Raw genomic sequence first — 56,687 nt, 5'->3', positions numbered from 1 at the left:
CACGCCTAGCGACGGCATTTCGTGCAACACCGGTCATTGAGAGAGAATGTCTCGTCCGTTTCTAGCTTGCAGGCTAATGCTGCAGCGGATAGCTTTGTCGATCGACGTGGACGAAGCGTAAGCGCGGCGACAACAACGTCTTGACGGAAGATCGGAATCTTCAGACTGAGTGCAGAGTTGGGCAGTTACGGCCGACGGCGCGAGTTTGTCGAGGCGGTTGATCGATAGTGCGATCGAGGACCGTCTTAACGGACTAGGGCCTCGTTGAAACCTCAGGTCGGCCGGCGTATGGCCCTCGGCTTCTCTCCGCCTGCTGCGATGGTTGAATCAACTGCCGAAGCTCAAGAAAGCTGTTAAGAACGTCCTGCATGACTCGCAGTAGTTGTTCTGCGGATGCTGCATCTATCCCTTTTTCACGGAGCTTCTCGACCCGCTTTGCCTGAGCGGCAATACGGAGCCGTCCATCGGCAATGTGTCTATCCGCCAGAGCAAGGCGAGACGCCCGTTCGTTTTCGTTGTCCATATCCTCCTCCTTTCGGACACTACGTCAGTGATCGCAGGCCGTCTGCGATTCCGTTAAGCTTAAGTCATGTGCATGGCGGCCGAAAGTCCCCCGGCCGCAGCAGACAGGCATGCGGCTGATTCACGGGCTGATGACCTTCCCCGACAAATGGACGTGTGAAGAAAGGTTGAAGATGAATACCACACAGTTGAGTTTCCAGGACACAGGCTATCTCATAGTAGCCGATCGCCTGCGATCCTCGATCGTCGGAGGTGAGCTATTGGACCGTTTCAAGATTCGTGATGAAATCCTGTTCCTGATTGATGTGGTCGATGCGCAGAAGTCATCCTCGCTTATCGTGCAATCGGCCCTGAACGTTGCCCGGTCGCATGCAGTGTTGGGGCGACCTTTGCGAGCGTTGTCCCGTCTGGAAACGGTGCTGACTGAGCACCGCTAACCCTGTCGGACTCGCGACACCGCCAACCGCCTCCATTGACATCGGGACCGTCAGGCTGCGCTCTGAATCCGACCGGCAACGAACCACGGTGTGAGTTCTTCGATGCGGTTAATCGCGTGGTCGGCGATGCGCGCGAGCACGTAGCGCAGATATGCCTCAGGATCAACGCCGTTTAGTTTTGCGGCGCCAACGAGGCTGTAGATTGAGGCGGCACGTTCGCCGCCAGAGTCCGCTCCAGCGAACAGATAGTTGCGTCGACCAATGGCCACTCCGCGTAACGCACGCTCGACTGGCAGGTTATCGATTTCGAGCTGGCCATCATCGCAGTAGCGTGTGCCGCCAGTCGATGCCTTCGAGCAGCATCGATAGTTGTGCCGGGCTCAGGCAAATGATGCCACCATCGGCTTGAGGCCATACGAAGCGCCCCTTCTCGAGCCGCTTCATCAGCAGGCACATGCCATCGCCGCTCCACCACAGCACCTTGAGCAGCTCGCCGCGTTTGCCACGAAACACGAAGACGTGCCCGCAGAAGGGATCGAGCTCCAGTACGGTCTGAACCTTCGCGGCGAGGCTGTTGAAGCCGGAGCGCAGTCGGTCACGCCGGCAGCCAGCCAGACGCGTGTGTGGCTGGGAAGACCGATCATGCGGCTGCTCCCGGCATACCGCGCAGCATGCGAAGTACCCGCATCAAGGTACTTTCGTCAGGTGCGCCTTCGATACGCACCCGGGGATTGCCGACACTGATTTCGATAGCCCGTGACGGCGCAGTGGCCGGCGCTGGAATCGATGCCGTCGGCGCCACCTCGGTCGGCGCTGCATCCATCTTTATGGGAAACAGAGCAACAGGATCGTATTCACCCGCGTGCAGCGCGCGGCGCCATTTGAACACCAAATTAGTGTTCGGTCCGTGTTCCATTGCTAGGCGCGCGACCGAAATCCCGGGCTCGCTCGCCAGCCTGGCGATCTCGCGCCGGAATTCGAGCGGATGGTTCCCGCCTCATCCGCGCGCCAGACTGGGCGTACATGTCGAATACCCTTGGGAGATCGGCCGCAGGAATGCCATAGCCCGTGTCGCGAACGGTTACTCTAACGATGCCGGCGTCTCTCCCGGACCTCTGGCAGACTTCGCGCTCAAGCGAGACATCCAGATGAATGTACGCGCCGTCCGGTGAATATTTTGCCGCGTTGCTCAGGAGGTTTTCAAGCACCTGGATAAGGCGTACTGCGTCTGCAATGACAGGGATCGGGGCTTTCGGGACACAGACAGACAGGCAATGATGTCGGGCGTTGATCGCGGGCGTCGCGGCCGCGATTGCATCCGTGACTATGTCCCCCAACAGACACCTGGCCGCCGTCACGGATATCTTGCCGCTACGCAGCCGCGATGCATCAAAGAGATCCCCGATGAGCCGCTGCAGCCGTGCCAGCTGACGTGCAGCGGTATCCAGTGGCTGGGCGACGTCCGCACCCGGCGCGATACGTCTGATCGTTTGCAGCGCAGCGTTCACGGGCGCAAGGGGGCTGCGAAGCTCGTGGCTGAGTGTAGCGATAAACGTATCTTTACGCTCCTCCGCATCCCGCAGGGCCGTTTGCACAGATTCCAGCTCGGCTGCACGCTTTTCCGCTATTTCCTTCAGTCGTGCCACCTCCATCGCCGCGCCTGTGAAATCAGCCAGACTGACCAACAGACGCAGATCTTCTGCATCGAAGTGCACCGAGTTGTCGTGTGACATTACCCAGATGGCTCCCCAGGGACCATTCCTGACCGGGATCGGGACGAGCAACGCTTCAACGATGGGCGGTTCTACCTGCTCGATCGAACGAAAATATTTCTGCGGTGTGCGGAACAATTCTGGTCGGCCCTTTTCAAGAGTGATGCCACAGAGGCTGTCATCAAAGGGGCGATGCGTATTGACCAGAGGCACGCAGTGCCCGGTGAGCGCAGCCCATCTGAAGCTCGCCGGGCTGCCAGCCGGCGACTCCAGCACGCTGATACCCGCGCTACCGGCATTGCAAAGTCGAGCAGCTTCGCGCGCCAGCAGATCGAGCATGGTTTCATTCGAACTGGCGAGAGCACCCGCCAGTCTGCGCAGCGCATTCGCCTCTGCCTGATAGTCGGGGCTTCGGCGCGCCCTTATCGACAGTTGGTCTGTGATGAGCGATTCATGCCGGGCTTCCCCGGGCACTGCGATCGTTAGAAGTTGGCATACGATGAAGCCGTCGTGAAGACAGCGGCAAAGGGGCCCATCAACGCGCGGCATTGAGCATGATGCCGTCCTGGCCACATTCCCGACCGGCAAGCGACCGGAAGAAACCGTACGAAACTAAATTCCGCATGGCCAAACAACTGGTTACATGATAAACGTAGTTGTTCGCCATGCAAATGGAGCCAGGCTGAGCCTGCCGGCGCTCCCATAGCAGAACATTGCGCATCGGGACCGGTGCTTGCGGGATTTAGAATTTATCAACCTGGCCTCCGACGTGGAAACAATCCTGCTGGTAGACGATGATGCAAGAATTCTTGCTCCCCTGCAGATGCTATTGGAGGCAGAGGGGTACCGTGTCCTCCTTGCATCGGACGGGGATGCGGCCGTCGGTGTGACGGATCGGGAGCATCCGGATCTCATTGTTACCGACTGGATGATGCCGGTGCTCGATGGCGTCGGCTTCTGTCAGCGTCTCAAGGCGAACAAGGTCATGGCTCGCATTCCCATCGTAATGCTGACGGCGGTGGTTCCCCCTGTGCCAGCACAGCCTCTCTGGAACGCACTGCTGAGGAAACCAACGCCGGTAGCCGCTCTTATTGGGATAATCCGCGATCTTCTCGCGCGCTCAAGCGGAAGAGCGTCTCCTTGAGCATCGCTGTGATCCGGGGGGAGCAGCGTTATTCGCCCCATATAGTGGAGCGACAGGCGATTCAGATTTTCCCCCGATCACCTTGCGGGAAGGCGGCGGACATGGCCAAATGGCCCGCCATGGCAGTTGAGCGCTCATTCAATCGGCGCGGGCGTTCCGTAGCCTGGCGGCGATTCCTGGCCGCAGCGCGTCAGACGCAACCGGTGCTTCTCGACCCGTTGCCATCATCCGGGCCACAGGGCCGCCAGTGACCCGCCAGCGACTGTTTCTGAAGCACAGCCGCTCGCTTAGCCGCATCACAACTTCGGCTTAGTACAGCTTCCTCGGTGGCAACGACCGTTTGATCTGTTTCTGGAGCCGGGCCACAGCGGCAGCCTTTTTTCGTTTGCGTTTCGCAGTCGGTGTTTCATAAGCCGCTCGGGCTCGCAGTTCCTTTATCAAACCGGTGCTCTCGATCGAACGGCGGAAGCGGCGCAACGCGACTTCCACCGGTTCGTTCAGCTTGGGGGTTACGGTAGTCAATTTTGTTCCTGGTTGTGAGTTTGCGCCGTGCACCGTCCGGACGTCCACGACGGGGTTTGCTGTTCAATTTCGTTGCGGTGCATGTCGTCTGACGAAGGGGTAGAGACACGATCGGCACTCTTTGTGGCCCGATACCTTTGCTCCCGTGGTGCCTACAACAACTCCCTGTCGATGTGAGAGTCCCTCAGCCAAAGCACACGTCCAGCCAGTCCTGGGCCCATTTTTTCGCATGGGTAATGGCGTCTGCGCGCATGTCGAAGCCTGCAAGATCACCACTTAGATGAATGTCATACTCGCTCCCGTCTGCCCGGCTGGTGCTGATGCGGGCATGGGCCATGTATTCGCCGTCAGCCCTGCGCGGTGTCGGGTCGATGATGAATCGCGTCGAATTGAAGCGCACTGTCAGTCCTTGTTCGGGTGCCGCACAGCCATGATCATTGCGTCAGCGCCGCGCGGATGGGTGGGCTGCATCACGCATGCAGCAGTGCCATGATCCGGCCGGCCTCGCGGTCCGAATCGCAGCTCGCCATGCCGTCCTTACGCAGCAGTGCGCTAATTGACGCAAACATCAGATAAGCATCCGCATTGACCTCGTGACGACGGTCGAGAATGACGTCTTCGAGCCCGGCACGGGCCCCTGACGGCAGAAACCGGTCGACAAGCCCAGCGCCGTCGAGTCGAATCCACTTCAAGAGATCAGATCTGTTCATGTCAAACCTCCAATGTTGTCTGTGTGTACCGCCGCGGACGTGTGGCGATGGCTCCTGCTTGCAACGAGGTACGAATCACAACTCCAGATCGAGAATGTGCGTGCCTTGGGAATATGTGTCGATGATGTTTTGTGCACGGGCAGTCGACGCACGCTGCGCGTCACCGTCGCCGTGGAAGGGCTTCGTCCCCTTAGGCCGGAATACGCGGGTGCGGGGCGTGTTCCCCGAGCTTCCCGACTCCGGGATACGTACGGCAGCATCGAACCCTTCGTCGTAGTTGCGCCCACTTCGGGGTTCGGTAGCGCGATGTCGATAGACCAACAAATAAACTGCCAGTCCACGGTAGAGGCGGAAGCCGGCGGTCATGAAGCCTTTGAGGTCGCGTCAACACGCGACGAATCGGGAAAGGAGTGTGAGCGACTGAGTTCAGTCTTCACATGATCGGCCACGTTGTGCAGCCTGTGATCGTAAGCAGCCCGATTCCGTTGGGAAAGGTGACTGGGAAGACGCAGAGAAGGGCTATGTGTCAATCAACGCTTTCATGCTACACCCATTGCCCTCTTTGTACAGCGAATGTTTGTTCGTCGTCGCTTCTTTTCCGAAACCGGCAGCCTGGATCGGCATGCGCATAGCGCCGTAGCCGTAGCCGCAGCCGACGTTCGCATGACACTGTGTCAGCGACGGCCAAATGCGGCCCGTTGCAGCGTGCCGCCGCTGCGCTCATGTCATGTCATTTCATTACCTGCCGCCTGACGAAGCTGCAATCTGCAACATCACCGCGCAGCGGTGGACGCTCAGCTTCGGTTACTCGATAGGGTCACCGTCGGCGACGGTCACTCCAAGGAGCACATCGATTGCCGCCCGCCCGGCGGCTTCGGCAATGAGGTACGCCCAACGGCGGGTATAGGGACCGTTGTATAACGAAATCTTGCTTCCGCGCGGACCAACGACACGAAGATTGTCGCCGCCCTTGATCTGAAACTTGACGTCGTAGAGATCCGCTGACGATTGACTGAGTTCGACATGGATCTCAAATCCGCGGTACGCGATCATCCGATACATAAAACGCTCCATCAGGAGTCAGAGACCGGCCAGCAACTGGAGCTGGTGTTCGCTTTCGGCGCCGCCAACCAGTGCGTAAGCCCGCATCTCTGTACGCTCGGCAGGCGGAATGGATTCTGTGCCAGAAAAGGCGTTCCACGCGTCGTTCGCGATTGACGTGGGCGCGCCGCGGGTTTTCGCGAACCTGTGCAGAAGACGGCTTGCTTCGCGACGCAAAACACGGCGGTCGGCGTTCAGCACATACGGTTCGCAGCCCGCGCGCAGCACGAGGTAATGCGGAATTACATCGAGGTTGGTCGGCACTACCGATACCGGTCTGTAGAAATCCGTGCGTTCGGATCATCGCTTCGCCGTGCGGTCTGCCGCTTTCCGCCACGGGTCGCTTCTTTTCAAAAAACGGCAGCCAGAAGGCGACCGACGGTAGAGCCGGTCAACTGCTTTGGCACGCCTGCGGTGATTTCACATGTCGACGACAGAAAATCCGTTCACCTTACCATCGATGATGTCCTCTCCCTGTTGCCGGGCAGCACGCCTCGCCACCCCAAAGTCGGAGAATGCATGGGACTGGTTTAGCCGGAAAACACGACTTGCAGCCGAATTCGCTATCGCGGACGGACGACATATCCGCACCGCAATGTCATACCCCTCGGCGTAGCGGGAGTGGCCGTCAAAGCGGGCGAAGGTGCGGGGGAAGACAAGAGGATGAAGTTCGTACCCCTTGTAGAGAAGAAGCGGGTATGTCGGCATGTCGGTTACTCCACAGGGGAGGCCCACTATACCCCGGAACAGGCAACGCAGGGCTGCGCAGATATTTTCCAAATTGAGTTGACCCACGGTGCCGGCGCGCGTATGGTGGGTCACGAAGTCCGCAAAGCGGATCTTGTCCGCCCTGTCATCTCTCTTCGTTCAGATGCCCTGACGACGGCTGTCAGCCTCGTTCCACCTCAGCCGTACTTAGCGATTCCCCCTGAGAACGTTCAGCGGCAACCAGGTTGCCCGCCGCGCGATAAAGCGGGGGAAGGATTGATCCATCGCACGAGCGACGGATGCTTTCTCGACACTGCACCGACCACAACTCGAAAGGGACTGCTGCGGCTTCTCAAGTGCCAGCTTTCCCGCCGGCAAAGCCCGGCTGGCTCGTCAGGCGGTTCGGATATCGCTGCCGGTCAAATCCACGCAACGATCAAAAAAAGGCTGCTTGCTGCGGCCCAAAGGAGTGATCTGATGAACACCATTCGCCAATATCGAGGCCTCGATATTTCCCTGCTCGTGTACCCCCATCGCGCGACCCAGGCCGGGTTCGGCCACAACTACGAGGAAGGATTCGACGCATCGATCCGTATCAGCGAACCCGAGTCCGGGATGGACAAGGTGAGGAGCCGCCTGTTCCGCGTGCCCGGCAGGCGGCCTTTTTTAAATACCGGCGACGCAAGGCGCGCGTGCGTGGCCTACGCTGAAATGTTGATCGACGAAGACAGATCCGGCCGCGCGATCTGGGAGCCCGTGTGAACGGTCCGGCCAGGTGACGCCAGCCGCGCGAGCACGACCGCGTGCTTCAGGGGACGAGGGGTTCGGCCAATTCGATCGCGCCTGTCGCCGTAATTGGCGGTGCCGTCGGGTATCGATATCACGATCACTTCAGGAATACGAATGGATTCTCCGATGACCGGTACGGAACGCGGCGCCGAAACGGCTGGCGATGTACTCGAATTCCATCGCAGTTCCAGTGGCGATGGATGGTTTCTCTGCCGCTGCGAGGGCGAAGCCCCTATCGTGCGTCATGTGCCGAACGCGGCGTCGGGCGGGATCGTATCGGAACTTGAGGTCGGTGCGTTTCTGTCGTCGAGGGGACGCGGACCCGAGCACGATGCGTTGATGAACCTGCTTTCGGGGCTGATACCATCCGCCCGCGAATCCGCTCAGTCGGGCGGCGGACCTGCCGCGGTCCTTCCATGCCGTGCGAATCCCCCGGAGTCGCATATCCAGGTGGGTGCGGATGCATTGCTTCTTGCGGTGACGCGCGTCTGTACGTTCGCGCAGGAGCGGCGGCTAACCAGCGCAAGCGGCTTCTTTTTCCAGCAGGAAACCCGGCTCTTTCTCGTGACCAGCCGACACGTCATGATCGACGTGTCCGGCGGGCATTTTCCCGACCGGCTTGAGATCGAGTTTCACGTCGATGCTGAGAATCTCGCGGTTGCCTCGTGGCTATCGGTTCCGTTGTACACCGCGGGACATCCCCTCTGGCGTCAGGGAACGGACGATGGTGGCGACATCGACATAGCCGTAATCGAACTCAACCGGACCGCGTTGCCGCCGGGCGCGACGTTTCAGGCGTTCCGTCCCGGTCATTTGCCGCGTCCGGGTGATGTGGTGCCAATCGGGGCATCGCTTCTGATCGTCGGGTTTCCGCTGGGATTCCACGATTCGCTGCACCACCTGCCGGTCGTGCGACAAGGCGTTCTGGCATCGGCATTCGGTTTGCGTTTTCAGGGGAAAGGCTGCTTCGTCACGGATGCAAGAACACACCGCGGCACCAGCGGCGCACCGGTCGTTCTGCGAGCGGTGTCGGATGGCGGCCAATCCGATGAACTGGCATGGCTGCTTTTAGGCGTTCATTCTTCGAGCATCGATATGGGCGGACGGGACGAACAGCTGGACGAGTCGCTCGGACTGAACAGCGCCTGGTATGCGGATATTCTGATGGTATTGACGGCGCACTAGCGCGACGACCAGAGGCCCCTTGTCTCCAATGCTTGAGTTTCTCGCAACACTTCCGCAGTTTCATGCGGACCGCCTCGCGTGCAAGGTCGTTCACATCGGGACGGGATGTGTCCTTTCCATCGCGGAGGGCGGCCTGTCGCCACCCGCCTTGATGTTGAGCGCAAGCTGGCCGGGGCAAATGGAGAACGAAGCTCTTACGCTCGAAGGCCTCGATGCAATAAATTTCTACATGCGGGAAGCGAGAACGTACGGGGCCGAGGTCGCGTCGATAAACCGTGCCATTGCCGCGCTCGATCATGCAATGGGAGGAGAGAGCACCTTTTCGGAAGCAGTTCATTCGCGGGACCGTTTTATGGGTGTCTCGCGAAACAGGTAGACGGAAACGCTTGCTTGCGGACGACCATTCGCTCAGTTGCGGCGATACAAGCAAGATGATCTGCATATGTGGCCCGAGGAAATGCTGTCATCTCCGGGCACTTGCGATGGCCTCTTGCGAGGTACAACGGCTATCCGGTTTTCTGATTCTTCCGGTGCAGACCATCTCCATGTTCAGCCGCTCAACAGACGTCTCGGATATGTCAGTTTCCTGTCAAAGGAAAGGCGTACCGGTGTTTTGCAGGACATAACTAGGGAGCGCGCGTCTTTGTCAGGACAAGCTGTGAACGTCAGGAGGTTGTTTCTCAACGCGGGAAGTTCGGCCATCACCCACGGCGGCTCCGCTCTGCAATTCCGCCGTTTGCAGGCGAGCGGCCTGTTGGCAGCAACGGCCGACGGTATAGCTCACGTCGTTGGCGTTTCAACGGCTGTTCAGGGGGGTGAAGCGGCCCCACAAATGTTCATCTGTCAGCCTGAACGAATGACGGCTCCTGGCCGCGTGCCGAAGTTCGCCAAATGCGCATGGCCACCGCCGACCCGTCGAGCGGCGAGCTTCCGTAGCCGAGCCTGAAGAGACAGTCAGACCTCCCGCAAGCGGACACTCGGCGCATGTTCATTGGCTCAGCCGCCCGTTATCCACACGAAGGTTTTTGCGCCCACGATCAAGCGATGCCGGTAGCTTTAGTCAGCATCTCGCCGATCTGTATGGAAAACGGGTCTTCCGCTGAACGCCCTTCCAGAAAGCGATCGTGCTCTCGGCGCGCGCCCTCAGCGTTGCCTGTCCTCGCGAGCACAAACGCGAGCGCGATCGGATGCTGTACGTAGTTGTAAAAACTCAAGCCTCCGCACGACAGATAGCTTCGCAGCCATTCGAAGGCCCCGACGACGTCATCGACCGATTTGACCCGTCGCCAAAATTCGTCTGCTCTTGCGATCGCCGCTTCTACAATCGGCGCCGATTTCTGAGCGACGACTTGCTCTGCGCAAATAACGCTCACATCTAAACGCAAATATCCGGCGAATGGGTGACCCGTTGAATCGTACCCACTTCAGAGGCGCTACTGCCTCGAATCCCCGCGCGTTCAAAGACGCTTCGACCACGGGAGACATCACGCGATGCGCTGCCTCCAAGGCCACCATGTTGAATGCTTCGCCGTTTTTAGCATCCTTCAGAACGTGCGCTATCCACTTGCTGATGCTCATCGTCGCAACACCATGTCAGGCTTGAAAAGCCGCCGCCATCGGTCTGATTTTCGACGAGGCGTGGCCATGGTTGGGCTTGCTTTGTCGACGATTCAGATCGCGCTGTCGAACGGCCGATTGTGGCCGAAGCCGTGTGCAAGGAAAAGCTTGTGGGCGCAACACTGCTCACCGCCGAGGGTAAAGCTGCTCTTTCTCTCCTACGCGGGCGCAAGGGGGAAGATGTGTGCGGGTCGGCATTCGGCGGTGCGGCGAGCACACCGCTGGTGTGGGTTGGCGCATGCGTGTCCACGGCAACCGAGGACAACGGTGGACAACACCGATCGCCGGACAGCCGGTACGCGGCGCGCTTCACCGCGCCGCAAACGCGCTACCTACCGCTGGGGGACGCCGCCGCGCCACTCGCCCCAATGCGTGACGATGTCCTGCACGAGCGGGTTGCCCGTGAGAAACAGATTGTCGATCGCGATCGTGAACCCGCCCTGCGAAGCGTAGTTGAGCAGATTGTCGGCGCTCGATTGGCCCGCGTATGGGCGATCGAAATCCGAGCCAGCACGCAGCACCGCGACACGCTTCAGGTCGACGCGATGCACGGTCGCCGCGCGGGTCAGCGCCTCGAAGGTGGCATTGTCTTCCTGCTGCGTCGTGCAATAGGTGCCCTTGCCGTTGGTCAGGATCTTCGTCCATTGCCGCGCGCGCTCTCCAAGCTCGGTGCCCGACCACCAGGTATCGCCCGCCAGGGTGTCGCATTGGATCACGGTCGGCGAACGGTTCGCGGGCGCATAGGTGTATTTGGCGCGGGCAGCCTGAGCCTGTGCGTCGTCGGTCAGCGTCACGTTGCGCGATAGCGCGAACGCCGCGTTCGAGAGAGCCGGATTGAGCTGGAACACTTCGGTGCGATAGTCGAGCGGCGGCTTCTGTGCCGGGTCCGTCGTGTTGATGCCGAGATAGCCGGTTTTCCAACCCGGCGGAATTTCGCGTCCGTCGATTTCCCACTGAATGCCGAAGTCGACGAGCCAGTTTGCCCAGGCCACGGAACCGACGGTCCCCTGAAGCGGATCGATTCCGGCGATGCCCGCCACCATGAAGTAGGTATGACGCAAGTCGAAACGTGGCGAGAACGTTAGCGCCATGACCGACGCGGCGGCATTCGCGTGCCCCATCCCCGTCGTCATCACGCAGACATCCTGGCGATTGCAGTGCACGGCAGGGTAGTCAGGAGACAGACCCGCGACGGCGATGTCCTGCCACGGTCCGAGATGATCGAGCCATACCTGGCCCTCCGGACCGAACATCGAAATGATCATCACCTTGACCGGACGGCCATGCGACCCGCCGTCGTCCTGTGCGAAGCCGTCGTCTGTATGCGCGATGGCCGGCGCAACGGCCGCGCCGGCCACCAGCAACGATGAAATCACAGCGCGAAAAGACCGATTTAGCATAAGAGACCCCACCTGTAGTGTAAGAACTGCGGTTGCGAAACGTGAATCGCGTGCCGTGTTGTTGACTGGTGTCGAGGCTTTTGTCGGCGTGCAGCGTGGGGCCCGAGCGTTAGCCGCTCAGGCGGCAGTGAGTATAAGCGGAGAAAAAAATGGGAGCTGGCGAGCGATAGCCAGGCGCCGGTAAGCCGTCTGCTGATATGCGATGTATCGTTGTGAGGTGATGTCCGCAGGATTGGTCATGGCAGCGAGTTGCATGCGAGACCAAGTGTCCCAATCGTTTCTGGCCGTACGGAGACGGACGGCGGACATCGCAGGACACCCCATCTCGATCTTTGGGTCGGCGGTGCGATCATTGTCGAAACAAGTTGGCTCGATGGCTCGATGCAAGACATCGCACTTGGACGTTTGATCGGACGGCTTTTAGGTCGACGCATGCATGGATGTATGCGCGGACTGTCGCTGCCTCAGGGACGGCCAGCAAGGGACCGGATCTTGCTCGCGATGTCCGTGTCCTGCTGATGGAAGGGAGCACGTCATGATCAAGCTACTTGGCATCCTGGCTTTAGCGTTCGGTATTGCGGGTTGCGTCGCTGCCCAGCCGCCCTACTACGGCTACGGCGAACCGCCCGGCTATTATGCGCCGCGCCCCAGTTTCGGCATCGGGATCGGGGCGGGCAGTTTCGGTGGGAGTAGTTTCGGAGGCGTCGGCGTCGGGCTCGGATTTTAGATGGGGCGATACTGCCGTCAATCATGCGTCGTCTCTGGCCAGCAGCCCGACATGAAACACGTCACTGTCCCACGCAGAGCCTCATGCGCGACGTGGAATGTACAGCCGACATATGACCGGCCTAAGCAATCGAAGTACTCGCACTCATGCGAGAGCCCGAGGTCGCACACAGTAGGAGGAGCAGTCCCGCCAGCAGGGTCAGGGTGGCGCTGGCTGTCACCGCCGATCAACTCATCTTCGTTAACCAGCGCTGCTGCCGCGATACGGGAACCCTTGGTCGGGAAGAGCCGGGTGCCGAAGTTGAGGATGCACAGGTAACCGGCGGCGGCGATACTCGCTCTTGAGGACGTGGGAGCAGAGTTCGCGGGTGACCGGAGCGCCCGTGGAGGAGCGCGTGCCAGCGTGGAAGCGATGAGAATTTGCCGCCCACCACGCGGCAATCTTGTGCGAGCCGGTCCACGGCAGGTCGTCGTTTGGGTCCATCGCTACATCGTTGTCCTCGTGGTTCCCGCTGGGGCGGAAATCCACGCTTTCCGGCTGGCGGCGCTCCAGATCCAGATAGGTGAGGTTGAGACGCGTGGTGATCGCCTGAAAATAGACCCGGTCCCCTTTGCATCGATGCAAGGCAAATTCGCCCGCCACATCCAAGCGTCCGGAGCTGCGCCGCTATGACTTTGAAAGCGCGGGTGCTCTCATCAGCAGGCTCACACGCTGTCGGGCCAAACGAGCTCGATCCAGTCTTGCCCATCGAATCGTAGGACTCGTCCGGTTCCGGTGGTCCCCCACAGGAACGATGCGTTGCTGGCAACGCGATAGAAGGTGCCCGCACTGTTGACCGGCACATGGACCTCGGTCAAATCGCGGTCGACGATCCGGAACAGCTGATGATACGTGCACAGATAAACCTCACCGTTGAAGGCTGCCATGCCCCAGAAGTCCTCCGTGCGTTCCGGAGACGACAGATCCTCCCAGACGTCGAGGCGCCCCTTGATGACGGTACCGCCGCGCCCGCACACATAGACCTGGCCGTCGGCATGGCACAGCACCTGGTGCAGGTGCTGATTGGTCGGAGCGTCAAGCGGGTGCCATCGCGTGCCGTCGAAGTGCACGACCGAACCGTTGTAACCAACGGCGTAGATATCGCATTCGTCGAAGCCGTCGATCGCGTTCAGGATGGGGTCGTTCGGTCCGCCGTAGGCTACACGCATCGGTCCGGCCACATCGACCCACGCCGCGCCGTCGAACCTGTAGACGGCGTTCTGGCTGCCGCACGCGTAGGGCCAAGCGTCGATCATTCGAACGCCAGACAAAAATCCGACGTTCGGCGGTATCGGGATCGCGATACGTCCGGCACCGCGGGCGTCAGGGTAGAAGAACGACTCTCCGCGCCTGTACACGGCGATCAGTTGTTTCCTTCCTGAACGCTCGTAGTAGACCCCTCCACTGACTACGTCGTTGACGTCGCGTCTGTCGATGACAGCCCACCCACCTGCGGGTCTCGCCACGACCGCGCGCGTCAGGTCCACGTCGTCGGCAGGCGGGTGATAGAAGTGCCCGAACAGTGTGCATTCCTCGTCGCGTTCTGGAACCAGCTCATTGAAGTAGAGTGCTGCGGGGTGCGCAGGTATTGACTTGTTTGCCACGATTCTGTCCTCTCAAGTAACCGAACTCGCTCCTCGCTCTCCCGCCCCGCATCGAATGCTAACTCAACGGTAGGGGGGAGTGCTCGTGGCGCCCTGAAGGTTCTTGCCGAGCGCGCCCGAGGCCTTGACGTTGTTGTCGTCCTTCATGCCGCAACGCTTCTCGTAGTAATTCTTCATCTGTAGTCGGATGCACCCCTTCACCTTCTCGTCCTCCGGCGGCTGAAGTTTGTTCACCTTGGCTACCGACTCAACGGCGTTGTCGCGCGCCTGCATATACTTGTACTCGCTCCCGCTCACGAACGCCTCGAACTCCGCCAGATCGACGATCTTGTGATATTCACCGTGGACGCCAGTATGCTGATTGAGACCCTGAGCGCAAATGCAGGGTGCGGTGCTTCGCGTGTAGTTGTCAGCGACGCCGCTCATCTGCCGATTGGGAATCAGGTGGTGTGCGGCGACGTCATCGCCAGGGCATCCTTCGTGGTGCGGCGTCAGGCGGTACTTCTTATCGTCGACTCCCGCGCACGGCCCGTCCCCCTGCAGTGCCGCCATCTCATCGATATACGGCCACGGCGTGGTGTTCCCGGGCACGCTGCCGTGGTTGTGGGTTGTCAGGTCCATCATCCTGACAACGTTTTCGTTTTCCAACTTCACGTCCATCGACCAGGCCGTGAAGTAAACCTTCCCCATGTTCTTGCTGGTGACGACACCCTTTTTCGGAGCGCATCCCGCTTCGTCGCCTGTGCTCCGCTTGAAATATGACTTGTTCTTGAGCATCACCTCCTGCCCGGAAATCTGGACCGTGCTCGATCCATCGCTCGTGTCCGATGCCATCCCGGTATTCGGATAGGGAATCGGCACGCCAGGCGGAGTCGCGGGTGTCTGGGGCGGTGTCATGCACACGTCGGGAAACGCACAGATCGACTTGCCCGCTGCCGCCTTGCAGGATATCTCCATGTTGTTGGCGTAAACCTGGTTCGCCATCACACTCCCCTGAAGTGCAGCACGGCAGCAACGCGCTGACCGGCATCATTGGCGGCATGCGCGAGAATGTTGACGCCGGCGCTGTAGCCCTTGCGGCAGGCGGCGTCGGCGACGGCAAGAATCGCGATCCCGCCTGCCGCGCCGGCTTCACCTATGGATTCGGCTGGATGCCAGATATCGAACTCTTCTTTCCGTTTACGCAGGATGCGCGACAGCGCAAGCGCGGCCTCCTTGAAGTAATACTGCTCGCCTGAGAGATCCGTGATGCGGTAATCGAGGTCGTGCAACTGGCAACCTGCATCGCGCAGTGCGCGCTTGATCGCACTCGTTAAACCCTCCGCGCGCAGCGGCTCGCCGGAACCGATGTGGGCTTTCTCCATGCCGAAACCGACACCTGCGCAGAGCAACTCGCCTTCGCCCCTCGGCTCTCGGACGAGCAGCGCGCCGGCGGCCTCGCCAGGCATGAAGCCGTTGGAATTGCGCGGGGTGAGCAGGCGGTCTTCGCGTTCGTACACGCTCAGCGTGGGCCAGGTAAGCAGGCTGTCGGTGGCGGCGATGAGCACCTGGGGCATATGGTTTTCGTCGATCAGCTTGCGCGCTTGCGCCAGGGCGATCGCCGCGCTCACGCGGCCATGCGCGATGACAGCGGATTCAGGTGCGAAGCGCGCGTCCAGTTCCTGCTGGATGTCGAGAAACAACTTGTCTTCTAGACCTTCGAGCCGGCCCGGACGCTCGCGCTCTGCCACGCACAGGAGCACCGCGATGCTCGCCCATTCCTCGCGCGGAATGCCATCGAGGCACTCGGCGATCGCCATCGTCGCCATTTTCGCGAGCTTGGTTCGCCCGCGCCAAGGCTTTTCCAGCGGCACCTGGTGGGCCATGACCCACTCGCCACCGGAGTCGATGAAGCGCGTTTCCGTGGGATTGCTGATCTTGGCGCGGATGGCCGCGCAGGCGGCTGGCGCGGACAGGCCCACGCTGGTGACGAGGCCAGCGCGCTTGATGGCAATAGGTTGCGCAGGCATCGTTGACGGCCTATAGCGCCGGCGCGGCGACGACCGGAATAGGAAACGCAACTTCTTCCCGCTGCTGCCACCAGTCCCTGCCCTTCCTACCCACCAGCACCTGGGCGATCTCGAACATGTTCTTCTTCAGCGGCCGGGCGACGCGCCAGGTCATGGTGACCCGTTGCTCGTCCGGCTCGATGACGAGGGTGTCGAGATTGGCCTTCAAGTCCTCGCGCCCCCCCTTCTTCGGGAATACATACACCGGCGCCTCGAAGTACGGCAGGGAGAACGAGCGGCGCCCATCGACAGTGAGATTGACCAACGTCACCGTCTGCTCGGCGAGGGGGATCGGCAATTGCTGATCGGCAGGCGCGGCCTGGTAATAGCGTTCGTCGAAATCTGCCGGCAGAAAGGGAAACACCTCATCGAGCCAGCGTTGGTCGTAAGTGCCGGCGAACTTGTAGCGCGGTTCCCAGTTGCGTCCGATCGCGCCGTAGGCCATCGGCAGGTACTTGCCAAGCGGGTCGGTGACGGGGCGGTTCAATTCCTCGGTATTGGGAAGCGGTGCGCCGTCAAGCCATTCGCCCTTCAGGTGCTTGTGAAAGCCGAGTCCTACGGGGTTGTGCATGAAAGCCGCGTGCTTCGCCGGATTTTCGTGCCTGTTGTCGACGCCGCCGAAGGCGCGGTCGTAGCTGATCAGCATCCGCGCAAATGGCTGTGGCCGGGTGGCGCTCACCCCCCCGACCCCGGACTTCCACACCCGCTTACCGACCACCGCGAAGCTCTTCGACCACGCACCGATGCGCACGCCGACCGCGACGCGCTCCACCGGCCGCCCCCCGGGGACGTGGGCCGATGCATTGAGGATCACGTCGCAACGCTGTTTGCACGGGGCGAAGTCCACCTCGTACTTCGGGGCCGAGAAACCCGGCTCGCCGTGGAACACGTCCGCCATCACCAGCGGCACCTGCTCGTCATGCAGGCTCAGGCGCGACGCCTCTTCGGCGGGTATGCGGAAGGTGCCCTTGATGACGACCACCAGCAATTCCCGGCCGCTCGGCTCGATACCCATGGTGTAGCCTGCGAGCATGCGGGTGGCGTTGATGAGTTCCACGTCTGCTCTCCCTACCCTCTCCCCCCGGGGATGGGCGAACCGTCAGTTGAGTTGCACCGAACCGCCTTTGATGTGATTCACACCCGACGAGCAGTTCAGGACGTAAGCACCCTAGATCAGCACTTTGCCGGCCTTGATGAGCGCAATGCTCGCCTTTCCGCAGCGCAGCACGATTTCCTCTATGGCACTCACGACCAGGCGCTGCCCGTCGGCATTCACCTCCACCTGGGCAGGTTTGTCGTCGAGCGGCCAGGCGCTTGGGCCTTGCAGGAGGCCCGTGACGATCGGGCGTAGCGGATTCCCGTCGTCGAACATCAGCACCACCTGGCGGCCGATGTGCGCCTTGTAGCCGAGCGGATCGAGCTTGCCAATCAACGCGACGCTACTGATCTTCGCCATTGTGGAGTTCCATCATCGAGGGGGCCAGCGATGCACTGCTGCCACCTGATAAGACGGCCGTGCGAGCTGCTTTTTGCAAAACGACAACGCGCAGCCGCGTCAGGGCGGCACGCTGGCGTCGGCATCGAGCGGCCGGCGGTCGGCGTCCGTACGGCGCTCGCGTTGGACAACCACGCCGCCCGACGGCAGGGTGCAGGCGGCGGAAGGGAAAACCCAAAGCTATCTGTCTTCAGCCGACTGAGCTATCTACACAAAGACACCGGGAAATGACCGTGACGGGCGAATTGAGTCGCCACATTGCGTGTCGAGGCAGGCCTGCGCATGTGGTTTGTCGCTGGCCACGATCTTGTGCCGGCCACGCTTGCCTGAGGATCCGCCATAGTCCGAGACCGCCCGTCATCTTGGCCGCAGACCGTCGGCTCGCGACGGTCTGCTTGCGAGCGCACTTGGCCGGTCGGTGCGGCAAGATGATTGTCCCTTCCTGGCCGAGCCTGCCCCCCGCGATCGCCCGTAGTCGCCGGTCTAAGCCATCCGTGCCGGCCGCGCTTAATAGCAGCCGTCGATTGCACAACAGTCGTTGAATTGATTGATAAACGCGCCCGCCTCGTCCATGACGAGAGATGGGCTTTCAGCCCGTGCGCCCCCAAAATGCCCGAAGCTTTAGCGCCTATCGGCACGCCGAAAATCGATGCAGCGGTCCCTTTCGCCGACCTCGCGAGCGTCAAACCCGGACTGCGTTCGGAACCGGGAATCGTCCTCTCACAACGATCACGTCGACTAACCTAGTATTGCGCGGCGATTACCTGGAGGATGGCAACGAATTCGTTCATCGCCTGCGAAGCAGCTTCGTCTTTCCGTGTAATGACACTGTAGTTCGACAATGTCCGCCGTATCGGCACGTCCAGATAGCCTAGAAGGCCATGCGTGACGTACTTGTCCATCGCTGCTCTCGGTTGTAGGGAAATCATGTCGGTTGCCTGCAGCAACTCTAACGTCGTAAAAATCGACGGCGTTTCCACGATGCCCATCGGCGCAACCATGCCGGCCGCCGCGAACGTTTCTTCGAACAGCTGTCGCATGGCGGTGCCTTGCGGATACAGGATCCACGGCCACTCGCCCAGGTCGGCGATCTCTATGCGTCGTTGCTTCAGCAACGGATGATGTTTGCCGACGACCGCACGCGCCGGCTCCGCCAATAAATCGACCACATCGAAAAGCGCCTCGTGTCGTGGCTCGGTCGGGCGCCCAATCATCACATCGAGCTGTCTTGCCTCAAGCCACGTCGCGAGCTGATCACTGCTTTGCTCGACCAGTTTGATGATGAGTCTCGGGCGCCGGCGCTGGATCTCCTTGATAGCCGCGGTGACGAGTTGCGCGGCGGAAGCCGGAATGAAGCCGACCGTGAGATGACCATAGCCGCCGTCTTTCAATGTCGCGAACTCGCTTGAAAACTTGCCCAGATTGGACAGTGTCGTGCTGGCGTAGCGCAGCGACAGCGTACCGAGATCCGTCGGCCGCATTTCGCGCGGCAGCCGTTCGAACAGCGGCGCGCCTAACATCGCCTCCAGGTCGCTCAGGATCTTCGTGGCGGCCGGCTGAGTGATGTGCATCTGCTCGGCCGCGATACGAAGGTTGCGGGTACGACCGAGTAGTTCAAGCAACTGCAGATGCCTGAAACGCAGCTTGGTCAGTACTTGCGTGATTGAAAGGCTGGAATCTTGCGACATAGGGTAAACACGATCCGATTTATAACCAAATGGAATTGATTTTACTCAATTCGCAATTGGACGGTTATCGCAAGCTCAAACGACAATTCAAAGCGCGTCGGGCATTGCCGGCCCGGCTGTCTTCGAACCATCTTCCTCACTAACGTCCACCCATGAATACACAAATCCGCTACTCCGCCGATGAACTGCAAGCCTTCGCACAGCGTCTCCTGGTCAGGGTTGGAATGGAGGACGTCAAAGCGCTCGCCATCGCTCGCACGCTCGTCGACGGCGACCTGATGGGACACGACACGCACGGCCTCGCGTTGCTGCCCGCCTATATCGGCGAGATCGAAAACGGCGCGATGACCTGCTCCGGCGAGCCGGAGGTCGTCTCCGACCGGGGCGGCAGCGTGTTGTGGGATGGCCGGCGTCTGCCTGGCCCCTGGCTGGTTCTCAGCGGAATCGAAACACTGGCACCGCGCGCGAAGAAATACGGCACGGCGACATTGGTGATTCGGCGCAGCCACCACATCGCCTGCCTTGCCAGTTATCTGGAAAGAGCCACTGCCGACGGATTCATGATCGTGCTCAGCAGTTCCGACCCGGCGGGGCAAAGCGTGGCCCCTCACGGCGGCACGCGGTCCGTATTTACACCGAATCCGATCGCGGCGGGCATTCCGGCTTCGGGCACACCGTTTTTGATCGATATCTCTTCATCGATGGTGACGCAGGGGATGACCGCGCGCCAACACAAAGCGGGACAACACTTCGACGAAGCATGCTTCCTCGATGCGGATGGGCAGCCCAGCGGCGATCCCGGCGTGCTTAGCGCGGATCCCCCGGGGTCCATCCTGCCGGTTGGTGGCATGACGGGGGGACATAAAGGCTTCGGGCTGGCGTTGCTGATCGAGGCGTTGACGGGGGGGCTGGCAGGCCACGGCCGGGCCGATCCTGCCGATGGATGGGGCGCCACCGTGTTTCTTTCGCTCTACGATCCAGCAGCTTTTGGCGGCCTCGCGGCGTTCGTGCGGCAGATGGACTGGCTCGGCGATGCATGCCGCGATAATCCGCCGCGTCCAGGAACCGCGGGCGTGCGCATGCCGGGCGATCGCGGACTGAGCCTCAAGCGCGAGCAACTGCGCGATGGAGTCGCTCTGCACCCGACAATCGCGCCGGCACTTGAAGCCTGCGCACGGCGCTATGACATCGCGCTGCCTTCCGCACTACCCGGCTGACAGCGGGGGCGAGAGCCCGGACTCTCGCCGCGGCCGCATTGTTTTGCCGTTACACGTCGCGGTTGAGCGCGGCCGGCGGAATCGGGCCGCGCACGAGCAACCAGTAGCCGGTCACCGCGACAGCGGCAACGGCCGCTCCGACGAACAGCGCGGGCTGGAACGAGTGGGTCCGCTGCACGATGAAGCCCGTGACCACCGGTGCCAGCGCGCCGCCGAAGTAGCCGCCGAAATTCTGCATGGCGCCGATGGAAGCGGTGCAATTGGCGGGCGCGGCAACGGACGCGGTCGCCCAGGCCGCGCTGCTCGAAACATACAGCAGCAACATCGAGATCGAAATGAAGACGACCGCCAGCGTCACATTGTGCGTGAGGCCGGTCAGTACCGTGAACACAGCGACCCCGAAAAGCGAAGCCGCCATCGGATACTTCCGGCTGTTGATTGCCGACACGCCTCGCCGTGCGAGCACGTCGCAAATCTTTCCGCCGGAGAGACTGCCCACCACGCCAAAGAGATAGGGAACCGCGGCCACCCATCCCGACTTCGCGATAGTCAGGTGAAGTTCCATTTGCAGGTAAGACGGCAACCACGCGTTGTAGAGCCACAAGACGTAGATCGTGCCGAAGAATCCGAGCAGCATGCCCCACGTGGTGCTGAACTCGAACAGACGGCGCCACTCGCGCCATGTCGGACGGCTCTGGGCCTCACCATCGACGTCGGACAGATACGCGCGCTCCCGTTGCGTCAACTCGACCTGATGCGGGTCGCGATGCAGGATAAAAAAGCCGAGCGCCACGAGGAGGCCGACGATCCCCATGACGCCGAACATCCAGCGCCATCCCACAGTCAACATTAAGACCGTCAACAAGGGCGCTGATATTGCGGTACCCAGCGTCGACGAACTGTTCCAGATGCCGGTCGCGGCGCCGCGCTCTTTTTTGCCGAACCAATCGCGAACGACTTTGGCGGCCGTCGGAAACTGCGGCGCCTCCCCTATTCCCAGCACCATGCGAGCAGCGAAGAACTGACTGAAGTTGCTCACCACACCGCCGAACGCCTGGGCCACCGACCACGTCGCCAGGCTGATCGACAGCATGACGCGCGCGCCGAAGCGATCGACCAACGCGCCCGCGGGCAGTTGCGCGAATGCGTAAGCCCATAGAAACGCCGACAGCAACAGGCCCATTTCCGCGACGGAGAGTCCGAGATCGTGCCGGATCAGCGGATTCGCGATAGACAACGTCGCGCGGTCGATGTAATTGATGATCCCGCTCAGGAGAAGCAAAGCAAGCGCGGTCCGTTGAATTCGCCGCACCCGTGGGGAGGCCTGGTCGTTGGAAGCGATGTTCTGAGCGTGACTGCTGCCCGACTTCGGCACACGCGGCGCCGTCGAGGATTGCTCCATGGATACGTCTCCTGAATATTTTGTTTTATCGGCGAGGCCGGTTTCCGATGCAAACGTGTGCACTACAGCATTGGATTGACCGACGATATGCCCGCATCCGTTGGAAATCCAATCAATATTCGTCGCGAAGCAATTCCATTTGTTTATGGCGAAGTAGGGGCAAACCCGAGCGTAACCATCGGCGGACGGATGAGATCGAAACCACAATCCATGCTTTCCAGGAACGCCATACGTAACGCGGGACCACGCGGAGCATCTAAACACGCGGCATCGCGGCATTCAACTCACGCGCATCTCTTCATAAACGGGCCGTTTGCCTTCGAGCGCCATGCCGTCCTCCCGGAACAGATGCACGTGCCGCGTCGAAAAATTCGCCTTCAATGTCTGGCCCTCGACGGCCGCCGATTCGCCAGGACCCTTGACCTGAATCACACGATCATCCGCAAGGCGCACGTGCAACAGCGTTTCGCTGCCGAGATGCTCGATCACCATCAGCTCGCCCGTTAGCGCGGCGTCGGTATCGCCGTTGGCCGACTCGGCGAAATGCTCGGGGCGAATGCCGAGCACGACGTTCTGCCCTGCTTCCAGGCCGTCGCCGTTGCACGGCACGCCGAGCGACGCGCCGCCCGGCAATTCGATCGTCACGCCCCGCGCGTCCTTGTTCAGCAAACGGACATCGAGAAAATTCATTTTCGGCGAACCGATGAAGCCCGCGACAAAGCGGTTGCGCGGCGTGCGGTACAACTCCAGCGGCGAGCCGATCTGTTCGACCTGGCCATGATTGAGCACGACGATCCGATCGGCCATCGTCATCGCTTCCGTCTGGTCGTGCGTGACGTAGATCATCGTGGCGTTGAGCTGCTTGTGCAGCTTGATCAGTTCGAGCCGCATCTGCACGCGTAGCGCCGCGTCGAGATTCGACAGCGGCTCGTCGAACAGAAACACTTTCGGCTCCCGCACTATGGAGCGCCCGATCGCAACGCGCTGCCGCTGGCCGCCCGACAGCGCCCGCGGCCGCCGTTCCAGCAACTGCCCGATCTGCAGTATTTCCGCTGCGCGATGCACGCGTTCCTTGATCTGCGCTTCCGGCAACTTGATCATGCGCAGCCCGAACGCGATGTTCTCGTACACCGACATGTGCGGGTACAACGCATAGGACTGGAACACCATCGCGACGCCGCGCTGCGACGGCTCCAGCTCCGTCACGTCCTCGCCTTCGATCACCACATGCCCGGAGTCGATCCGCTCCAGTCCGGCGATGCTACGCAACAACGTGGATTTGCCGCAGCCCGACGGGCCTACGAACACGAGAAATTCGTGTTCCTTCACATCGATATCGACGCCCTTCAGCACGTCGGTCCCTGCAAACGCTTTGCGGATCTGCTGCAGATGTACGGCGCTCATGCGTGTCTCCTGCCCATGCATTGCTCGATGACGGATGCGCGATATCGCGCAGCAGGCCGCTCGGGCACGCTGTCGCGACGCACCATGCAGAACTCGATAATTTTCTTCTTGACAACAGGTGTGCGCCAAAATATACATTTGTAAAACGCAAATTACAAGTGAAACGAAGAGGGCTCGCTGTACCGCTTGCACGGGTTCATCACGGTCGTTGAGACCGGGATGCGCGTCGCGGCATCTAACCCTGGCTCGAGAACAATCAAGGAGACGAACGATGAACAAACGCTTTCTGCAGCCCACCGCAGTGGCTTTGTCGATTGCCGCGGCGTCGCTGCTGTGCGCTGCCCATGCGAATGCCTGGACGTTGAAAGAGGCCGCGCAACCGTATTCGGGCACCACGATCAAGGCGATCTTTCTGGATCGTCCCGGCTACAAGGCCGCGCAAAAACTGATTCCGCAGTTCGAGAAAGAAACCGGCATCAACGTCAAGTGGGAAGTGATTCCGTACGAGAATACCCGCGAGAAAGAAGTGCTCAACTTCGTCGGCGGCGGCGACCAGGACGTGGTGCTGGTCGACGTGGTGTGGATCGGCGAGTTCGCCAGCAACAAGTGGCTCGTGCCGATCAAGACGTTTACGGACAACCCCAAACTCGCCGATCCGAAGCTCAACCTGCCCGGCTTCTTCCCGATCCTGCTCGACTCGTTCGGCACATGGGACAAGGTCGGCTACGGCCTGCCGTTCGACAACTACTCAGGTCTGATGTTCTACAACAAGTGCATGCTGAAGGACGCAGGCTTCAACGAGCCGCCGAAGACCTGGGACGAGCTGCTGAACACCTATGCGCCCAAGCTCACGCAGCCCGGCAAGAACCAGTTCGCTTACGCATTGCAGTCGCGGCGCGGCGAGACGCAGTCGGCCGATAGCTTCATGCGCGTGTTGTGGCCCAACGGCGGCTCGCTGCTCGATGCCAGATTCAAATCCAACCTGATGTCGCCGCAATCGCAGGCTGGCCTCGAATACCGGCAGAAACTGATGAAGTACATGCCGCCGGGCATCGTCGACTTCGATCACGCGGAAGCCGTGAATGCGCTTGCGCAGGGGCAGGTCGCGATGATCACCGAATGGTCCGCGTTCTACCCGACGCTCACCGACCCGAGCAAGTCGAAGATCGGCAACTGCCTCGCGATCACGACGGAACCGAAGGGACCGGCGGGACTGAAACCCGCGCTCGGCGGCTTCTCGCTCGCCGTCAACGCGAAGTCGAATGCGAAGAAACAGGCGGCCGCGTGGCTATTCATTCAGTGGATCACTTCAGAGGAAATGGCCAAGCCGTATCTCGAAGCGGGAGGCGTGCCCGCGCGCACCGCCGTGTACCAGGACAAGGCTGTGCAGGACAAGTACCCGTTCGTGAAGCCGATGGTCGAATCGTGGCAGGGCGGCGTGCCGGACTATCGGCCGCGCTTCCCCGAATGGCCGGCAGTGTCGGAAGTGATCGGCGAATGGGGCACCAAGATCATGCTCGGCCAGGTGTCGGCGAAGGATGGCGCGCAAACCATCGGCTCGAAGACAGAGGAAATCCTCAGCAAGGCGGGCTACTACAACGGCAAGAAGCCTTTACTCAAGTAACGCCTTCCCGATGACAGGAGAACCGATGTTGAACGGCACTGCGCAACCGGACAACGGCCTGAAACCGGCGCGGCCTCGCTCGCGGGGCCGCTTGCCGGGTTCGCCGGCGTTCTGGTTTCTGATTCCCGCGATCTTCACGCTGGCGGCAATCGGCATTTATCCGCTGCTGCTGGCGCTGTACAACTCGTTTCATCAGTACAAGCTCGCCGATCTGGCGTCGGGCACGCCGTTCATCTGGTTCGACAACTACATCGCGACGCTCACCGATCCTTCGTTCTGGGGCGCGCTGGGGCGCACGGCGCTGTTCCTGTGCGTGACGCTGCCAATCGAAGTTGCGCTCGGCCTGTTCGCCGCGCTGATGCTTCATCGCACGACGTTGCCCAGGATGCGCGCGCTCGCGCGCGTGAGCCTCGTGATTCCGATGGCGACCACGTATGCGGTGGTGGGTCTGATCGGCCGGCTCATTTTCAACCGGCAGTTCGGCGTCGCGAATTATATCGGCGGCTTGTTCGGCATGCCGCCGCAAGATTGGCTCGCCGATCCGACGCTCGCTTTCGTGTCGGTGATGATCATGGACATCTGGCAATGGACGCCGTTCTGCGCGCTCATTCTGCTCGCCGGACTGACAATGGTGCCGAAGGAAGCCGAAGAGGCCGCGCGCCTCGAAACGCCCCGGTGGAGCAAGATCCTGTGGCATCTGCAAAGGCCTTACCTGCTGCCCGGCCTCACCGCGATCCTGATCCTGCGTTCGGCCGACATGCTGAAGATGTTCGACGCCGTGTTCACGATGACGCGCGGCGGTCCCGGCACCGCGACCGAGTTCATCAGCGTGTACATCCAGCGCGTCGGCTTCCGTCTGTTCGATCAGGGCATGGCGTCGGCACAGGCCATCCTGTTGCTGGTGCTGACCATCGTGCTGTCGCGGCTCTACATTCGCTTCGTCTATCGGGAGGCTGCGTGAACGCCCCTTCGCAACCCGCAAACGGCACTCCCGCGCTGGCGGGCAACGGCGGCCTGACGGCGCGCGCGCGCCGCGCACGCGCCGCGCGGCGCAACGCAACCGCGTGGCATTTTCTCGGCCTGCTGGTGGTGTTCGTGTCGTCCGTCTTTCCGTTCTACTGGATGGTGGCGACGAGCCTCAAGAGCCAGGCAGACGCGCTCGCGTATCCACCCGTGTGGCTGTTCAAGCCGACCTTCGCGCATTACGCGGAAGCGCTTTTCACGCACGAAGTGGGCGGCAGTCTGATCAATTCGCTGATCATCGCGAGCAGCACGACGGTACTGTCGATCCTGCTCGGCACGCCCGCCGCGTACGCACTCGCGCGCTACGAGTTTCGCGGCAAGGAAGACCTGTGGTTCTGGTTCATCTCGAACCGCATGGTGAGCCCTGTCGTGCTCGCCGTGCCTTTCTTCCTGATCGCGACGAAGCTCGATATCGTCGATACGCATATCGTGCTGATCCTGCTTTACATCACGTTCTCGCTGCCTATCGTGATCTGGATCTGCACGGACCAGTTCCGCAACATTCCCGTCGAACTGGACGAAGCGGCGCGGCTCGACGGCGCGTCGCCATGGCGTATCTTCTGGCGCATCAATCTACCGCTCGCGATGCCCGGCATCGTGGTCTCGGCGATCTTCGCGTTTATCTTCTCGTGGAACGACCTGCTCTACGCGCTGGTGCTCACGCGCACGGACGCGATCACGTCGCCCGTCGCGGCCACCAGCTACATGAGCGGCTATGAACTGCCGTGGGGCGAAATCATGGCGACGGGCACGCTGATCGTGCTGCCCATGGTGGTGTTCGCCTTGCTCGTTTCGGGCCGGCTCGTGCAGGGGCTGACGATGGGTGCGGTGAAGTGACACTTTGGTATAACGGTGCGTCGCTTTCCACTGAAACACAAGACCGTACATGAACAAGAATGCCCCACCCGTCATGATGTCCGAAGCCGACACCGCGATCGACGCCGAAGAGGAATTGCAGGCGCGCGTCGCGTGGCACTACTACATCGGCAATCTGACGCAGCAGGAAATCGCGCATCGCATCGGCAGCAACCGCGTGCGCGTGAACCGTCTGCTTGCGGCCAGCCGCGAATCGGGCCTCGTGCAGATCACGATCAACAGCAGGATCGCGCCCTGCATCGCGCTCGAGGAAGAACTCGCGGAACGCTTCAAACTGGAGTCCGCCGTCGTCGTGCCCACGGGCGCCAATGCGGAAGCGAACATGGCGGCGCTCGGCATCGGCGCGGCGGGGTGTCTCGCGAAGCGCATCGAAGCGGGCGGCACCGTCGGCCTCGGCTGGGGCCGCACGATCCGCGCGGTGCTGCGCGCCATGCCGCAACGCTCGTACGGCACGCTCAATGCCGTTTCGCTGCAAGGCGGGCTGTCGCACTGTCCGAGCATCAACACGTTCGACATCGTCTCCGACTTCGCGAACCTCTGCCACGCGGACGGCTATCTGTTCGCGGCGCCCATCTATGTCGGCGGCCAGAAAGCGCGCGACATGATCCTGCAGGAAGAGACCGTGCGCGCAACCTACGAACTCGCTCGCAATGCCGACCTCGCGTTGCTGACCTGCGGCGACCTGACGGAATCGCTGGTGGTCACGTACGGAATTTCGAAGCCCGACGACTTGCGAACCTTGCGCAAGGCAGGCGCCGTCGGCGACATGCTCGGTCATTTCATGGACGCGCACGGCGAGCCGATCGATCATCCGCTGAATCGCCGCACGGTCGCGATTTCGCTCGACGATCTTCGCAAGATCAAGGACGTGGTGCTGGTGTCCGGTGGCACGAAAAAGTTCGAGGTGACGCGCGCCGCGTTGCGTGGCCGCTATGCATCCGTCCTCGTCACCGACGAAGACACCGCGCGCCGCCTGTGCGACGAACCCTGAGGAACCGCGATGCCGACGCCCGACCGCAACCGCGAATTCGAAGCCAAGACCGCGCTCGTCACGGGCGCGGGCAAAGGCATCGGACGCGCGACCGTGCAACTGCTGGCACAGCGCGGGGCGCGCGTCGTCGCGATGAGCCGCACCGCCGCCGATCTGCAAACGCTCGCTGAAGAGACCGGCTGCGAGACGGTCTGTGTGGATCTCGCGGACCCTGTCGCCACGAAAAACGCGGCCGAGGCCGCGCAGCCCGTCGACTTGCTTGTCAATTGCGCGGGCATCGTCGAGCTGCAGCCGTTTGTCAATACGAGCATCGAAGCCTTCGACGCGATCATGGCTGTCAACGTGAAGGCCGCGATGATCGTCGCGCAAGCCTGCGCGCGCAGCATGATCGCGCGGCGCGCGGGCGGCGCCATCGTCAACGTGTCGAGCCTGTCGGCGACGGTCGGCTTGCCGCTGCACGCGGCCTATTGCGCGTCGAAGGCCGCGCTCGACGGCCTCACGCGCGTGATGGCCGTCGAACTCGGGCCGCACGGCATACGCGTGAACACCGTCAACCCGGTGGTCACGCTGACGCCGATGGCCAGCAAGGCGTGGAACGATCCCGCGAAATCTGCGCCGATGCTCGCGCGCATTCCGCTGAACCGCTTTGTGCAGCCGCTTGAAGCGGCGCGCACGATCGCGTATCTGCTCAGCGACGACGCCGCGATGGTCAGCGGCGTGAGCCTCGCCGTGGACGGCGGCTTCCAGGCGGGTTGAGCGTGCGCGGCGCGCGGGCATATCGTGCGCTCATTCGCGCAGCCATACAGATTCGGCAGCCCAACATCTTTTGCAAAGGAACGGAGATGGAAGCACTGGTACTCGAAGGCACGCAACGCATCAGCCTGCGGCCGTTTAGTCTGCCGCAGACGGTCGGCCCGCGCGACGTGCGCATCCGTATTCATACGGTCGGCATTTGCGGCAGCGACATTCACTACTATCAGCATGGCCGCATCGGACCCTTCGTCGTCAACGAACCGATGGTGCTCGGTCATGAAGCGGCCGGCACCGTCGTTCAGGTCGGCGACGACGTGCAGCATCTGAAACCCGGCGACCGTGTCTGCATGGAGCCCGGCGTGCCCGACATGGAGTCGCGTGCGTCGCGCGAGGGCTACTACAACCTCGATCCGAAAGTGCGCTTCTGGGCCACGCCGCCCGTGCACGGCTGCCTTGCGCCGTTCGTCGTGCATCCCGCCGCGTTCACCTACAAGCTGCCGGACAACGTGAGCTTTGCCGAAGGCGCGATCGTCGAGCCGCTGTCGATCGGACTTCAGGCGGCCAAAAAGGCAGCCATCAAGCCCGGCGACGTTGCCGTCGTGATGGGCGCGGGCACGATCGGCATGATGTGCGTGCTGGCGGCGCTCGCGGGCGGTTGCAGCCGCGTGATCGTCTGCGACATGGTGCCCGAGAAACTCGAACTGATCGGCGGCACGCCGGGCGTCACGGCCGTGAACATCCGCGACACGTCGGTACGCGATGTCGTGAAAAGCGTGACCGACGCTTGGGGCGCCAACATCGTGTTCGAAGCGAGCGGCAGCGAAAAGGCGTTCGACGGGATCGTCGATCTGCTCTGTCCTGGCGGCTGCCTCGTGCTGGTCGGCATGCCGCAGCGTCCCGTGCCCGTTGACGTCGTCGCGCTGCAGATCAAGGAAGCGCGCGTCGAGTCCGTGTTCCGCTACGCGAATATCTTTCCGCGCGCGATCCAGTTGATCGCGTCGGGACGCATCGACGTCAAGCCGTTCATCTCGCGCTCGTTTGCCTTTGCGGACGGCATCAAGGCATTCGAGGAAGCGGCGAGCGGCAAGCCGACCGACGTCAAGGTGCAGATCGTGATGGAGTAGGCTGGCGGAGCTTTCCGGGGGCCGGCCGCCGGTCGCGGGGACGCATGAGTTCTCGAGTGGATCCCCGCGCGAATGATCGGCATGGCATGCATGCATGCATGCGGCGCCACCATGCCCGTGCAACGCGACCGCATGTCATACTTGCGAGCCCCTCCTGCTCATCTGTGAATGACGTAATGCCCTATCCTTCCGCGTCCATCGGCTTCAACTCCAATCCGCTCGAACGCCATTCCGAAAAGCGTGAAGACAGCGCGTTTATCGAGCGCCTACGCAGCGATCCGGCCGCGCGATTTCTCGTCTTCGACGGCGACATTCCGATCCTCAAGCACGGTAGCGAGCACGATCCCTGGTTCTTCGCGCACGAAACGACTGCGCTCGGCGAGCCGCTCCATCAAGTATTTCTGGGCGAAGAGAGAAACGGCAGCGCACGCTTCGCGCTGGGCTTTCCGTCCGGCCTCGCAGTGGAAAGCTTCTCGACAGAGGCAGTGATCGAGCGCATTGAGCTTCGCTCGATTGCATTGCAAGGCCTCGTTGCAACGCAGCTGCTCGGCGTACTCGGCGAAGCGAAGTCGATGCTCGACTGGCACCATCGCCACTCGTTCTGCGCAAACTGCGGCTCCGCCAGCCGCGTCGCCGCGGCGGGCTGGCAACGCACTTGCGACGCGTGCGGCGCCCGCCACTTTCCGCGCGTGGATCCAGTCGTGATCATGCTGGTGATAGATGGCGAACGCTGCCTGCTGGGACGCCAACGACATTTCGCGCCGGGAATGTACTCCGCGCTAGCCGGCTTCATCGAACCGGGCGAGACCTTTGAAGACGCCGTGCGCCGCGAAGCAATGGAGGAAGCTGGTGTGGCGTGTGGACAGGTTGCCTATTTCGCGTCGCAGCCGTGGCCGTTTCCGTCATCGTTGATGATCGGTTGTTTCGCGCAAGCGAGCGACACGGACATCGTCGTCGACACCGTAGAGCTCGAAGACGCGCGGTGGTTCTGCCGCGCCGAAGTCGCGGCGATGCTCGCGGGAACGCACGAACGCGAACTCTCGGCGCCCAAGCCGTTCGCCATCGCCCATCATTTGCTGCGGGAGTACTGCGAGAAAGGTGCTTCGGTACTGGGCGGCTGAATCCCTGCGGAGAACCGAAGACCCCGGAAGGCTTCACCGCTGTGCAGGCGACCGCTGCTGCGCGCGGCCGCGACGCCGGAACTCGTTACCGTGTGTCGGCAAACCGGACCCGGTCGACATCATCCGGGCCCGGACCAGCGCGGCACACAGCAAGGCAAAGCAGGCTGACTCACAGGTAGTTCTTTGCGTGCTACTTATGCGTAAATCGCCTGACAGTACTGGTAACAAGATCTACGTAGAACAGATCGCCATCCTGCCCGGATTTCAAATCGACCGGCCCTCCCTGCAGACCTCTTGCGAAAGTCTGCGGCGTGTTGTTCGGTGGCTGCATGGTCCAGATGCATTGCCGAAGAACATCGCCAAAGTACAGCGCGCTCCTGAACTCCAGCGGATAGGTTGTGCTGCTGCCATCGGTAAATCCGACCGCTGAGATCACGCTGCCATTCTGGTCCGGCCCACCGCCCGATGGTTTGCCGCCGCAGGTCTTCCCCCTGCTGTCCTCGACCGTGACGTAACTCGTGTGGGAGTAGGCGAAAAAGGGTGGCGTGATACCCCCAACGCTCCCGCAGTAGCCCGTACTCTGATAGTCCGGTTGAGGCGCCGCTGCGAAATTGTTGCGGGGGTCCCATCCCTCGAAGCACGGCCACCCAAAATTCTGCCCTGCAACGGCGAAATGATCGATGGCCTCCCAGAGGTTCCAGCCCACATTGCCGATATACAGATCGTCCGTCCCGCCGGGCAGCCTGGCGAAGCGGAAGGGGTTGCGCAGACCGTTTGTGACGATCGCTACGCTTTGGGTTGCCGAGCCGGGGTTCGTCACCTTGAGAATGACCCCGTCGTCATAGGACGACGAGCCTTGACTGCGGAACGACCCTTGCGGGAAAGCGGAACCGTCGCCGCAAGCGTTGTCGAGCTGGCCGTAGTCGACCTGGTCGAAGCTTGAGCCGTCGCCGGCACTCACATAGAGCGTTCTGTTGTCGGCTCCGAAGACGAGGGCCCCGATGCTGTGAGACGTGTAGTAGAAACACCACGGCTGGCTGGTGGCTGCCGCGGCAGGCAGAATCTTTTTTTCGCCGGACGCAGTCAGCAGCGAAAGTTGGCCTCGGGTAACAACGTTCTGACTGCATGGCCCTGTTGCGGGGGGCGTGGTGTACAGCACGTAAATGTTGCCGTCATTCAGAGGATCGACGGCAAGTCCGAGAAGTCCGCGGTCGGCATCATTGCAAACCTCGCTGCCGAGATCGGCGAACAGCGTGCAGGTAGGATGCGCCAAGTCGCAATTCCAGACCTTGCCCCCTTTTTCGGCGACGAAAACCCTGTCCTTATGTGCGTTGAAGCTTATCGCGGTTGGCTGCGTGAGGCAGCCCGCGAACAACACGTGTTCGGTAAAACCAGGGGGAAGCTTCGGCGGCGGCTTGGACGTCGACGTGGGCTGGCATGTAATGGACTGCCCGACAGCCACGTTGGGCACTGGAGCGTCTCGAACAGGCTTTGCATCGGTGAGAGCCGATAGTAAGAGCAACGCTGTCAGCGCGGCAATCGCGCGGCAGGCGCTAAGCCAACCATTTTTGCAGTGTGTCATCGTATCCTCCCGATCACGAATCGACCCATCGCGAAACGATTCAACGATAGGCCGATAGGCGGTACGCGGCGGACAAAACCCCGACTTCGCACGCCGTGAAGTTTTTGCATGTCAGGAGCGATTGCGCGGGCACACGTTTTCTGCCTTTCCGAATCAGACGCAGTCAGGGATCAACTGGATCATCCGGACGGCACTTGTGCACCCCCACTGTCGAGTCGTTCAAACCGGAGGCTGGGCCTCCATCAAGGTGCCGATACGCGCAGGCGAGAACGGCGGACGCAGCCCATCGCGCGACCAGCCCAGGCAGAACGCCGCTGCTTCGCCGCAGATCTTGCCCTGGCACGGCCCCATCCCGCAGCGGGTGTGCAACTTGGCATCGCGCCAGCTGCGATGCTGCGCGGCGTCGGCAAAGCGCACGTCTTCGCAGCGGCAGATCACGGTGTCCGGCGCGGCGAGTGCGCGCAATCGCGGATCGAGCGCGAAGGCCGCGTGCATCCGGGCCGCAAAACGGCGATAACGCTCGCGCTGCGCAAAGAGGGCGCGCGCCTGCGCGACGTTGCCCACTGCCGCAAGCGCCGCGATGCGCCCTTCGACGGCGGACAGTTCCATGCCGCCCACACCCGTGCATTCACCGGCCGCGTAAATATCGGGCTGGCTGGTTGCCTGCAGTTCGTCGACAACGATGGCGAGCGCGCCGTCGGTTTCGTCGACATCGCAACCGAGGGCCGTGCCCAGCATCGTGTTTGGCACCAGACCGTAGGCACAGGCAAGCCTGTCGCAGTCGATCCGCGTTTGCCGCATTTGCCGCATTTGCTTATAGCCCTGCTGCACCGTCACCTGCGTAAGCTTGCCCTCGCCGTGCGCGGCGCTGACATGCGCGCCGCACAGATACGGCGTCGCGCGCAGATCGAAGCGCATGCGCGCCGCTTGCGCGAGTTTCGCGGGCGTGTGCACGAGCGACAGCGCGAACCGCCGCACGCTATGCACTGGCGCCTGCTCGACGATCGCCACCACCTGCGCGCCCTGTTCGCGCGCGGTCGCGGCCGCCGCCCATAACAGCGGCCCGGTCCCGGCAATCACGATGCGTTGGCCACGCACCGGCATGCCGCCCTTCACGAGCGCCTGCAAACCGCCCGCCCCTGTCACGCCCGGCAGTGTCCATCCCGGGTAAGGCAGAAAACGCTCGCGCGCGCCGGTCGTGATGATGATCTTGCGGTAACCGACCGTATAGCCGCGCGCCGCATCTTCGACGAGCAATTCGTGTGAGCGAAGCGCCTGCACGACGCGCGTGCCGTGCAAGCGCGTGACGTTGGCGGCGTTAGCCACCGCATCGATTGCCTCGCGCCCGCGCCCTTGCGGCCGATGGCGCGGACCCTGTCGCCAGATCTGTCCGCCAGGCAGCGGGTTATCGTCGACCATGCCGACGGTCGCGCCTGCTTGCGCAGCAACGCTCGCGGCATGCAGTCCCGCAGGTCCCGAACCAATCACCAGGATATCGAAATTCATCATTCAGACCTTGCTGTCCTGACGTTCATCCCTTCGGCGCAGAGCGTTTGACACGCAAGCCGATGGCGCACGCCGTCGATGCTCACGCGGCATTCCTGACACACGCCCATTCCGCACAGCGGCCCGCGTTGCGCGCCGCTGACGGACTCGCGCGTGACCACGCCCGCTGTGGCCGTCGCCAGCGCGATCGCCGCGACGACCGAACTGCCGCGCTCGATCTGCACGTCGCGTCCATCCACGTTGATCGTCACAGTGTCATGCATGAGCGACTCCCGTCTGTGCGAAGCGGGCGGGCTGGTAAGGGGCCGCGTCGATCGGCAGCACATCGCCTAATTCCAGCATCTGCGCGGCGATCAGCTTGCCAGTAGCGAGTGCTGTCGTTACGCCCAGGCCTTCATGACCGGCCGCGAGCCACGTCGAACGGTGATACGTGTCGTCCGCGAACGGCGCGGCTGGCCCGATCAACGGCAAGCCGTCGCTCGTCGCCGGCCGAAACCCGGTCCAGGCGCGAATTGCGTTGAGCATCGGCAATGCAGGTAAATACTCGCAGGCGCGACGCAGCATGCGCGCAAGAATTTCCGGCTCGATAGCCGGATCGACACTGTCGAATTGCCGCGAGGAGCCGATGAGGATCTGGCCGGTTGGACGCGGCTGCACATTGAACGCCACCGACGTACCGCTTGCGTTGTGGGCGCTCTTGATATAGCCGAGTTCGAGTATCTGATGGCGGATCGTGCCCGGATAACGATCGGTGATCAGCAGGTGTCCTTTCTTTGCCTGGATCGGCAAGCCGGGCAGCAAAGCGGTCGCTTGCAGGCCATTGGCCAGCAGCACGGCGCCCGCCGCGAGCGTTTCGCCATTGGCGAGCACGACGCCCTCGCGATCGACTCGCGCAACCTGAGCATCGAGCCGGCACGTCAGCCGGCCTTTCACTGGTTGCGCGAGCAACCAGGCGGCAGCGGCGGGCGCGTACACCACCGCATCGTCGGCAAGCAGCATGCCGCCGCGCAAGCCGTCGCGCAGTTCGGGTTCGGCTTCGCGCACCTGTTGCGCGTCGAGCAGCGAGCAGGCCACGCCTGCTTGCGCCAGCGCCTGCTGCCGGGTTTGCGCGAGCTCGTACTCCTCGTCGTCCGCGGCGACCCAGAGCGTGCCGCAACGCACGAACGCCTCGCGCGCGCTCAGGCGCGGCGCGAGTTCGAGCCACAGATCGCGCGACCAGGCAGACAACGCGAATTCCGCTGGCGAGTCGTCCATCAGCACGAGATGGCCCATACCAGCCGCAGTCACGCCGCCTCCGATGCCCGCGCGATCCAGCACGAGCACATCCGCGCCGTGCCGCGCGAGTTCATGTGCGCATGCCCCGCCGACGATGCCCGCGCCGACCACGATCACGTCGGGACTCGAACGAAGCGGCTGGATCACGCGCGAATGCCCCATGCGAAAGGATCGTCCGCAGCGAAGATCAGCCTGGCTTCGGCGCTCACGTGCGCGGTGCCGCGAATGCTCGGGCGCACGTAACGTCGGTCCGATTCGCTCGCGTCTTCGTGAAGCTCGAAGCTCGCTTCGAAGATGCTGCCGATGATGCTTTCCTGCCGCCAGCTCGCGCCCGGCGCGAGATGCGCATCGGCGGCAAGGCACGCGATCTTCGCGCTCGTGCCCGTGCCGCACGGCGAGCGGTCGTAGGCCTTGCCGGGGCAGAGCACGAAGTTGCGGCTGTCGACGCCGGGCGTGCCGGAATCCGCGAACAATTCGATGTGGTCGATGTGCGCGCCGCCTTCGCCGGTAATGCCGTTGGCTTCGAGCGCGGCGCGGATCGCCCATGCGGTATTCGTCAGCGATTCGACGTGTGCGAATTCGAGCGCCTGGCCGTGGTCGGCGACGAGGAAGAACCAGTTGCCGCCCCACGCGATGTCGCCATGCACGAGGCCGAGTCCCGGCACGTCCAGCGGCACTGCCGTGCGATAGCGATACGCGGGCACGTTGCGAACGGTGACGCTGCGATCGTCATGCAATTCGGCCTCGACCACCCCGACGGGCGTTTCGATCCGGTGCACCCCCGCCGCAATACGGCCCATATGCGCGAGCGAAACGATCAAGCCGATCGTGCCATGCCCGCACATGCCGAGAAAGCCGACGTTATTGAAGAAGATCACGCCCGCCGAGCAGGTCGGATCGTGCGGCTCGCAAAGCAGCGCGCCGACCATCACATCCGAGCCGCGCGGTTCGTTGACCACGCCGGCACGCACGTGATCGAAATCGCGCCGAAAAATGTCGAGCCGCTCCGCGAGCGGGCCGCGGCCCAGCTCGGGGCCGCCTTCAACGATGAGCCGGGTGGGCTCGCCGCCGGTATGGGAGTCGATAACGGTAATGGAGTTCATGACCACAATCCTGGGCATCGGCCGCAAGGCCGTTTTGTGCGGTACGCGCGGGCAGTGCCTGACGGCACCGCCGAGCCTTGAGATGCGTTACTTCGTACCCACCGTTTGCAGCGGCTTCCACGTGCCGTTGACGACCTTGTAGACCGTCACGCCGCCATACTTCAGATCACCATACTGATCGTAGGACAGCTCACTCGTCGTGACACCCTTCATGTTCGTCGCCTTCAGCGCGCTCAGGTACACATGCGGATCGGTCGAGTCCGCTTTCTTCATCGCGTTGAACACGGCCATCGTGCCGTCGTACGCATACGGTGCGTACAGTTCCACCGGCTGGTTGAAGCGCTTCGCGTAACGCTCGGCGAACGGCTTGCCGCCCGGCATCTGCGCGAGCGGGCTGCCCTCCGACGCGGCCAGCGTGCCTTCGGACGCCTCGCCCGCGATCTTGATCAGGTTCTCCGACTGAAGCATGTCGGGGCCGATCAGCGGCGCCTTGATCGCGAGCGAGCGCATCTGCTTGAGCAACGGCGCAGCCTGCGTATCGGCGCCGCCGTAGAACACCGCGTCGACATTCGCCTGCTTGATCTTGGTGAGAATCGCGCGGAAGTCCACGGCTTTGTCGTTCGTGTATTCCTCGGCGACCACCGACGCGCCCGCCGCCTTCGCCGCCTTGCTGAACTCTTCGGCCACGCCCTGCCCGTACGCGGTACGGTCGTCGACGATCGCGAGGCGCTTGAACTTGAGCCCCTTCACCGCGTAGTCGCCGAGCACGCTGCCAAGCTGCGTGTCCGAAGTCAGCAGACGGAACGTGGTCGGCAAGCCCAGCCGCGTATAGCCCGGCGCCGTGGCCATCGCGATCTGCGGGGTGCCCGCTCTCGCGTAGATCGGGGCGGCAGGAATGCTGGTGCCGGAGTTGTAGTGGCCGATCACGGCGACCACGCCGTCGTCGACCAGCTTTTGCGCGACTGTCGTGCCGGTGCGCGGATCGGCCTGATCGTCCTGGGCGTCGAGCACGAAATGCACGGGCTTGCCGCCGATGACCGGATTCGTGCCGTTCATATCCTCGATGGCGAGCTGGACGCCGCTGCGGAAATCCGCGCCGTAATGTGCCTGGCCGCCGGTGAGCGGCGCGGCAAAGCCGATCTTGACATCGACCGGGCTCGCAGCAAGCGCGCATTGCGCGCCGGCCAGGGTGAGTCCCGTGACTACAGCGGTGGCGATGACCGTCTTCTTCAATTGCATTATTGTCGTGCTCCTCGATGGTGGACTCTGCGGTGCCCGTGTCCTTGCTGGCCTGGTGGGCACTTGCCTCCCGCTTTCGGGTATCAGCGGCGGTCGGCTCAAGCACTATAAGATTCCGGCAATGGCGCAGTCTTGAGGGAAATCGACAGCGGTAAAGCAGAAATCCGCATAGTCTTCGGCGCGCTCGACCCTGTACTCACGGGTAGCGAGCGCAGCTGTCCGTTCAGCGTTTCTCTCTCACTTTCGACAAATAAAAAAAGCGCCCGTCAGGGCGCTTTCCGATGCTGTATTTGCAGATGCCCTCGCCTCAGGCATTCACCTGCTTCGACCAGCCGGCGTACCAGTTGCGGAACAACTCATACTGGGTTTGCGCGTAACGGCGCTGCGCTTCGCTCAGCGCGTCGGTCTCGTTGAAATGCAGCGAATATTCGTGATCGCCGTTAAGGACCATCAGATACTTGTAGTAAAGCACCAGGTCGGTTCCTTCATCGAACGATGACAGCACGGCGAGCGCGCCTTCCAGTTCCCGCGCCTGACGACGCGCGGTGACGTCGCCCTTCGCAGCCTTGCGGCACAGGTCGACCAGATGAAGGACTTCGCGCGGCAACGCATTGCCGATGCCGGTGATCGCACCGGTCGCACCGCAATTGACGAAGCCGTGGAACACCTGTGTGTCGACGCCTGCCATCAGCGTGACGCTGTCGTCCTGGCTCGTGATGTGCTCGGCGGCATAGCGCATGTCCGCGGCCCCGCCGAACTCCTTGAAGCCGATCAGGTTCGGGTACTTCGCGCGCAGCTCGAAGAACAGATCGGCGCGCGTGGCGAAACCATAGTACGGGCTGTTGTAGATAACAGCCGGCAGAGCCGGAGCCGCTTCCAGAATCGCGGCGAAGTGCGCTTTCTGCGCGGCCGGCGACGCGCCGCGCGAGAGCACGCGCGGGATCACCATCAAGCCGCTTGCGCCTACCTTTGCTGCATGCGCAGCATGAGAAACCGCTTCTTTCGAATTGACCGCGCCCGTGCCGACGATGGTCGGGACGCCGGCGGCCACCAGCCGCGCAACACCTTCCTGACGCTGCGCTTCGCTCAGAAGCGGCCAGTCGCCCATCGAACCGCAGTAAACGACAGCCGACATGCCGAGATCGATCAGCTCGCGCCCCTTGGCGACGAGCGCGTCGTAATCGGGCGTGCGCTCTGCGGTGCAGGGTGTCATGAGGGCCGGGATGGTACCGGTGAAGATGTTGTTGCTCATGATGTTTCCTTGGGGTCCTGAATGATGGGAGCCGCGGGGCAGTCGCCGCGAGAGTGTTGATGGCGACAATCGTAGCCAACCGTCGCGTAGCCGTCTTGTCACTGCGGGCCGGTTCCAATGACGATTTCCGCACAGCGAACGGCGATGGGAAGAAAATGCGCGCGCGCTGCCGGCCATCCGGCGATGGCGTCGCTACTTGTGTAATTCCTTGCGCAGCGTCGCGACGTCGTTCGCGGTCACCGATTGCGCGTTGTTGCCCCACGCGCCGCGGATATAGGTCAGCACCTGGGCGATCTGCACGTCGGCGAGCGTCGTCGCGAAGCCGGGCATGTTTTGCCGCGGCGGCCCCGACAGCGTCGCCGGGCTGTTGCCGCCTTCGACCAGCAGCCGGATCAGCGACGTGGTGTCCTCTGAAATCACCGACGGATTGCCAGCCAGCGCCGGGAATACGTTCGGCACGCCGCGTCCGTCGTCGTGATGACAGCTCGCGCAAAACGACCGGTAGACATTGAAACCGACACTTAGCGAGTCCGGCACGCGGCTGCCGTTGGCGGGCGAGCGCGCGGGATCGGTGCCGCGCGTGTAGGTGCCGGACGGTTGTTGCGCGGGCAGCGACTTCAGATAGTGCGCGATCGCGGCGGCGTCCTGCTGCGTCAGATATTGCGAGCTGTCCTCGATCTGCTCGACCATGCTGCCGTACGCTATCACGCCGGCGCCGTGCCCGGTTCGCAGAAAGCCGGCGATATCCGCGGCGGTGAGCCGGCCGAGCCCCGAGCCCTGATCGCCGGTCAGGTTCGGCGCGAACCAGTGGTCGTTGACGCCGCCCACCAGATACTCGCTCGACGACTCGTCGGTGCCGCGCTCCTGGTAGAACATCCCGCGCGGGGTATGGCAGGCACCGCAATGTCCGGGGCCCTGCACCAGATACGCACCGTGATTCCAGAGCGGATCGCGGCGCGGATTCGGCACGAACGGTTTCGACGGCACGAACGCCATCTGCCAGAAGCGCAGCGCCCAGCGCTGATTGAACGGAAATGCGACGTCGGAGGGCGGCGCCGGTTTCGCGACCGGCGCGACGCCGTGCAGAATGAATTCATAAAGTGCATGCACGTCCTCGTCGCTGAGCTTCGCAAACGACACATACGGCATCGCCGGATAGAGCCGTTTGCCGCCGCGCGCGACGCCCTCGCGCAGCGCCCGTTCGAAGTCCTGATAACTGTAGCGGCCGATTCCGTAGCGCGGGTCCGGCGTGATGTTGGTCGACATGATGGTGCCGAACGGCGATCCCAATCCGAGGCCGCCCGCGTACGGCGCGCCGCCTTGCGGCGCGGTGTGGCAGCCGGCGCAGTCGGCGGCTTTCGCAAGGTAGGCGCCGCGTTCGAGTTCGGCGGCATCGACGCCGGCAGCGGAACGCGGGGCCGGCGTGCCCTGTCCTTGTGACGAGCCGGTTATGACTGCGAGCGCGAGCAGCGCGGCGCACGCACCCCCGCATGTACCCCATACTGCGCCGCGGACCCTGGCTGCTCGCATGTGGAACCGCCATAGTTTCATCGCGCGCCCTCCCGCTGCGCCCTTGCCGCCTCGCGCATGAAAGCCGGCCGGCGCTCCGCGCGGCTCAGCCAGCGCGCGGCGACGAGCAGCGCGCCGGCCAGATACGCGAGCGCGCCGGGCACCCACATGATCAGACCGCCCAGTTGCTGATCGTGCAGCGGATCGATCCCCAACGCACTGCAAGACTCGACATACGACGGATACCAGAGCCCCGGCGCCAGTGTGGTCAGCGCGCCGAGCGCGCTGGTGTGGACCATCGTCGTGAACAGCGACAGCATCGCGTGACCGCCGTTGCCGCGACGCGCGCCGTCGCCCGTCACGGTCCACCAGAACAGCAGCGCGCTGAGCAGAAAACTCGCGTGCTGCAACGCATGGACGCCCCGATGCGCGAGCGCGGCCTCGAACAGCGCGGGCGCATGCCACGCCCACAGAGCGGCCGCGTGCAACAACCACGCGACGAGCGGCGCGCTCAGCCAGCGCCATGCGCGCGCGAAGCCGCGCGCCCGCACCAACGCGCCTAGCGCCAGCCGCGCGCGCCGCGGCAGCGCCCACAGCCACACCGCGAGCGGCCGGCCGGCCACGCACAATGGCGCGGCGATCAGCATCAGCGCTTCGTGCTGCACCATATGCGCGGAAAACAGCGCGCCTGACAGCGTATCGAGCGGCGACAGCAACGCGATTGCCAGCGTGCCGCAACCTGCGATGAATGCGAGCATTTGCCGGTTACGCGCGCTACTGCGCAGTCCGCTTGACGGTCCATTTGCCGGTCCGCTTGCCGCTCCGCGGCCGCGCGAACGGCGGCGCAAGCGCAGATAGCCGATCGAATACGCAGCGACGCTCAACGCGAGCAACGCGACGATCCACGGCTCGACGCTCCAGGCAAACGACTGCGCGAACGCCGGCGCCGAACGTTCGTTATCGGACAGCCCATGCGCGAGCGCGCCTGGGCAAGCGAGCGCACCGCCCAGCACGCTGGCGGCTACCGCCACGCGCACGGCGGCACGAGAGCGCCGGATCACCGGCAAGCGGGCAGCAGCCATTGCGGAAACCACATCGCCAGTTGAATCAGCGCCGACAATGCGCCGACGATCATCGCCATCAGCGCAAAAAATCCCGGCCGCGCGATAAGCGGCGCATACGCCGGCGCGCCGAGCGAGCGTTCGGCGCACCAGCGGCCGTATGCGAGCCACGCGCTGAACGCGCAAAACGCGAAAGCCGCCGCGCTGACCGCATGCATCGGCCACTGCGCGCCGCTCGCGCACGCGAGCCGGATCAGCGCGTAGTCGATGCTCTGCGTCGCGAGCACGGCGGTCGGCGCCGCCAGCAATCCCAGCCAGATATTCATGGGCCTCCCCCGTCGCTCATAGATGCATACGCGGCGCGAAGTAGATCACCGCATAGATCGGCAGCCAGCTCAGCACGACGAAGTACCAGTAGATCGCGTTTTCGCTGGTGTCGAGCAGCCGCTTGCTTTCGTACGGTCCGGTCTTGAGCAGCACGGCGAGCACCGCGGTATCGATGGTGTCCGTGACGAGGTGGGTGGTGTGCAGTCCGAGCAACAGCCACACGATCGAGCCGTACGCATTGCCGTACCACATCACGTTCAGCGCCGCGAACTCGAAGCCGCGCAGCACCAGAAACGCCAGCGCGAACACGAGGCAGACCGCAAGCCATAAACATGCGCCGGGCCGGTCGCCGCGCTCGGCCGCGCGCTTGGCGAGCTGGTTCGGCCACAGGCTCAGCAGCAACACCAGCGTATTCAGCGTGCCCCACAGCAACGCCGGCGGCGGCGCGTTCAGCGGCCAGGCGACATTGACGCTGCGCAGGTAGAAGTACATCCCGACCGCCATCGCGAACACCGTGCCTTCGATCACCATCAGCCCCGCGGTCGCCCACCACATCAGGCTGCGATGGCCAAACTCGAAGCTCGGCAAAGCGCGCACGTCGAGCGTGGAGGCGCTCGACGCGTTCGAGTCCGGCTGCGGCGGCGTGACGGCCCGGATGCGCGGCAGTTGGGCCTCGGCGGGCGCGGATGCGGATGTTGGGTTTGCTGATCCCGGTGGCGCCGCTGTGCGGTCCGCACGCGCCGCACCCGCCGCACCCGCCGCTCTCTGCAGCGCACCGGCGCCCCCGCCACGGCGCGCGCTGCCACGCTCACCACCGCGCGCCGCCGGCCAGCGCTCCAGCGCCCGCGCGACCGCGTTACTCGCCCGCGTCGGCCAGAACCACACGATCATCGCCACGGCGACCGGCACCGTGCCCCACCACACCGCCGTCGGCGTATAGATCGAGCCGATAAAGAACACCGTCGTCGCGAGCGCGCTCAGGAACGGCCAGATCGACGGTTGCGGAAACAGCGGCCGCGTCTCGGGGACCGCATCGAGCGCGCTGGTCGTCAGCACTTCGCGCGCGGCCGCCGTCAGCCCCGACACCGAAGCGGGCTGTTGCCGCGGCTCCCACAGCGGATGACGGCCATACACGATCGGCAGGACATCGAAGTTATGCGGCGGCGGCGGGCTCGGCATGCTCCATTCGAGCGTGCCCGCGCCCCACGGATCGGCGGGCGCGGCCGCGCCGCGCCGCCGGCTGCGCGCGACGTTGACGACGAACAGCAGCACGCTCACGGCCATCAGGTACGCGCCGAGCGTCGCCGCGAGATTGACCGGTCCCCAGCCGAGCCCGTCCGGATACGTCCAGATGCGCCGCGTCATGCCGTGCAGACCGAGCCAGTGCATCGGCAAAAACGTGACGTTAAAGCCGATAAAGAACAACCAGAATTGCCAGCGCCCGAGCCGCTCGTCGAGCAGGCGCCCGGTCATCTTCGGAAACCAGTAGAAGAATGCGCCGAACAGCGGAAACACCGCGCCGCCGATCAACACGTAATGCAGATGCGCGACGACGAAGTATGTGTCGTGCACCTGCAGGTCGAGCGGCACCGCGCCGAGCATGATGCCGGTCATGCCGCCGAGCACGAGGATAAAGAAGAACGCCAGCACGAACAGCATCGGCACCCGCAGCCTCAAGCGCCCGGTGAGCAGCGTCGCGAGCCAGCAGAAAATCTGGATGCCCGACGGCACCGCGATCAGCACGCTCGCCGCGGTGAAGAAGCTCTTGCCGAGCTCGGGCACGGTGGTCGCGAACATGTGGTGCACCCACAGCCCGAACGCCAGAAACGCGGTCGCGATCAGCGCGAGCACCATCGCCGGATAACCGACCACCGGCCGGCGCGAAAACGCCTCGATGATCGACGACATGAAGCCGAGCGCCGGAATAAAGATCAGGTACACCTCCGGGTGCCCGAAGAACCAGAACAGGTGTTGCCACAACAGCACGTCGCCGCCGAGCGACGGGTTGTAAAACTGCGTGCTGACGAGCCGGTCCAGAATCAGCGCAGTGCTCGCCAGCATGATCGCGGGCATCGCGAACAGGACCATGAACTGCGTGACGAGCGTCGCCCATACGAACAGGGGCAGCCGGTTCAGCGACATGCCGGGCGCGCGCATCTTCAGGATCGTCGTGATCAGCACGATCGCTTCCAGCAGCGCCGATAGTTCGGTGAACGTAATCATCTGCGCCCAGATATCGGAGCCCTTGCCGGTCGCGTAGTCGGGGCCGGCGAGCGGCACGTAGCTGAACCAGCCGGAGCGCGGCCCGGCGCCGAGCGCGAAGGCGATATACAGCGTCAGTCCGCCGAACAGAAATACCCAGTACGCGTATGCGTTCATGCGCGGAAACGCGACGCTGCGCGCGCCGATCATCAACGGAACCAGATAGCCGGCGACCGCCTGCATCACCGGCACCGCGAACAGGAACATCATCGTCGTGCCGTGCATCGTGAAGAGCTGATCGTAGAAGTCGGGGCCGACCAGGTGATTGTTCGGCCGCGCGAGCTGCGTGCGCATCACCATCGCGAGCAGACCGGCGAGCACGAACAGCACGAAGGTCGTGACGATGAAGCGTCGTGCGATCGTCTTATGGTTGATCGCCGAAAACCAGCCGAGCACGCCCGGTGGATCGCTCCATGTGTCCGCAAGCAGCGCGCGCGTGTCGGCGGACGCGTCGGCGCCGTCCTTGATGTTCAGATCGGCGTGCAGCGAGGCTTGCCGTTCGAGTGTGCTCATTGCAGCGTCCCCAGCCAGGCGACCAGCGCTTGCCGGTCGGATGCGGACAGCGGCACCTGCGGCATCGTCGTGCCGGGCTTGACCGCCTCGGGATCGCGGATCCACGCCGCGAGATTCTGTTGCGTGTTCGGCAGCACGCCCGCGGCGAGCGTTTGCCGGCTCATCAGATGCGTGAGGTCGGGCCCGAGCGTGCCTTGCGCGGAGGTGCCGCGCACGGTGTGGCAGTTCGCGCAACTCGACTGCTCGAACACACGCTGGCCGCGCCCGGCGAGCGGGTCGGCTTCGTTAGTGGATAACACGCCGGCGGGCGCTGCCTGCCGCGCGCGCCATTGCTCGAACTGCGCGGGCGAGTCGGCGGTCACGAACATCGCCATCCACGCGTGCTGCGCACCGCAATACTCGGCGCACTGGCCGCGATAGCGGCCCGCCTGGTCGACGCGAAATTCGATCGTCGAATCGAGGCCCGGCAGCATGTCCTTCTTGCCGTGCAGGTTCGGCATCCAGAAACTGTGGATCACGTCGCTGGCCTTCAGGTCGATGATCACCGCTCGTCCGACCGGCACATGGAATTCATTGGCGGTCGAAAAACCCGGCTGCGGTCCATCGCCCGGATAGTCGACTTTCCACCACCACTGCTCGCCGGTCACGCGCAGGTGCAACGCGTTGTCGACCGGAAGGCGCGACAACGCGCGATCGGTCAGCACGTCGGCGACGATCAGCCCGAGCAGCAGCACGACCGACGCGACACTCGCAACCAGCACCGCGCGCTGCGGCCCGTGTTCGGGTGGCCGCGCCAGCGGTTGCGCGGACGGCGGATCGGCATCGGCGCGCCGCTCGGTCCGCCGCACGAGCGCGATCAGCGTCGCGAGCAACACCGCGGCGAACACCGCGCCGCACACGATCAACGAGATGTGCCAGAGCCGCAGAATGTGTGCGGCCTGGATGCCGGCCGGATGCAGCGCATCTTGCGGCGGCTGCTGCGCGTAAGCGAGCGTGGCACGCTGCGTGGCGGCGAGTGCCGCCAGCCCCGTCGCGGCGAAGCGCCACGCGCGGCGCGTGAACCCGCGCGTAGCGGCAGCGGAACTTCGAACGACGGCGCTTGGCAACATGGACGATCACGCAACGCAGCAGGTGGACGGTCGAGAGCAATCGCGAACGAGGCGCTCTCGCGCACAGCCGAGCAAGCGCCGTTCCGGCAAACGCCTGGGGCGCGCCGCCGAACGCAAACCGCAGCGTCATCGCGGCGTCGCATCGCGCATCCACTCAAGGCTCGAGCTTGACCTTGACCCAGCCCGGTTCGCGTCTGTCGAACTCGCGATACGCCGCGATCGCATCGGTCAGCGGTTCGCGTTGCGTGAGCACCGCGAGCGGATCGAACGAGCCGTTGCGCACCAGTTCGACCAGACGCGGGGTGATCGCGCGATGGTTGCAGTTGCCCATCCGCAGCACGAGGTTGCGGTTCATCGCCTCGCCGATCGGGAACACCCGGTCGGTCGGCGGATATACGCCGATGATCGCCACCGTGCCCGCCTTGGCGACCGCCTTCACCGCCCACGACAACACCTGCGAAGGGCCGCTGCCGGGTCGCCAGTTATCGCCGTCGGGCTTTGCCTGCGGCACGATCTGTTCGACCTCCTGATCGAATGCCGGCTGCAGGTCCTTCTGCTTGTCGGCAGCCGGGCCGTGCTCCGCACGCACCGCATCGACGCCGACCGCATCGATCACGCGATCCACGCCGATGCCGCCGGTCAATTGCAGGATCATCTCGACCGGATCCTCGCGGTCGAAGTCGATCACTTCGGCGCCTTGCGTGCGCGCCATGTCGAGCCGCGACTGAATGCGGTCGACGACCAGCACCCGCCCCGCGCCCATCAGCTTCGCGCTCGCGATCGCGAACTGGCCCACCGGTCCCGCGCCGAACACCGCGACCGTATCGCCGGTGCGAATACCGGCCAGTTGCGCGCCGAAATAGCCGGTGGGAAAAATGTCCGACAGCATGATCGCGCGATCGTCGTCGATCTCGTCGGGCAGGCGAATCAGGCTCGCAGCCGCGAGCGGCGTGCGCGCGAATTGCGCCTGCAAGCCCTGAAACGGGCCGGTCGATTTGGGACCGCCGAAAAACGCGGTGCCGGCCGCCGGTCCGTGCGGATTCGCGGTGTCGCATTGCGCGGTGTAGCCGGCGCGGCAGTACGCGCAGAAGCCGCACGAGATCGTCGACGGGATCAGCACCCGGTCGCCCCGGCGCAGATTGCGCACCGCGGCGCCCAGTTCCTCGACGATGCCCAGACCCTCGTGGCCGAGGATCGTACCGGGCTCCATCTCGCCGAGCGTGCCGCGCACCATGTGCAAATCGGTGCCGCAGATCGCGCTCGACGTGAGCCGCACCAGCGCATCGGTCGGCTGCTGCAAGCCTGGGTCCGGCACGTTGTCGAGCCGGATATCGCCGATGCCGTGAAAAACCACTGCCTTCATATCAACCTCCGATGCGTGCTGCCGTGTTGATCGAGTCGAAGCGCGGCCGGCGTGCAAGGGATCAACCGCGCGCCGGCTCCCTGCGAGGCGAGCATCGCCTATACCTGGGTTACCTAAGTAGCCCGCGCGACAGCGAGCCGCTCAACGGGCGGAACCGTGGGAACACTCGTTGCTGAATGCGCCGTGAATAACAATGAATCGATGGGGGAATTCATCAGCAACGTCTGGGATAACGCTGCCACGGCGCTTACGAGTCCAGGGGAGCCGGCCCTTGAGGCGCTTTGACAGCCTATGGAGTTGCGGGAGGAACACATGTCGACTCAGGACTATTCGCCGTATCGCGGTTGCCACATCGAAGTGCACGTGTCGATGTCCCGATCACACTGGCTTGGCGGCAAATATCGCCGCTACCGCGTGTCGTGGACGGTGACATTGCCGGGCAATCCGCCCCGCCACCTCGCGAGCTTTCCCGAGCAGTTCGATTTTCTGACGGAGCAGGAAGCGTTCAAATACGGAGAAAATCGCGCGCACACGTTCATCGACTCGATGCTTTCGACGCCTTCACGAAGACAGCGTGTCGGCGCTGCGCACGGGCAAGCTCGCGAATAGCCGCGGCCGGGTCGCGCGACCCGGCATTTTTTTGCCGACGCCTAGAAGTTCACGTCGAGCCACCAGCGCCCGCTGCGACGCGCACCGGAATCGACTTCGCGCCCGGCACCTTGCTTTCTTTCGCGTAGTGCCACAACGGCAGAAGCGGATTGCACTCCGGGTAATAGCCGCCGATGCAGCCTTCGGGCACGTCGAACGGCACCACGCTGAAGCCGTCCACGCGCCGCTCCACACCGTCGTCGGCGATCGTTTCGAGACCGATCCGGTCGCCCTTCGCGAGCCCGCGTTTTTCCATGTCGGCGGGGTTCATCAGCACGACCATCCGCGAACCCTTTACGCCGCGGAAGCGGTCGTCCAGGTTGTAGATCGTCGTATTGAACTGGCTGTCGCTGCGCAGCGTCATCAGGCGCAGCGAACCGGGCTCCCGTTCGGGCATGTCGGGGTCTTCGCCAAGCGCCTCGGGCACCATGAATTCGGCCTTGCCGCTTTTGGTCTTCCACTTGCGCTCGCGCGCGGGCAGCGGCCGTACCACGCCGCCGGGCGTCCACATGCGGGTCTCGAAGTCCTCGAACATCTCCGGCCACGTCTTGCCCATTTCGATGCGCACCAGCGCATAGTCGTCGCGCCACGCGTCCCAGTCGACGCTCGAGCGTTCGCCGAGGGTCGCCTTCGCGATGCCGGCGACGATGAACGGTTCCGAGCGAATGGTCGGCCCCGCGGCGTCGACCACGCCGCGCGAGCCGTGAAAACGCGCGGTGCTGTCTTCCATCGACACGACCTGCGCACCGCTCGCCTGCCGGTCGATCTCGATGCGGCTCAGGCACGGCAGCAGATATGAGCGCTTGCCCGGCAGCAGATGGCTGCGATTGAGCTTGGTCGCCACGTTCACCGTCAGCGGCAGCGCCGACCACGCGGGTTCGATCCGGTAACGGTCGGGCACCGAACGCACCAGGTTGCCGCCGAGGTTCACGATCGCGTTCAGCTTGCCGGCCACCACCGCCCCGAACGCCTCGACGGTATTCATTCCTTTCTCGCGCGGCGGCTCGAACGAAAATTGTTCGGCCAACTGATCGAGCGGCGCGAGTTCGGGCTTTTCGGTAATGCCGACGGTGCGCTGGCCCTGCACGTTCGAGTGACCGCGAATCGGCGACGGCCCGGCGCCGGGTTTGCCGATATTGCCGCGCAGCAGCAACAGGTTGACCACCATCCGCACGTTCTGCACGCCCATCCGGTGCTGGGTCAGCCCCATTCCGTAGTTGACGATTACCGCGCTGGCCTTCATGTACTCGTCGGCGGCCGCCTGCAGCGCATCACGCGACAGGCCGCTGATCCGTTCGATATCGTCCCACTTCGCGTCGCGCGCGAACTGCGCGAAGGTCTCGTAGCCGCTCGTATGCTCGCGGATGAAATCGATGTCCAGCACGCGCGGCGCGCCCGCGCCCAGCGCGCGATCGTCCGCCTTGATCACCAGCTTGCAGATGCCGAGGATCGCCGCGGTGTCGCCGCCGGTTTTTACCTGGTGATACTGAGTACTGATCTGCGTATCGCGCGGCGTCAGCATGTCGGCCGGCGACTGCGGGTTCGCGAAGTGCAGCAGGCCCGGCTCGCGCAACGGATTGAACGTGATGATCGGCACGCCGCGTTTGCGCGCGTCCTGCAGGTGATGCAGCATCCGCGGGCTGTTGGTGCCGACGTTCTGGCCGAAGAAGAACATCAGATCGGTCTTGTCGTAGTCGTCCAGACCGACCGTGCCGACGCCGACGCCGATCGCCTCCTTCAAGCCGACACTGGTGCTCTCATGGCACATGTTCGAGCTGTCCGCCAGGTTGTTGTTGCCGTACATGCGCGCGAATAGTTGCAGCATGTAGGACGTCTCCAGCGACGCGCGCCCGGAACTGTAAAACACCACACTGGCCGGATCGAACCCGCGCAGTTGCGCGCCGATCTCGTCGAACGCCTGCTCCCAGGGAATCGGCACATAGCGGTCGGTGGCCGGATCGTAACGCATGGGTTCGGTCAGGCGCCCCGCTTCCTCCAGATCGTGGTCGTGCCATTTCGACAGCTCGCTGACCGTATGCACGTCGAAGAAATCCGGGGTCACGCGTTTCGCGGTAAGGTCCCACGCGGTCGCTTTCGCGCCGCTTTCACAAAACTCGAAAGTGTGCGGATCGGCCGGTTTGGCCCACGAACAGCTGACGCACATGAAGCCGTCCGGCTTGTTCTGCTGCATCAGCACCTGGCTGTTCGCGAGCGGCACTTTCTCCTGCAGCAGGATCGACGTAACCGCTTTGAGCGAACCCCATCCGCCCGACGCATACGGATATGCGTCGCTCTTTGTCTCTTTGCTCATGATCCCACCCGTCTCCCGGAAATATCACAGCATGAGATAGCAGCATGCGACGTTCCCGCAAGCGACTCGCCCTGTACCGGGCGCGCCGCGAATCATCAGGCGCAACAGGTACGGTCGTTGCTGCGCCGCTGGGCCGGATAGTCGCCGCCCCCGGCCGCAACCGGCCGCAACCCGCCTCACTCGCGCCCGTCACCGCCCACAACACGCGCTTAGCTCTTCGATCCGATGACCGACACCCCGCCCCCGCGTGCCCCGGCCGCCCGCCTCAATGCGATGCGTAAAACGCTGCGCGACGTATTCGGCATTACCCGGCTACGGCCCGGCCAGCAGCAGATCATCCGCAGCGTGCTCGAACGGCGCGACACGCTCGCGGTAATGCCGACCGGCGCCGGCAAATCGCTGTGCTATCAGCTACCGGCGCTGCATCTGGACGGCTGGACGCTGGTCGTGTCGCCGTTGATCGCGCTGATGAAAGACCAGTTCGACACGCTGCGCAACGCGGGCATCGACGCGCTGCGGATCAACAGCACGCTCCCGGCCGCGGAACTGCGCGACACCTACGACGCGCTGCGCAGCGCCCGCAGCGGGATCCTGTTCGTCACGCCCGAACAACTGAGCCGCGCCGAATTGATCGACACGCTGCGCGAGCGTGACGACACGCGTATCGAACTCGTCGTCGTCGACGAGGCGCACTGCGTGTCGCAGTGGGGCCACGACTTCCGCCCGGCGTTCCTGCGGATCGTCGATGCGGTGCAGGCGCTCGGCAGGCCGCCGGTGCTCGCGCTGACCGCGACCGCGACGCCCGACATCTGTGCCGACATCGTCCGCTCGCTCGGGCTCAAGGAGCCGCGCATCGTCAATACCGGCGTCTATCGCGACAATCTGCACTACCGCGTCACCCAGGTCTCGGTGGCGGGCGGCCGGCAACGCGCATCGACGCGCGCCCGCGAAGCAAAGGCGGCGGCATTGCGCGAGGTGCTCGCGCGCGAACGCGGCCGCGGCATCGTCTATACCGCGACCGTGCGCGAAGCCGAGCAACTGGCGGCGAGCGTGCGCGAGTGGGACGCGGCGGTGGCCTGCTATCACGGCCGCCTGCCCGCGCGCGAACGGCACGACGTACAGGAGCGCTTCGTGGCCGGCGAGCTGCGCGTGATGATCGCGACCAACGCGTTCGGCATGGGGGTCGATATTCCCGATCTCCGTTTCGTCGTTCACTCTCAGATGCCGGGCAGCCTCGATGCGTACTACCAGGAAACCGGCCGCGCCGGACGCGACGGCGAGGCCGCGCGCTGCGAGCTGCTGTTCGATCTGAACGACCGGCGCGTGCAGCAGTTTCTCGCGCTGAGCCGCTATCCGGACGCGGCGCTGCTGCGCCGGATCTGCGACGCGCTCGCGCAGCATGCCCGCACGCCCGGCGCGGGCGCCGGCATGTCCGCGCGCGAGTTGCTCGACGCGGTCACCGAGGTGGGCCGCAACAAGCTCGCGGTCGCGCTGAAGATGCTGACCGACACCCGCCACGTCGCGCGGGACCGGCAGCAACGCTACCGGCTGCGCGACGCGGGCGGCGCGCGTGCGGGCCAGCTCGACGACAGCCGCGACGAGGCGATCGACGCGGCTGTCGAGCGCTATGCACAGCTCGCGAGCCGCGACCGCGACGCGCTCCAGCAGATGATCGACTACGCGCAAACCGGCGGCTGCCGATGGCGCGTGCTGCTCGAATACTTCGACGACGCCGACGGCTTCGAACGCTGCGGCACCTGCGATAACTGTCTGAACCCGGTCGAGGCGACGCTCGAAGCGCAACGCGCGCAGCCCGCCGTCAAAGCGCCGCCGCGCCAGCCGGCAAAAAAAGCGCGCTTTGGCCGGGGCGACGCGGTGCGGGTGCGCAAATACGGCAGTGGCCACGTGGTATTCGCCACCGACGAGCAGGTCGCGGTACTGTTTCCGGACGGCAGCACGCGCACCTTCATGGCGCGCTTCGTCAAGGCCGAGATCGCGTAAGCGACGCGCCGGCGGGCAGCGGGCCGGCGCCGTTCGCGCCCGCCGCGCGCGCCGCGCACGCCCTCGCGCGCATCAATCGCGGCCGGTCATCTCCGGTGCGATCGACGCGTGATTGAGCAGCCCGACCAGCGCAACGCCGCCAACCACGTTGCCGAGCAGCGTCGGCGCAAAGAAGCGCCCGAAGTAGTCGTGCAGCGACGCGTGTCCGCGCAGCACCGCATAAGCCGCCTCGACGGAACCGGCCACGATATGCGAGAGGTCGCACACCGCGACCACATAGGTGATCAGCGCGACGATCAGGACTGCGGCCGATTTCGCGCTAGGCAGCAGCCACACCATCAACGCGATCAGCCAGCCGGCGAGCACGGCTTTGATCATCGTCGAAAAGAACTCCGATTCATACGGCGCTTGCGCGAGATGATCGAGCACCGGTGCGAACCTGTGCGCGAACGTGGTCGGCAGCGTGAGGATGGCCGCGAAGCACCAGGTGCCGGCGATGTTGGCCGCGAGCACGATCAGCCACAGCCGCAGCGCGGTGCCCGCGACCCCGAGGCTGCGCCGCGTCAGCACCGGCAACAGCACGGTCAGCGTGCTCTCGGTAAAAAGTTGCTGACGCCCCAGCACGACGATGATGAAGCCGACGCAATACCCGGCGGCGCCCGTCAACGACACCCCGTCGTGTACGGAAGACGACTTGCTCTCCAGCACCGCCTCGGTGAGAAACGAGAAGCCCATCGAGAGCCCCGCGGCCAGCGCGGACCACAGCAGCGCGAGCGGCGCGCGCCCGAGCGCCATCTCCCCTTCCTCGCGGATGATCTCGTGAATGACCAGCGCGCGCGGCGAACTGTGCTGGGACGCCTGATCGCGCTCCTTGTCGTCCAGGTGCGGCGACGCCTGTCCGGCGGCCTGCGCGTCTTCGACGTCGATGTCGGTATCGGTGGCGGTGTCGCGATCGGTATCGGTGGCGGGATGGGCTCCGTTCGTCATGGCATGACTCCTCGCAGTGTGCGCGAGCAGTACGCAGGCGCCGTGCCCGTTCACGTCGCGGCAGCGCGCGAACGGCTTATATGCCTGGCGCTCCTGACCGGCGCTGGGTTCGTCAGGCCGCTTCGCGCCAAAAAAGGCCGGCGCATGCGCCGGCCCGTCTTCGGCACCTCGTTCGCGGCGTCACTCGCCGCCCTTCTCCTGTTCCGGCTTGACCTCGGACAGATCGTTCTCCTTCACTTCGGCCTGACGCACGCTGGTGCCGTCGTCGCCGGTTTCGGAGATGTCGGTCTCGAACGTTTGCTCGTTACCTGCATCGCTTTGGTCGCCGTTGTCCGTTTGAGGCTGGGTAGGCTGTGGCTGGGTCGCCATGATTCGCTCCTTCGGTGTGGATGGATCGCTAACGGCGCGCGGCGGCAGCGCTGACCCGCGTGCCGCGCGAATCGCGCTAACGCGTCCCCAGCGCGTGATGGCTGCGGGCATACGTCGCTCAGCATGGCGAGTGCCTAGCCGGGGGCACACGCTTTCATCCGGCACTGCGCTCACGATTGGAGGCAGGCCAACGCCGCATGCGCCCGCGGTGTGGCCGCGGCCGATCTGCACGCGCCCGCATCGAGCGAATGTATGCCGGCGCACGGCCCCATGTTTTTTTACTCACGGCTCGCCGCGTTTTTCGCCTACGCGCAGCTCTTGCCCATTCGAATCGAAGCGAGTTGTCACAACGCGCGCCGGGCGGACAACCCTGTCGCCACGCGATCCGTGCCGGGGCGACGCGCATTGCGCCGCTGGCCCGCGCATGCGCGGCGCAGTTCGAGCGCTGGCGGGAACGGCTCATGCGCAATCGCCGATGCGCCGGTCAAGGCGAGCGGCGCTCCGCATGCGTGGCACGGCGGAGGCACGACCCACAGCACTTAACGTCAATGGAGGTCAAATATGTTCATGCACAACAAACGGCTGCAGTACACGGTTCGCGTCGGCACGACCAATCCCGGTCTCGCGAACCTGATGCTCGAACAGTTCGGCGGACCGCAAGGCGAACTGGCAGCCGCGATGCGCTACTTCACGCAGGCGGTGGCGGAAGAGGATCCGGGCCGCAAGGACATGCTGTTCGATATCGCGACCGAAGAACTGAGTCATCTGGAAATCATCGGCTCGATCGTCGCGATGCTCAACCGCGGTGCGAAAGGTGAACTCGCCGAAGCGGTCGAGCAGCAGGCGGAGTTGTATCGCAAGCTCAACGGCGCCGGCAACGACAGTCACGTGACCCAGGTGTTGTACGGCGGCGGGCCGCCGTTGACCAACTCGGGCGGCGTGCCATGGACGGCCGCGTACATCGATACGATCGGCGAGCCGACCGCGGACCTGCGCTCGAACATCGCCGCAGAAGCGCGCGCGAAGATCGTCTACGAAAGGCTGATCAACGTTACCGACGACGCCGGCGTGCGCGAAGCGCTCGGCTTCCTGATGACTCGCGAAGTCGCGCATCAGAAGTCGTTCGAGAAGGCGCTGTATGCGATCTCGCCGAACTTCCCGCCGGGCAAGCTGCCGCCGCGGGAGCAATTCGCGAACGTCTACTACAAGATGTCGCACGACGGCGCGGTGGTCAATGCGCCGTGGAACAGCGGCACCGGCCTGACGATCGCGACGGGCGAACCGGCGGTGGACGGCGGCGACGGCAGCGCGTCGGTCGGCCTCGAAGCGCAGCAGGAAACCGCGCTCACCGCGATGGCCACGCGCTTGCGCTCCGACCCGTCGAGCGATCCGACCACCGGCGCCGAGCTGGGCAGCACGATCCCGCCGAGCAACGACGTCGAGTAGTCGCCTGGAGATGGCGAAGTGGCTGGTCGAACAGCTGCCGGAGACGGGCACGCGGTTCCTCGGTCGCGCCGCGCCGTAGCGCGACGAAGCCAAGCGGTAATTGGACGGCGCGCGACACATGCGGGTCGCCGAACGCTTTTTACTTTTTAGCTCGGCACGCGCGGCGGGTTCGCGCTTCGCGATGCGTAGGCCGGCGCCTCGGCGCCGGCCTACTTCTGTCCGCCAGGTTCAGCGCGCTCCTGCGAAGCCACTGGCGGCGCCCGTGCATCGCGGCGGGTGCCGATCGCCCGCGCGTGGACCGCCGCGCGATCTGGCGGGATGCAGCCGGCCCCCCCGCCGGCATCCGCCGGGCATGCCGAATGCGGGACAGCCGCGCGCGAACGCGCGACGCGCGACCGCCACGGTCGGCGCGCGCAGCCGCTTTCAAGGAGAACCGCCATGCCCGAGAACGTCTCATCGGCATCGCCGTCGATCACCGCAATGATCCGCCTGGATCATATGCACGTGCTGGCCGCGTCTCATCGTTACCACGCGTCGACGCCGTGGTGGCGCAAACGCGCGATCGTCAACGGCGTGTGCGCCGCGCTCGAAATTCACGCTCAACTGGAGGAGGAAATTTTCTATCCGGCGTTGGACCGCGCGCTCGGCCACGACGAGACGCTCGCGAAAAGCCGTCCCGAACACGACGAAATGCGCGCGACGATCGCGAAGTTGCGCGCGATGGGCCCTGAGAACGCCGCGTACGACGGACTCTTTCATCAGTTGATACGCGAGGTCGTGCACCACGTCGCGGACGAGGAAACGATCCTGCTGCCCGACGCGGAGCGCGTGCTGCAGAGCGAGCTGCAGGCGCTCGGCGCACAGATGACGCGGCGCCGGCTGCAATTGCTCGGCGAGCGACCGAAGGAAATCGCGCTCACTACTGCCGGCACGTTTCCGATCGCGACGCTGCTGATCGGCTCGACGCTGCTGCTCGCGTTGCGCCAGTGTCTGCCGAGGTCGCGCCGCGCGGCGCGCTCGCGGCGCTGGGACGAGCGGGCTGACGATTGAACCGCGTGCGCTTGCGTACGCTCTGCTTCACGCCGAAAGGCCCCGGCCGCTCCCGCGGCCGGCGGCGCCGCGAAGTGCCCGCTTATGCGGCTCGCTCGCGCGGTATCGCCGAGCGCGAGCGTGCCTTTTTTTCCATGGCGGCGAGCAATTCTTCCAGGCGCGCGACGCGCGAGCGGTAGAGCGCATTGGACTCGACGCCGGTGAGCGCAGCGATGCGATCGCGCCAGTAAGCATGCGGGAACGGGCCGTGGCCGGCGTGCGGCAGCACCTTCTCCAGGTGCCGGAGTTCGTTTTCCAGCTTGTGATGAAACATGTCGCGCCCCATGGTCGATTTGTTTTTTGCGAGTCCAGCGCAGGGGTTAGCAGGCGGCGTGCCCGGGGATCACAATGGTTTGCCGTCCGACGGGTTCGCGCTTTAGCGGCTGACTCTGCCTGGACTCTGGTTGGCTGGCGTGGACCTGGCCGCCGGCAGGACGCGCATGCTGGCCAGTTCCAACGCGACGCTGTGCGCGGCCTGAGCCGCAAGGTCGAGCGCGTCGCCCCACGACATCCGCCCGCAGCTACCGCGCCGTTCGAACAGCGCGCGACGCTCGCCGCAGCGCTCCGACACCAGCACGACCCACTGGAACGCGCCCTCAGAATCTCTGATGACGGTCGACGTCAACAGGTAGTCGGCCATTTCGATTGTTTGTACACGCATCGTCGTCTCCTTGCCGGCTGCATCGGTGGCCGGCTTTTGGCATCGGTTGCGCATTGCGTGTGCCTGGTCGCTGCGTTGTTCGCGCTGTTCC

General features: G+C 63.7%; 54 protein-coding genes and 2 pseudogenes. 17 read left to right on the top strand and 39 right to left on the bottom strand.

The window, feature by feature from the left end:
* The first annotated feature begins 632 nt into the window (after positions 1-632).
* A complete protein-coding gene (locus tag LJ656_RS06935; RefSeq protein WP_230508527.1) occupies positions 633-959 on the top strand; it encodes a hypothetical protein in 327 nt (108 codons plus the stop codon).
* 50 nt (positions 960-1,009) lie between these two features.
* On the opposite strand, the pseudogene LJ656_RS06930 reads toward LJ656_RS06935, so the two are convergent.
* The 4 genes and pseudogenes from LJ656_RS06930 to LJ656_RS06915 form a co-directional block, all read right to left on the bottom strand.
* Positions 1,010-1,294: pseudogene (locus LJ656_RS06930) on the bottom strand (transposase domain-containing protein); the annotation flags it as partial.
* On the bottom strand, positions 1,278-1,550 hold the full coding sequence (tnpB, locus tag LJ656_RS06925; RefSeq protein WP_425605910.1) for an IS66 family insertion sequence element accessory protein TnpB: 273 nt from the start codon (positions 1,548-1,550) through the stop codon (positions 1,278-1,280). The gene tnpB and the pseudogene LJ656_RS06930, both read right to left, overlap by 17 nt.
* Positions 1,551-1,599: 49 nt before the next feature.
* Positions 1,600-1,950 (bottom strand): annotated as a pseudogene (gene tnpA / locus LJ656_RS06920) (IS66-like element accessory protein TnpA); the annotation flags it as partial.
* Positions 1,853-3,010: a GAF domain-containing sensor histidine kinase gene (locus LJ656_RS06915; RefSeq protein ID WP_230508526.1), complete on the bottom strand. Its 1,158-nt coding sequence runs from the start codon at positions 3,008-3,010 to the stop codon at positions 1,853-1,855. The pseudogene tnpA and the gene LJ656_RS06915, both read right to left, overlap by 98 nt.
* A gap of 394 nt (positions 3,011-3,404) precedes the next feature.
* Here LJ656_RS06915 and LJ656_RS06910 point away from each other — a divergent pair, with 394 nt between their 5' ends.
* Positions 3,405-3,815, top strand: a complete 411-nt coding sequence (locus LJ656_RS06910; protein ID WP_230508525.1) for a response regulator — start codon at positions 3,405-3,407, stop codon at positions 3,813-3,815.
* Between the two features lie 309 nt (positions 3,816-4,124).
* On the opposite strand, the gene rpsU is transcribed toward LJ656_RS06910, so the two are convergent.
* The 6 genes from rpsU to LJ656_RS06880 all read right to left on the bottom strand — a co-directional run bounded on the left by rpsU (position 4,125) and on the right by LJ656_RS06880 (position 6,856).
* On the bottom strand, positions 4,125-4,337 hold the full coding sequence (rpsU, locus tag LJ656_RS06905; RefSeq protein ID WP_230508524.1) for a 30S ribosomal protein S21: 213 nt from the start codon (positions 4,335-4,337) through the stop codon (positions 4,125-4,127).
* 184 nt (positions 4,338-4,521) lie between these two features.
* A complete protein-coding gene (locus tag LJ656_RS06900) occupies positions 4,522-4,737 on the bottom strand; it encodes a hypothetical protein (RefSeq protein WP_230508523.1) in 216 nt (71 codons plus the stop codon).
* Between the two features lie 70 nt (positions 4,738-4,807).
* Entirely contained in the window at positions 4,808-5,047 is a 240-nt protein-coding gene (locus tag LJ656_RS06895) for a hypothetical protein (RefSeq protein ID WP_230508522.1), read from the bottom strand.
* 804 nt (positions 5,048-5,851) lie between these two features.
* Positions 5,852-6,109, bottom strand: coding sequence for a hypothetical protein (locus LJ656_RS06890; protein WP_230508521.1), 258 nt, complete (start codon positions 6,107-6,109; stop codon positions 5,852-5,854).
* Positions 6,110-6,127: 18 nt separating this feature from the next.
* Positions 6,128-6,412: a hypothetical protein gene (locus LJ656_RS06885; RefSeq protein WP_230508520.1), complete on the bottom strand. Its 285-nt coding sequence runs from the start codon at positions 6,410-6,412 to the stop codon at positions 6,128-6,130.
* Between the two features lie 156 nt (positions 6,413-6,568).
* Entirely contained in the window at positions 6,569-6,856 is a 288-nt protein-coding gene (locus tag LJ656_RS06880) for a hypothetical protein (RefSeq protein ID WP_230508519.1), read from the bottom strand.
* Here LJ656_RS06880 and LJ656_RS34950 point away from each other — a divergent pair.
* Both LJ656_RS34950 and LJ656_RS06870 read left to right on the top strand, forming a co-directional pair.
* A complete protein-coding gene (locus LJ656_RS34950; protein WP_329958837.1) occupies positions 6,812-7,618 on the top strand; it encodes a hypothetical protein in 807 nt (268 codons plus the stop codon). The two genes, LJ656_RS06880 and LJ656_RS34950, sit on opposite strands and share 45 nt — an antisense overlap.
* Positions 7,619-7,759: 141 nt before the next feature.
* The gene (locus LJ656_RS06870) at positions 7,760-8,830 is read left to right on the top strand and encodes a trypsin-like peptidase domain-containing protein (RefSeq protein ID WP_329958824.1); all 1,071 of its coding nucleotides are present in this window, start codon (positions 7,760-7,762) and stop codon (positions 8,828-8,830) included.
* Between the two features lie 1,037 nt (positions 8,831-9,867).
* Here LJ656_RS06870 and LJ656_RS06865 read toward each other — a convergent pair.
* Together LJ656_RS06865 and LJ656_RS06860 are read right to left on the bottom strand one after the other, a co-directional pair.
* Positions 9,868-10,215 carry a hypothetical protein gene (locus LJ656_RS06865; RefSeq protein WP_230508517.1) on the bottom strand — a complete coding sequence of 116 codons (348 nt, stop codon included), beginning with the start codon at positions 10,213-10,215 and terminating at the stop codon, positions 9,868-9,870.
* Positions 10,216-10,779: 564 nt separating this feature from the next.
* Positions 10,780-11,847 (bottom strand): purine-nucleoside phosphorylase, encoded by a 1,068-nt coding sequence (locus LJ656_RS06860; protein ID WP_230508516.1) that lies wholly within the window; start codon positions 11,845-11,847, stop codon positions 10,780-10,782.
* Between the two features lie 535 nt (positions 11,848-12,382).
* Here LJ656_RS06860 and LJ656_RS06855 point away from each other — a divergent pair.
* Positions 12,383-12,574, top strand: coding sequence for a hypothetical protein (locus LJ656_RS06855; protein WP_230508515.1), 192 nt, complete (start codon positions 12,383-12,385; stop codon positions 12,572-12,574).
* A 240-nt stretch (positions 12,575-12,814) separates the two neighbouring features.
* Here the strand turns inward: LJ656_RS06855 and LJ656_RS06850 are convergent, their stop codons facing one another.
* The 7 genes from LJ656_RS06850 to LJ656_RS06820 all read right to left on the bottom strand — a co-directional run bounded on the left by LJ656_RS06850 (position 12,815) and on the right by LJ656_RS06820 (position 19,448).
* Positions 12,815-13,216 carry a hypothetical protein gene (locus tag LJ656_RS06850; protein WP_230508514.1) on the bottom strand — a complete coding sequence of 134 codons (402 nt, stop codon included), beginning with the start codon at positions 13,214-13,216 and terminating at the stop codon, positions 12,815-12,817.
* Between the two features lie 62 nt (positions 13,217-13,278).
* The gene (locus tag LJ656_RS06845) at positions 13,279-14,217 is read right to left on the bottom strand and encodes a beta propeller repeat protein (protein WP_230508513.1); all 939 of its coding nucleotides are present in this window, start codon (positions 14,215-14,217) and stop codon (positions 13,279-13,281) included.
* Between the two features lie 63 nt (positions 14,218-14,280).
* Positions 14,281-15,201: a PAAR-like domain-containing protein gene (locus LJ656_RS06840; protein WP_230508512.1), complete on the bottom strand. Its 921-nt coding sequence runs from the start codon at positions 15,199-15,201 to the stop codon at positions 14,281-14,283.
* A complete protein-coding gene (locus LJ656_RS06835; protein WP_230508511.1) occupies positions 15,201-16,226 on the bottom strand; it encodes a hypothetical protein in 1,026 nt (341 codons plus the stop codon). The genes LJ656_RS06840 and LJ656_RS06835 overlap by 1 nt, the downstream gene beginning before the upstream one ends.
* A 10-nt stretch (positions 16,227-16,236) precedes the next feature.
* Positions 16,237-17,322, bottom strand: coding sequence for a DUF2169 family type VI secretion system accessory protein (locus LJ656_RS06830; RefSeq protein ID WP_230508510.1), 1,086 nt, complete (start codon positions 17,320-17,322; stop codon positions 16,237-16,239).
* 111 nt (positions 17,323-17,433) lie between these two features.
* Positions 17,434-17,721, bottom strand: coding sequence for a DUF6484 domain-containing protein (locus LJ656_RS06825; protein WP_230508509.1), 288 nt, complete (start codon positions 17,719-17,721; stop codon positions 17,434-17,436).
* A gap of 782 nt (positions 17,722-18,503) precedes the next feature.
* Positions 18,504-19,448, bottom strand: a complete 945-nt coding sequence (locus LJ656_RS06820) for a LysR family transcriptional regulator (RefSeq protein WP_230508508.1) — start codon at positions 19,446-19,448, stop codon at positions 18,504-18,506.
* Positions 19,449-19,600: 152 nt separating this feature from the next.
* On the opposite strand from LJ656_RS06820, the gene LJ656_RS06815 reads away from it, so the two are divergent.
* Complete coding sequence (locus tag LJ656_RS06815) at positions 19,601-20,665, top strand: Ldh family oxidoreductase (protein WP_230508507.1); 1,065 nt, start codon at positions 19,601-19,603, stop codon at positions 20,663-20,665.
* Positions 20,666-20,714: 49 nt separating this feature from the next.
* Here the strand turns inward: LJ656_RS06815 and LJ656_RS06810 are convergent, their stop codons facing one another.
* Positions 20,715-22,067, bottom strand: coding sequence for an MFS transporter (locus LJ656_RS06810; RefSeq protein ID WP_230508506.1), 1,353 nt, complete (start codon positions 22,065-22,067; stop codon positions 20,715-20,717).
* Between the two features lie 279 nt (positions 22,068-22,346).
* The gene (locus LJ656_RS06805; protein ID WP_230508505.1) at positions 22,347-23,471 is read right to left on the bottom strand and encodes an ABC transporter ATP-binding protein; all 1,125 of its coding nucleotides are present in this window, start codon (positions 23,469-23,471) and stop codon (positions 22,347-22,349) included.
* Between the two features lie 271 nt (positions 23,472-23,742).
* Here LJ656_RS06805 and LJ656_RS06800 point away from each other — a divergent pair, with 271 nt between their 5' ends.
* The 7 genes from LJ656_RS06800 (at position 23,743) to nudC (ending at position 30,983) form a co-directional block, all read left to right on the top strand.
* The gene (locus LJ656_RS06800) at positions 23,743-25,095 is read left to right on the top strand and encodes an ABC transporter substrate-binding protein (protein WP_230508504.1); all 1,353 of its coding nucleotides are present in this window, start codon (positions 23,743-23,745) and stop codon (positions 25,093-25,095) included.
* A gap of 25 nt (positions 25,096-25,120) precedes the next feature.
* Positions 25,121-26,056, top strand: a complete 936-nt coding sequence (locus LJ656_RS06795; protein WP_230508503.1) for a carbohydrate ABC transporter permease — start codon at positions 25,121-25,123, stop codon at positions 26,054-26,056.
* Positions 26,053-26,955, top strand: a complete 903-nt coding sequence (locus LJ656_RS06790) for a carbohydrate ABC transporter permease (protein WP_230508502.1) — start codon at positions 26,053-26,055, stop codon at positions 26,953-26,955. Before LJ656_RS06795 ends, LJ656_RS06790 begins: the two co-directional genes overlap by 4 nt.
* A 49-nt stretch (positions 26,956-27,004) precedes the next feature.
* A complete protein-coding gene (locus LJ656_RS06785; RefSeq protein WP_230508501.1) occupies positions 27,005-27,985 on the top strand; it encodes a sugar-binding transcriptional regulator in 981 nt (326 codons plus the stop codon).
* 9 nt (positions 27,986-27,994) lie between these two features.
* The gene (locus LJ656_RS06780; RefSeq protein ID WP_230508500.1) at positions 27,995-28,741 is read left to right on the top strand and encodes an SDR family oxidoreductase; all 747 of its coding nucleotides are present in this window, start codon (positions 27,995-27,997) and stop codon (positions 28,739-28,741) included.
* Positions 28,742-28,827: 86 nt separating this feature from the next.
* Positions 28,828-29,862: an NAD(P)-dependent alcohol dehydrogenase gene (locus tag LJ656_RS06775; protein ID WP_230508499.1), complete on the top strand. Its 1,035-nt coding sequence runs from the start codon at positions 28,828-28,830 to the stop codon at positions 29,860-29,862.
* A 176-nt stretch (positions 29,863-30,038) separates the two neighbouring features.
* Positions 30,039-30,983 carry an NAD(+) diphosphatase gene (gene nudC, locus LJ656_RS06770; protein WP_230508861.1) on the top strand — a complete coding sequence of 315 codons (945 nt, stop codon included), beginning with the start codon at positions 30,039-30,041 and terminating at the stop codon, positions 30,981-30,983.
* Between the two features lie 190 nt (positions 30,984-31,173).
* Here the strand turns inward: nudC and LJ656_RS06765 are convergent, their stop codons facing one another.
* The 13 genes from LJ656_RS06765 to LJ656_RS06705 all read right to left on the bottom strand — a co-directional run bounded on the left by LJ656_RS06765 (position 31,174) and on the right by LJ656_RS06705 (position 47,084).
* Entirely contained in the window at positions 31,174-32,565 is a 1,392-nt protein-coding gene (locus LJ656_RS06765) for a PQQ-dependent sugar dehydrogenase (protein WP_230508498.1), read from the bottom strand.
* A 219-nt stretch (positions 32,566-32,784) separates the two neighbouring features.
* Positions 32,785-34,071 carry an FAD-dependent oxidoreductase gene (locus LJ656_RS06760; protein WP_230508860.1) on the bottom strand — a complete coding sequence of 429 codons (1,287 nt, stop codon included), beginning with the start codon at positions 34,069-34,071 and terminating at the stop codon, positions 32,785-32,787.
* Positions 34,071-34,334 carry a 2Fe-2S iron-sulfur cluster-binding protein gene (locus tag LJ656_RS06755; RefSeq protein ID WP_230508497.1) on the bottom strand — a complete coding sequence of 88 codons (264 nt, stop codon included), beginning with the start codon at positions 34,332-34,334 and terminating at the stop codon, positions 34,071-34,073. The genes LJ656_RS06760 and LJ656_RS06755 overlap by 1 nt, the downstream gene beginning before the upstream one ends.
* Positions 34,327-35,508, bottom strand: coding sequence for an NAD(P)/FAD-dependent oxidoreductase (locus LJ656_RS06750; protein WP_230508496.1), 1,182 nt, complete (start codon positions 35,506-35,508; stop codon positions 34,327-34,329). The genes LJ656_RS06755 and LJ656_RS06750 overlap by 8 nt, the downstream gene beginning before the upstream one ends.
* A complete protein-coding gene (locus LJ656_RS06745) occupies positions 35,490-36,449 on the bottom strand; it encodes a 4-hydroxyproline epimerase (RefSeq protein WP_268998535.1) in 960 nt (319 codons plus the stop codon). Before LJ656_RS06745 ends, LJ656_RS06750 begins: the two co-directional genes overlap by 19 nt.
* 87 nt (positions 36,450-36,536) lie before the next feature.
* The gene (locus tag LJ656_RS06740) at positions 36,537-37,688 is read right to left on the bottom strand and encodes a branched-chain amino acid ABC transporter substrate-binding protein (RefSeq protein WP_230508495.1); all 1,152 of its coding nucleotides are present in this window, start codon (positions 37,686-37,688) and stop codon (positions 36,537-36,539) included.
* Positions 37,689-37,995: 307 nt separating this feature from the next.
* A complete protein-coding gene (locus LJ656_RS06735; RefSeq protein ID WP_230508858.1) occupies positions 37,996-38,940 on the bottom strand; it encodes a dihydrodipicolinate synthase family protein in 945 nt (314 codons plus the stop codon).
* Positions 38,941-39,132: 192 nt separating this feature from the next.
* Positions 39,133-40,470 (bottom strand): c-type cytochrome, encoded by a 1,338-nt coding sequence (locus LJ656_RS06730; protein WP_230508494.1) that lies wholly within the window; start codon positions 40,468-40,470, stop codon positions 39,133-39,135.
* 17 nt (positions 40,471-40,487) lie between these two features.
* On the bottom strand, positions 40,488-41,531 hold the full coding sequence (locus LJ656_RS06725) for a cytochrome c oxidase assembly protein (protein ID WP_230508493.1): 1,044 nt from the start codon (positions 41,529-41,531) through the stop codon (positions 40,488-40,490).
* Positions 41,507-41,836: a hypothetical protein gene (locus LJ656_RS06720; protein WP_230508492.1), complete on the bottom strand. Its 330-nt coding sequence runs from the start codon at positions 41,834-41,836 to the stop codon at positions 41,507-41,509. Before LJ656_RS06720 ends, LJ656_RS06725 begins: the two co-directional genes overlap by 25 nt.
* A gap of 16 nt (positions 41,837-41,852) precedes the next feature.
* Positions 41,853-44,612, bottom strand: a complete 2,760-nt coding sequence (gene ctaD, locus LJ656_RS06715; protein WP_230508491.1) for a cytochrome c oxidase subunit I — start codon at positions 44,610-44,612, stop codon at positions 41,853-41,855.
* Positions 44,609-45,721: a cytochrome c oxidase subunit II gene (locus LJ656_RS06710; RefSeq protein ID WP_230508490.1), complete on the bottom strand. Its 1,113-nt coding sequence runs from the start codon at positions 45,719-45,721 to the stop codon at positions 44,609-44,611. Before LJ656_RS06710 ends, ctaD begins: the two co-directional genes overlap by 4 nt.
* Positions 45,722-45,875: 154 nt before the next feature.
* Positions 45,876-47,084 (bottom strand): zinc-dependent alcohol dehydrogenase, encoded by a 1,209-nt coding sequence (locus LJ656_RS06705; RefSeq protein ID WP_230508489.1) that lies wholly within the window; start codon positions 47,082-47,084, stop codon positions 45,876-45,878.
* A gap of 312 nt (positions 47,085-47,396) precedes the next feature.
* Between LJ656_RS06705 and LJ656_RS06700 the strand changes: the two genes are divergently transcribed.
* Positions 47,397-47,693, top strand: a complete 297-nt coding sequence (locus LJ656_RS06700) for a hypothetical protein (protein ID WP_230508488.1) — start codon at positions 47,397-47,399, stop codon at positions 47,691-47,693.
* Positions 47,694-47,742: 49 nt separating this feature from the next.
* Here the strand turns inward: LJ656_RS06700 and LJ656_RS06695 are convergent, their stop codons facing one another.
* A complete protein-coding gene (locus LJ656_RS06695) occupies positions 47,743-50,043 on the bottom strand; it encodes an FdhF/YdeP family oxidoreductase (RefSeq protein ID WP_230508487.1) in 2,301 nt (766 codons plus the stop codon).
* Positions 50,044-50,268: 225 nt separating this feature from the next.
* Between LJ656_RS06695 and LJ656_RS06690 the strand changes: the two genes are divergently transcribed.
* Complete coding sequence (locus LJ656_RS06690) at positions 50,269-52,044, top strand: RecQ family ATP-dependent DNA helicase (protein ID WP_230508486.1); 1,776 nt, start codon at positions 50,269-50,271, stop codon at positions 52,042-52,044.
* Positions 52,045-52,116: 72 nt separating this feature from the next.
* On the opposite strand, the gene LJ656_RS06685 is transcribed toward LJ656_RS06690, so the two are convergent.
* Both LJ656_RS06685 and LJ656_RS06680 read right to left on the bottom strand, forming a co-directional pair.
* A complete protein-coding gene (locus LJ656_RS06685; protein ID WP_230508485.1) occupies positions 52,117-53,031 on the bottom strand; it encodes a formate/nitrite transporter family protein in 915 nt (304 codons plus the stop codon).
* A 180-nt stretch (positions 53,032-53,211) separates the two neighbouring features.
* On the bottom strand, positions 53,212-53,400 hold the full coding sequence (locus tag LJ656_RS06680; protein ID WP_230508484.1) for a hypothetical protein: 189 nt from the start codon (positions 53,398-53,400) through the stop codon (positions 53,212-53,214).
* A 561-nt stretch (positions 53,401-53,961) separates the two neighbouring features.
* Here LJ656_RS06680 and LJ656_RS06675 point away from each other — a divergent pair.
* Both LJ656_RS06675 and LJ656_RS06670 read left to right on the top strand, forming a co-directional pair.
* A complete protein-coding gene (locus tag LJ656_RS06675) occupies positions 53,962-54,846 on the top strand; it encodes a manganese catalase family protein (protein WP_230508483.1) in 885 nt (294 codons plus the stop codon).
* A gap of 438 nt (positions 54,847-55,284) precedes the next feature.
* The gene (locus LJ656_RS06670; RefSeq protein WP_230508482.1) at positions 55,285-55,896 is read left to right on the top strand and encodes a hemerythrin domain-containing protein; all 612 of its coding nucleotides are present in this window, start codon (positions 55,285-55,287) and stop codon (positions 55,894-55,896) included.
* 82 nt (positions 55,897-55,978) lie between these two features.
* Here LJ656_RS06670 and LJ656_RS06665 read toward each other — a convergent pair whose 3' ends face one another.
* Both LJ656_RS06665 and LJ656_RS06660 read right to left on the bottom strand, forming a co-directional pair.
* Positions 55,979-56,209: a hypothetical protein gene (locus tag LJ656_RS06665; RefSeq protein WP_230508481.1), complete on the bottom strand. Its 231-nt coding sequence runs from the start codon at positions 56,207-56,209 to the stop codon at positions 55,979-55,981.
* Positions 56,210-56,311: 102 nt separating this feature from the next.
* On the bottom strand, positions 56,312-56,596 hold the full coding sequence (locus tag LJ656_RS06660; RefSeq protein ID WP_230508480.1) for a hypothetical protein: 285 nt from the start codon (positions 56,594-56,596) through the stop codon (positions 56,312-56,314).
* Between the last annotated feature and the right edge of the window lie 91 nt (positions 56,597-56,687).

The organism is Paraburkholderia sejongensis (assembly GCF_020880815.1).
GTDB classification, from domain to species: domain Bacteria; phylum Pseudomonadota; class Gammaproteobacteria; order Burkholderiales; family Burkholderiaceae; genus Paraburkholderia; species Paraburkholderia sejongensis.
Note: the sequence above shows the minus strand (reverse complement) of the source record. Positions and strands in the feature narration are given on the sequence as shown.

Excerpts from the sequence above, each read along its gene's own strand:
- LJ656_RS06935 (WP_230508527.1), top strand. The coding sequence starts at position 633 with ATGCGGCTGATTCACGGGCTGATGACCTTCCCCGACAAATGGACGTGT.
- LJ656_RS06915 (WP_230508526.1), bottom strand. The coding sequence starts at position 3,010 with ATGCTCGATCTGCTGGCGCGCGAAGCTGCTCGACTTTGCAATGCCGGT.
- LJ656_RS06895 (WP_230508522.1), bottom strand. The coding sequence starts at position 5,047 with ATGAACAGATCTGATCTCTTGAAGTGGATTCGACTCGACGGCGCTGGG.
- LJ656_RS06890 (WP_230508521.1), bottom strand. The coding sequence starts at position 6,109 with ATGTATCGGATGATCGCGTACCGCGGATTTGAGATCCATGTCGAACTC.
- LJ656_RS34950 (WP_329958837.1), top strand. The coding sequence starts at position 6,812 with ATGAAGTTCGTACCCCTTGTAGAGAAGAAGCGGGTATGTCGGCATGTC.
- LJ656_RS06880 (WP_230508519.1), bottom strand. The coding sequence starts at position 6,856 with ATGCCGACATACCCGCTTCTTCTCTACAAGGGGTACGAACTTCATCCT.
- LJ656_RS06870 (WP_329958824.1), top strand. The coding sequence starts at position 7,760 with ATGGATTCTCCGATGACCGGTACGGAACGCGGCGCCGAAACGGCTGGC.
- LJ656_RS06860 (WP_230508516.1), bottom strand. The coding sequence starts at position 11,847 with ATGCTAAATCGGTCTTTTCGCGCTGTGATTTCATCGTTGCTGGTGGCC.
- LJ656_RS06855 (WP_230508515.1), top strand. The coding sequence starts at position 12,383 with ATGATCAAGCTACTTGGCATCCTGGCTTTAGCGTTCGGTATTGCGGGT.
- LJ656_RS06840 (WP_230508512.1), bottom strand. The coding sequence starts at position 15,201 with ATGGCGAACCAGGTTTACGCCAACAACATGGAGATATCCTGCAAGGCG.
- LJ656_RS06835 (WP_230508511.1), bottom strand. The coding sequence starts at position 16,226 with ATGCCTGCGCAACCTATTGCCATCAAGCGCGCTGGCCTCGTCACCAGC.
- LJ656_RS06825 (WP_230508509.1), bottom strand. The coding sequence starts at position 17,721 with ATGGCGAAGATCAGTAGCGTCGCGTTGATTGGCAAGCTCGATCCGCTC.
- LJ656_RS06820 (WP_230508508.1), bottom strand. The coding sequence starts at position 19,448 with ATGTCGCAAGATTCCAGCCTTTCAATCACGCAAGTACTGACCAAGCTG.
- LJ656_RS06815 (WP_230508507.1), top strand. The coding sequence starts at position 19,601 with ATGAATACACAAATCCGCTACTCCGCCGATGAACTGCAAGCCTTCGCA.
- LJ656_RS06810 (WP_230508506.1), bottom strand. The coding sequence starts at position 22,067 with ATGGAGCAATCCTCGACGGCGCCGCGTGTGCCGAAGTCGGGCAGCAGT.
- LJ656_RS06805 (WP_230508505.1), bottom strand. The coding sequence starts at position 23,471 with ATGAGCGCCGTACATCTGCAGCAGATCCGCAAAGCGTTTGCAGGGACC.
- LJ656_RS06800 (WP_230508504.1), top strand. The coding sequence starts at position 23,743 with ATGAACAAACGCTTTCTGCAGCCCACCGCAGTGGCTTTGTCGATTGCC.
- LJ656_RS06795 (WP_230508503.1), top strand. The coding sequence starts at position 25,121 with ATGTTGAACGGCACTGCGCAACCGGACAACGGCCTGAAACCGGCGCGG.
- LJ656_RS06785 (WP_230508501.1), top strand. The coding sequence starts at position 27,005 with ATGAACAAGAATGCCCCACCCGTCATGATGTCCGAAGCCGACACCGCG.
- LJ656_RS06780 (WP_230508500.1), top strand. The coding sequence starts at position 27,995 with ATGCCGACGCCCGACCGCAACCGCGAATTCGAAGCCAAGACCGCGCTC.
- LJ656_RS06775 (WP_230508499.1), top strand. The coding sequence starts at position 28,828 with ATGGAAGCACTGGTACTCGAAGGCACGCAACGCATCAGCCTGCGGCCG.
- nudC (WP_230508861.1), top strand. The coding sequence starts at position 30,039 with ATGCCCTATCCTTCCGCGTCCATCGGCTTCAACTCCAATCCGCTCGAA.
- LJ656_RS06765 (WP_230508498.1), bottom strand. The coding sequence starts at position 32,565 with ATGACACACTGCAAAAATGGTTGGCTTAGCGCCTGCCGCGCGATTGCC.
- LJ656_RS06760 (WP_230508860.1), bottom strand. The coding sequence starts at position 34,071 with ATGAATTTCGATATCCTGGTGATTGGTTCGGGACCTGCGGGACTGCAT.
- LJ656_RS06755 (WP_230508497.1), bottom strand. The coding sequence starts at position 34,334 with ATGCATGACACTGTGACGATCAACGTGGATGGACGCGACGTGCAGATC.
- LJ656_RS06750 (WP_230508496.1), bottom strand. The coding sequence starts at position 35,508 with ATGGGGCATTCGCGCGTGATCCAGCCGCTTCGTTCGAGTCCCGACGTG.
- LJ656_RS06745 (WP_268998535.1), bottom strand. The coding sequence starts at position 36,449 with ATGAACTCCATTACCGTTATCGACTCCCATACCGGCGGCGAGCCCACC.
- LJ656_RS06740 (WP_230508495.1), bottom strand. The coding sequence starts at position 37,688 with ATGCAATTGAAGAAGACGGTCATCGCCACCGCTGTAGTCACGGGACTC.
- LJ656_RS06735 (WP_230508858.1), bottom strand. The coding sequence starts at position 38,940 with ATGAGCAACAACATCTTCACCGGTACCATCCCGGCCCTCATGACACCC.
- LJ656_RS06730 (WP_230508494.1), bottom strand. The coding sequence starts at position 40,470 with ATGCGAGCAGCCAGGGTCCGCGGCGCAGTATGGGGTACATGCGGGGGT.
- LJ656_RS06725 (WP_230508493.1), bottom strand. The coding sequence starts at position 41,531 with ATGGCTGCTGCCCGCTTGCCGGTGATCCGGCGCTCTCGTGCCGCCGTG.
- LJ656_RS06720 (WP_230508492.1), bottom strand. The coding sequence starts at position 41,836 with ATGAATATCTGGCTGGGATTGCTGGCGGCGCCGACCGCCGTGCTCGCG.
- ctaD (WP_230508491.1), bottom strand. The coding sequence starts at position 44,612 with ATGAGCACACTCGAACGGCAAGCCTCGCTGCACGCCGATCTGAACATC.
- LJ656_RS06710 (WP_230508490.1), bottom strand. The coding sequence starts at position 45,721 with ATGTTGCCAAGCGCCGTCGTTCGAAGTTCCGCTGCCGCTACGCGCGGG.
- LJ656_RS06705 (WP_230508489.1), bottom strand. The coding sequence starts at position 47,084 with ATGAAGGCAGTGGTTTTTCACGGCATCGGCGATATCCGGCTCGACAAC.
- LJ656_RS06700 (WP_230508488.1), top strand. The coding sequence starts at position 47,397 with ATGTCGACTCAGGACTATTCGCCGTATCGCGGTTGCCACATCGAAGTG.
- LJ656_RS06695 (WP_230508487.1), bottom strand. The coding sequence starts at position 50,043 with ATGAGCAAAGAGACAAAGAGCGACGCATATCCGTATGCGTCGGGCGGA.
- LJ656_RS06690 (WP_230508486.1), top strand. The coding sequence starts at position 50,269 with ATGACCGACACCCCGCCCCCGCGTGCCCCGGCCGCCCGCCTCAATGCG.
- LJ656_RS06685 (WP_230508485.1), bottom strand. The coding sequence starts at position 53,031 with ATGACGAACGGAGCCCATCCCGCCACCGATACCGATCGCGACACCGCC.
- LJ656_RS06680 (WP_230508484.1), bottom strand. The coding sequence starts at position 53,400 with ATGGCGACCCAGCCACAGCCTACCCAGCCTCAAACGGACAACGGCGAC.
- LJ656_RS06675 (WP_230508483.1), top strand. The coding sequence starts at position 53,962 with ATGTTCATGCACAACAAACGGCTGCAGTACACGGTTCGCGTCGGCACG.
- LJ656_RS06670 (WP_230508482.1), top strand. The coding sequence starts at position 55,285 with ATGCCCGAGAACGTCTCATCGGCATCGCCGTCGATCACCGCAATGATC.
- LJ656_RS06665 (WP_230508481.1), bottom strand. The coding sequence starts at position 56,209 with ATGTTTCATCACAAGCTGGAAAACGAACTCCGGCACCTGGAGAAGGTG.
- LJ656_RS06660 (WP_230508480.1), bottom strand. The coding sequence starts at position 56,596 with ATGCGTGTACAAACAATCGAAATGGCCGACTACCTGTTGACGTCGACC.